General features: G+C 74.2%; 56 protein-coding genes and 2 pseudogenes (1 of these 58 running past the window's edge). 46 read left to right on the top strand and 12 right to left on the bottom strand.

The genetic code is table 11. The features are described 5' to 3' along the window. The 3 genes from FVA95_RS07210 to FVA95_RS07220 form a co-directional block, all read left to right on the top strand. On the top strand, positions 1 to 392 hold a 392-nt coding region (locus FVA95_RS07210; RefSeq protein ID WP_193564271.1), incomplete at its 5' end, for a transposase. A gap of 126 nt (positions 393 to 518) precedes the next feature. Continuing rightward, complete coding sequence (locus FVA95_RS07215; RefSeq protein WP_240051325.1) at positions 519 to 2393, top strand: DUF4118 domain-containing protein; 1875 nt, start codon at positions 519 to 521, stop codon at positions 2391 to 2393. Then, a complete protein-coding gene (locus FVA95_RS07220; protein WP_043275999.1) occupies positions 2390 to 3091 on the top strand; it encodes a response regulator in 702 nt (233 codons plus the stop codon). Before FVA95_RS07215 ends, FVA95_RS07220 begins: the two co-directional genes overlap by 4 nt. Before the next feature lie 13 nt (positions 3092 to 3104). On the opposite strand, the gene FVA95_RS07225 is transcribed toward FVA95_RS07220, so the two are convergent. Further along, complete coding sequence (locus FVA95_RS07225; protein WP_240051326.1) at positions 3105 to 3911, bottom strand: CAP domain-containing protein; 807 nt, start codon at positions 3909 to 3911, stop codon at positions 3105 to 3107. Positions 3912 to 3932: 21 nt separating this feature from the next. Here FVA95_RS07225 and FVA95_RS07230 point away from each other — a divergent pair, with 21 nt between their 5' ends. The 16 genes and pseudogenes from FVA95_RS07230 to FVA95_RS07305 all read left to right on the top strand — a co-directional run bounded on the left by FVA95_RS07230 (position 3933) and on the right by FVA95_RS07305 (position 20839). Further along, the gene (locus tag FVA95_RS07230; protein ID WP_149663508.1) at positions 3933 to 4223 is read left to right on the top strand and encodes an acylphosphatase; all 291 of its coding nucleotides are present in this window, start codon (positions 3933 to 3935) and stop codon (positions 4221 to 4223) included. A gap of 62 nt (positions 4224 to 4285) precedes the next feature. Beyond that, positions 4286 to 4702 carry a VOC family protein gene (locus FVA95_RS07235; protein WP_149663509.1) on the top strand — a complete coding sequence of 139 codons (417 nt, stop codon included), beginning with the start codon at positions 4286 to 4288 and terminating at the stop codon, positions 4700 to 4702. A gap of 48 nt (positions 4703 to 4750) precedes the next feature. Beyond that, entirely contained in the window at positions 4751 to 8356 is a 3606-nt protein-coding gene (gene smc / locus FVA95_RS07240) for a chromosome segregation protein SMC (RefSeq protein WP_149663510.1), read from the top strand. Positions 8357 to 8412: 56 nt separating this feature from the next. Further along, positions 8413 to 9617 (top strand): annotated as a pseudogene (gene ftsY, locus FVA95_RS07245) (signal recognition particle-docking protein FtsY). 224 nt (positions 9618 to 9841) lie between these two features. Next, positions 9842 to 11170 (top strand): ammonium transporter, encoded by a 1329-nt coding sequence (locus FVA95_RS07250; protein WP_255474620.1) that lies wholly within the window; start codon positions 9842 to 9844, stop codon positions 11168 to 11170. A gap of 3 nt (positions 11171 to 11173) precedes the next feature. Beyond that, positions 11174 to 11512, top strand: coding sequence for a P-II family nitrogen regulator (locus FVA95_RS07255; RefSeq protein WP_020624117.1), 339 nt, complete (start codon positions 11174 to 11176; stop codon positions 11510 to 11512). Positions 11513 to 11651: 139 nt separating this feature from the next. After that, a complete protein-coding gene (locus FVA95_RS07260; RefSeq protein WP_149663512.1) occupies positions 11652 to 14048 on the top strand; it encodes a [protein-PII] uridylyltransferase in 2397 nt (798 codons plus the stop codon). Between the two features lie 62 nt (positions 14049 to 14110). Further along, a complete protein-coding gene (locus tag FVA95_RS07265) occupies positions 14111 to 14800 on the top strand; it encodes an AAA family ATPase (protein ID WP_149663513.1) in 690 nt (229 codons plus the stop codon). 10 nt (positions 14801 to 14810) lie between these two features. Then, a complete protein-coding gene (gene ffh / locus FVA95_RS07270; RefSeq protein WP_149663514.1) occupies positions 14811 to 16379 on the top strand; it encodes a signal recognition particle protein in 1569 nt (522 codons plus the stop codon). Positions 16380 to 16394: 15 nt separating this feature from the next. Beyond that, entirely contained in the window at positions 16395 to 17513 is a 1119-nt protein-coding gene (locus FVA95_RS07275; RefSeq protein ID WP_164514839.1) for an amidohydrolase family protein, read from the top strand. Further along, entirely contained in the window at positions 17510 to 18532 is a 1023-nt protein-coding gene (locus FVA95_RS07280; RefSeq protein ID WP_205015783.1) for a CPBP family intramembrane glutamic endopeptidase, read from the top strand. Before FVA95_RS07275 ends, FVA95_RS07280 begins: the two co-directional genes overlap by 4 nt. 147 nt (positions 18533 to 18679) lie before the next feature. Next, entirely contained in the window at positions 18680 to 19183 is a 504-nt protein-coding gene (rpsP, locus tag FVA95_RS07285; protein WP_020625230.1) for a 30S ribosomal protein S16, read from the top strand. Positions 19184 to 19188: 5 nt separating this feature from the next. Further along, positions 19189 to 19419, top strand: a complete 231-nt coding sequence (locus FVA95_RS07290) for an RNA-binding protein (protein WP_149663515.1) — start codon at positions 19189 to 19191, stop codon at positions 19417 to 19419. Further along, positions 19416 to 19967, top strand: a complete 552-nt coding sequence (rimM, locus tag FVA95_RS07295) for a ribosome maturation factor RimM (RefSeq protein WP_149663516.1) — start codon at positions 19416 to 19418, stop codon at positions 19965 to 19967. The genes FVA95_RS07290 and rimM overlap by 4 nt, the downstream gene beginning before the upstream one ends. A 96-nt stretch (positions 19968 to 20063) precedes the next feature. Then, on the top strand, positions 20064 to 20279 hold the full coding sequence (locus FVA95_RS07300; RefSeq protein WP_149663517.1) for a helix-turn-helix domain-containing protein: 216 nt from the start codon (positions 20064 to 20066) through the stop codon (positions 20277 to 20279). Positions 20280 to 20293: 14 nt separating this feature from the next. Then, the gene (locus tag FVA95_RS07305) at positions 20294 to 20839 is read left to right on the top strand and encodes a Clp protease N-terminal domain-containing protein (RefSeq protein WP_161992224.1); all 546 of its coding nucleotides are present in this window, start codon (positions 20294 to 20296) and stop codon (positions 20837 to 20839) included. A gap of 36 nt (positions 20840 to 20875) precedes the next feature. Here FVA95_RS07305 and FVA95_RS07310 read toward each other — a convergent pair whose 3' ends face one another. Beyond that, a complete protein-coding gene (locus FVA95_RS07310) occupies positions 20876 to 21634 on the bottom strand; it encodes an MgtC/SapB family protein (protein ID WP_193564315.1) in 759 nt (252 codons plus the stop codon). Between the two features lie 50 nt (positions 21635 to 21684). Between FVA95_RS07310 and trmD the strand changes: the two genes are divergently transcribed. From trmD to FVA95_RS07360, 10 genes are all read left to right on the top strand, one after another. Next, complete coding sequence (gene trmD / locus FVA95_RS07315; protein ID WP_149663519.1) at positions 21685 to 22461, top strand: tRNA (guanosine(37)-N1)-methyltransferase TrmD; 777 nt, start codon at positions 21685 to 21687, stop codon at positions 22459 to 22461. Positions 22462 to 22879: 418 nt separating this feature from the next. Continuing rightward, on the top strand, positions 22880 to 23236 hold the full coding sequence (gene rplS / locus FVA95_RS07320; RefSeq protein WP_149663559.1) for a 50S ribosomal protein L19: 357 nt from the start codon (positions 22880 to 22882) through the stop codon (positions 23234 to 23236). 42 nt (positions 23237 to 23278) lie between these two features. After that, positions 23279 to 25585 carry a signal peptidase I gene (lepB, locus tag FVA95_RS32705; protein ID WP_240051327.1) on the top strand — a complete coding sequence of 769 codons (2307 nt, stop codon included), beginning with the start codon at positions 23279 to 23281 and terminating at the stop codon, positions 25583 to 25585. Positions 25586 to 25677: 92 nt separating this feature from the next. After that, entirely contained in the window at positions 25678 to 26460 is a 783-nt protein-coding gene (locus FVA95_RS07330) for a ribonuclease HII (RefSeq protein WP_149663561.1), read from the top strand. Beyond that, positions 26457 to 26780: a DUF2469 domain-containing protein gene (locus FVA95_RS07335; RefSeq protein WP_020627284.1), complete on the top strand. Its 324-nt coding sequence runs from the start codon at positions 26457 to 26459 to the stop codon at positions 26778 to 26780. Before FVA95_RS07330 ends, FVA95_RS07335 begins: the two co-directional genes overlap by 4 nt. A gap of 134 nt (positions 26781 to 26914) precedes the next feature. Then, complete coding sequence (locus FVA95_RS07340; RefSeq protein WP_149663520.1) at positions 26915 to 27277, top strand: YraN family protein; 363 nt, start codon at positions 26915 to 26917, stop codon at positions 27275 to 27277. Next, positions 27277 to 28791: a YifB family Mg chelatase-like AAA ATPase gene (locus FVA95_RS07345; RefSeq protein WP_149663521.1), complete on the top strand. Its 1515-nt coding sequence runs from the start codon at positions 27277 to 27279 to the stop codon at positions 28789 to 28791. Before FVA95_RS07340 ends, FVA95_RS07345 begins: the two co-directional genes overlap by 1 nt. Then, entirely contained in the window at positions 28788 to 29981 is a 1194-nt protein-coding gene (locus FVA95_RS07350) for a DNA-processing protein DprA (RefSeq protein WP_240051328.1), read from the top strand. The genes FVA95_RS07345 and FVA95_RS07350 overlap by 4 nt, the downstream gene beginning before the upstream one ends. Before the next feature lie 31 nt (positions 29982 to 30012). Next, entirely contained in the window at positions 30013 to 31062 is a 1050-nt protein-coding gene (locus tag FVA95_RS07355) for a tyrosine-type recombinase/integrase (protein WP_149663522.1), read from the top strand. Continuing rightward, a complete protein-coding gene (locus FVA95_RS07360) occupies positions 31037 to 32080 on the top strand; it encodes a FliA/WhiG family RNA polymerase sigma factor (RefSeq protein WP_149663523.1) in 1044 nt (347 codons plus the stop codon). The genes FVA95_RS07355 and FVA95_RS07360 overlap by 26 nt, the downstream gene beginning before the upstream one ends. Here FVA95_RS07360 and FVA95_RS33645 read toward each other — a convergent pair. Next, positions 32037 to 32972, bottom strand: a complete 936-nt coding sequence (locus tag FVA95_RS33645) for a M23 family metallopeptidase (protein WP_304627175.1) — start codon at positions 32970 to 32972, stop codon at positions 32037 to 32039. The two genes, FVA95_RS07360 and FVA95_RS33645, sit on opposite strands and share 44 nt — an antisense overlap. Positions 32973 to 33346: 374 nt before the next feature. Here FVA95_RS33645 and rpsB point away from each other — a divergent pair, with 374 nt between their 5' ends. The 5 genes from rpsB to FVA95_RS07390 all read left to right on the top strand — a co-directional run bounded on the left by rpsB (position 33347) and on the right by FVA95_RS07390 (position 37467). Then, the gene (gene rpsB, locus FVA95_RS07370; RefSeq protein ID WP_149663524.1) at positions 33347 to 34210 is read left to right on the top strand and encodes a 30S ribosomal protein S2; all 864 of its coding nucleotides are present in this window, start codon (positions 33347 to 33349) and stop codon (positions 34208 to 34210) included. Positions 34211 to 34302: 92 nt separating this feature from the next. Then, the gene (gene tsf / locus FVA95_RS07375) at positions 34303 to 35118 is read left to right on the top strand and encodes a translation elongation factor Ts (RefSeq protein ID WP_020622048.1); all 816 of its coding nucleotides are present in this window, start codon (positions 34303 to 34305) and stop codon (positions 35116 to 35118) included. A gap of 101 nt (positions 35119 to 35219) precedes the next feature. Next, positions 35220 to 35777, top strand: a complete 558-nt coding sequence (frr, locus tag FVA95_RS07380) for a ribosome recycling factor (RefSeq protein ID WP_020622047.1) — start codon at positions 35220 to 35222, stop codon at positions 35775 to 35777. A gap of 5 nt (positions 35778 to 35782) precedes the next feature. Continuing rightward, positions 35783 to 36718, top strand: a complete 936-nt coding sequence (locus FVA95_RS07385) for a phosphatidate cytidylyltransferase (protein ID WP_149663525.1) — start codon at positions 35783 to 35785, stop codon at positions 36716 to 36718. Next, positions 36715 to 37467, top strand: coding sequence for a class I SAM-dependent methyltransferase (locus FVA95_RS07390; protein WP_149663526.1), 753 nt, complete (start codon positions 36715 to 36717; stop codon positions 37465 to 37467). Before FVA95_RS07385 ends, FVA95_RS07390 begins: the two co-directional genes overlap by 4 nt. A gap of 21 nt (positions 37468 to 37488) precedes the next feature. Here the strand turns inward: FVA95_RS07390 and FVA95_RS07395 are convergent, their stop codons facing one another. Further along, complete coding sequence (locus FVA95_RS07395) at positions 37489 to 37974, bottom strand: Rieske (2Fe-2S) protein (protein ID WP_205015784.1); 486 nt, start codon at positions 37972 to 37974, stop codon at positions 37489 to 37491. Positions 37975 to 38146: 172 nt separating this feature from the next. Here FVA95_RS07395 and FVA95_RS07400 point away from each other — a divergent pair, with 172 nt between their 5' ends. Together FVA95_RS07400 and rlmN are read left to right on the top strand one after the other, a co-directional pair. Beyond that, positions 38147 to 38725 (top strand): hypothetical protein, encoded by a 579-nt coding sequence (locus FVA95_RS07400; RefSeq protein ID WP_149663528.1) that lies wholly within the window; start codon positions 38147 to 38149, stop codon positions 38723 to 38725. 32 nt (positions 38726 to 38757) lie between these two features. After that, on the top strand, positions 38758 to 39867 hold the full coding sequence (gene rlmN / locus FVA95_RS07405) for a 23S rRNA (adenine(2503)-C(2))-methyltransferase RlmN (RefSeq protein WP_149663529.1): 1110 nt from the start codon (positions 38758 to 38760) through the stop codon (positions 39865 to 39867). A gap of 87 nt (positions 39868 to 39954) precedes the next feature. Here the strand turns inward: rlmN and FVA95_RS07410 are convergent, their stop codons facing one another. The 4 genes and pseudogenes from FVA95_RS07410 to FVA95_RS07425 all read right to left on the bottom strand — a co-directional run bounded on the left by FVA95_RS07410 (position 39955) and on the right by FVA95_RS07425 (position 44331). Beyond that, positions 39955 to 41079, bottom strand: coding sequence for an ABC transporter ATP-binding protein (locus FVA95_RS07410; protein WP_149663530.1), 1125 nt, complete (start codon positions 41077 to 41079; stop codon positions 39955 to 39957). Between the two features lie 30 nt (positions 41080 to 41109). Then, positions 41110 to 41973 (bottom strand): carbohydrate ABC transporter permease, encoded by an 864-nt coding sequence (locus FVA95_RS07415; protein ID WP_164514840.1) that lies wholly within the window; start codon positions 41971 to 41973, stop codon positions 41110 to 41112. Then, positions 41973 to 42911: a carbohydrate ABC transporter permease gene (locus FVA95_RS07420; RefSeq protein ID WP_370460842.1), complete on the bottom strand. Its 939-nt coding sequence runs from the start codon at positions 42909 to 42911 to the stop codon at positions 41973 to 41975. Before FVA95_RS07420 ends, FVA95_RS07415 begins: the two co-directional genes overlap by 1 nt. Further along, positions 42908 to 44331: pseudogene (locus FVA95_RS07425) on the bottom strand (sugar ABC transporter substrate-binding protein). The gene FVA95_RS07420 and the pseudogene FVA95_RS07425 overlap by 4 nt, the downstream one beginning before the upstream one ends. A gap of 162 nt (positions 44332 to 44493) precedes the next feature. On the opposite strand from FVA95_RS07425, the gene FVA95_RS07430 reads away from it, so the two are divergent. Further along, a complete protein-coding gene (locus FVA95_RS07430; protein ID WP_205015785.1) occupies positions 44494 to 45474 on the top strand; it encodes a LacI family DNA-binding transcriptional regulator in 981 nt (326 codons plus the stop codon). A 58-nt stretch (positions 45475 to 45532) separates the two neighbouring features. Here FVA95_RS07430 and FVA95_RS07435 read toward each other — a convergent pair whose 3' ends face one another. Beyond that, positions 45533 to 46597 (bottom strand): ATP-dependent DNA ligase, encoded by a 1065-nt coding sequence (locus FVA95_RS07435; RefSeq protein ID WP_149663532.1) that lies wholly within the window; start codon positions 46595 to 46597, stop codon positions 45533 to 45535. A gap of 122 nt (positions 46598 to 46719) precedes the next feature. Between FVA95_RS07435 and mug the strand changes: the two genes are divergently transcribed. Continuing rightward, positions 46720 to 47313, top strand: a complete 594-nt coding sequence (gene mug, locus FVA95_RS07440; protein WP_149663533.1) for a G/U mismatch-specific DNA glycosylase — start codon at positions 46720 to 46722, stop codon at positions 47311 to 47313. On the opposite strand, the gene FVA95_RS30775 is transcribed toward mug, so the two are convergent. The 3 genes from FVA95_RS30775 to FVA95_RS07450 are packed head-to-tail and all read right to left on the bottom strand — an operon-like array spanning position 47310 to position 48787. Beyond that, a complete protein-coding gene (locus FVA95_RS30775; protein WP_161992225.1) occupies positions 47310 to 47486 on the bottom strand; it encodes a hypothetical protein in 177 nt (58 codons plus the stop codon). The genes mug and FVA95_RS30775 overlap by 4 nt on opposite strands. Before the next feature lie 11 nt (positions 47487 to 47497). After that, positions 47498 to 48475 (bottom strand): non-homologous end-joining DNA ligase, encoded by a 978-nt coding sequence (ligD, locus tag FVA95_RS07445; RefSeq protein WP_149663534.1) that lies wholly within the window; start codon positions 48473 to 48475, stop codon positions 47498 to 47500. Positions 48476 to 48499: 24 nt separating this feature from the next. Continuing rightward, positions 48500 to 48787 carry a DUF2631 domain-containing protein gene (locus FVA95_RS07450; RefSeq protein ID WP_161992226.1) on the bottom strand — a complete coding sequence of 96 codons (288 nt, stop codon included), beginning with the start codon at positions 48785 to 48787 and terminating at the stop codon, positions 48500 to 48502. A gap of 73 nt (positions 48788 to 48860) precedes the next feature. On the opposite strand from FVA95_RS07450, the gene dxr reads away from it, so the two are divergent. The 8 genes from dxr to map all read left to right on the top strand — a co-directional run. Continuing rightward, complete coding sequence (dxr, locus tag FVA95_RS07455) at positions 48861 to 50024, top strand: 1-deoxy-D-xylulose-5-phosphate reductoisomerase (RefSeq protein ID WP_149663536.1); 1164 nt, start codon at positions 48861 to 48863, stop codon at positions 50022 to 50024. Next, positions 50021 to 51340 (top strand): RIP metalloprotease, encoded by a 1320-nt coding sequence (locus FVA95_RS07460; protein WP_149663537.1) that lies wholly within the window; start codon positions 50021 to 50023, stop codon positions 51338 to 51340. The genes dxr and FVA95_RS07460 overlap by 4 nt, the downstream gene beginning before the upstream one ends. Beyond that, positions 51337 to 51828 (top strand): hypothetical protein, encoded by a 492-nt coding sequence (locus tag FVA95_RS07465; protein ID WP_149663538.1) that lies wholly within the window; start codon positions 51337 to 51339, stop codon positions 51826 to 51828. The genes FVA95_RS07460 and FVA95_RS07465 overlap by 4 nt, the downstream gene beginning before the upstream one ends. 56 nt (positions 51829 to 51884) lie before the next feature. Continuing rightward, positions 51885 to 53042 carry a flavodoxin-dependent (E)-4-hydroxy-3-methylbut-2-enyl-diphosphate synthase gene (gene ispG / locus FVA95_RS07470; RefSeq protein WP_193564316.1) on the top strand — a complete coding sequence of 386 codons (1158 nt, stop codon included), beginning with the start codon at positions 51885 to 51887 and terminating at the stop codon, positions 53040 to 53042. Between the two features lie 45 nt (positions 53043 to 53087). Further along, positions 53088 to 53921 (top strand): GNAT family N-acetyltransferase, encoded by an 834-nt coding sequence (locus FVA95_RS07475; RefSeq protein ID WP_149663539.1) that lies wholly within the window; start codon positions 53088 to 53090, stop codon positions 53919 to 53921. 104 nt (positions 53922 to 54025) lie between these two features. Continuing rightward, positions 54026 to 54736 carry a CPBP family intramembrane glutamic endopeptidase gene (locus FVA95_RS07480; protein ID WP_149663540.1) on the top strand — a complete coding sequence of 237 codons (711 nt, stop codon included), beginning with the start codon at positions 54026 to 54028 and terminating at the stop codon, positions 54734 to 54736. A gap of 168 nt (positions 54737 to 54904) precedes the next feature. Beyond that, positions 54905 to 57358 (top strand): DUF3054 family protein, encoded by a 2454-nt coding sequence (locus FVA95_RS32710; RefSeq protein WP_161992227.1) that lies wholly within the window; start codon positions 54905 to 54907, stop codon positions 57356 to 57358. Continuing rightward, positions 57262 to 57401, top strand: partial view of a type I methionyl aminopeptidase gene (gene map / locus FVA95_RS07490; protein WP_240051329.1) — the 5' portion only. Its footprint extends 667 nt past the window's final position; 140 of the gene's 807 nt are visible here — the first part of the coding sequence; it begins with the start codon at positions 57262 to 57264; the stop codon falls past the right edge of the window. Before FVA95_RS32710 ends, map begins: the two co-directional genes overlap by 97 nt.

The following is a 57401-nucleotide window of genomic DNA, read 5'->3' on the forward strand; positions in this document are numbered from 1 at the left end:
GAGCTATTTACACCGCGTCCACCGCCGATGCCGCTGCAGCCGCGCTGGATGATCTCGATGACGAGTGGGGGCGAGCCTATCCGGCGATGATACGTTTGTGGCGTAACGCCTGGACCGAGTTCGTGCCGTTCCTCGACTACGACATCGAGGTCCGGAGGGTGATCTGTACGACGAACGCGATCGAATCGTTGAACGCCCGCTACCGGCGAGCGGTCCGAGCGCGAGGGCATTTCCCCAGCGAGCAGGCCGCGATGAAATGTCTGTACCTTGTCACCCGCAGCCTCGACCCGACCGGACGAGGCCACACCCGATGGATGATGCGCTGGAAGCCAGTCCTCAACGCCTTCGCCATCACTTTCGGTGACCGCTGGCCGGGCGCCGAGCACTACTGACAACATCGCCGGAACCACCGTTCTCGTTACAGACCCGAACGCGTCGACGCCGCCCTCGCGCACTACTTCCGGGTCCCCAACCTCGTCGCGCTGCGGGAGCTCGCGCTGCTGTGGATCGCCGACGAGGTGGACGTGGTGCTGCGCCGCTACCGCACCGAGCAGCAGGTGTCCGACGTGTGGGAGACCCGCGAACGGGTGGTGGTCGCGCTGACCGGCGGCCGGGAGTCCGAGACCGTGCTGCGCCGCGCCGCCCGGATCGCGAAACGCTCCGGCGGCGCCGACCTGATGGCGGTGCACGTGCTGCGCGGCGACGGCCTCGCCGCCACCGGTGTCGGGGCCGCGGACCGGGTCCGGCGGATGGCCGAGGGGGTCGGCGCGAGCTTCCACACCGTCGTCGGGGAGTCCGTCGACGACGCCCTGCTCGACTTCGCCCGCGGGGCCAACGCCACCCAGCTGGTGCTGGGCACCTCCCGGCGCTCCCGGCTGGCCCGGGTCTTCGCCCCCGGCATCGGGGCGCGGGTGGTCCAGGAGTCCGGACCGATCGACGTGCACATGGTCACCCACTCCGCCGCCGGGCGGGCCCTGCGGCTGCCGAGGCTGCGCAACGGGCTGCCGGCGGGGCGCCAGGCGCTCGGCTGGGTGACCGCCGTGCTCGCCCCGGCGGCGGCGACCGTGATCGGGATCGCGCTGACCGACTGGGTGGACCTGTCCACCGACGTCGTCCTCTACTTCCTCGCGACCGTGCTCGCCGCGCTGGCGGGCGGGCTCGGTCCGGCGCTGCTCGCCGCGCTGCTCGGTGGGCTGCTGCTGAACTTCTTCCTGTCCTCGCCGCTGTACTCGCTCGCGATCGCCAACCCCGGCAACGTCATCACCGTGTCCACGATGCTGCTGGTGGGGGTGCTGGTGGCGCTCGTCGTCGACCGGGCGGCCCGGCGCGCGGAGCAGGCGGTGCGGGCCCGGGCCGAGGCGGCGCTGCTCGCGTCGTTCGCGCGGACCGTGCTGACCCGGTCCGACCCGCTGCCGCGGCTGCTGGACCGGGTCCGCGAGACCTGGGCACTGCAGTCGGTGGCCCTGCTCGAGCAGGGCGAGGACCGGGTGTGGCGCCGGGTGGCGTGCACCGGCGACGCCGGGGCGTGCGACCGGCCGGAGAAGGCCGACGTGGACGTCGTCGTCGACGAGGGTCTGCACCTGGTCGGGACCGGCCGGGCCCTGCCCGCTGCCGACCGCAGGCTGCTGGAGGTCGTCGGTGGGCAGGCGCTGCTGGCGCTGCGCGGGCAGCGTGCCGAGGCGGGCGCCGCCGACGCCGAGCGCCGCGCGGCCGCCAACGAGACCCGGGGCGCGCTGCTCTCCGCCGTCGGACACGACCTGTGCAGCCCGCTGACCTCGATCAAGGCCGCCGCGGGCAGCCTGCGCGACGAGCACCTCCCGCTCGGGCCCGACGACCGCGCCGAGCTGCTGGCGACCGTCGAGGAGTCCGCGGACCGGCTCACCGGCCTGGTGGACAACCTGCTCGACTCCTCCCGGCTCGCCGCGGGCGCGGTGACCCCGCTGCTCGCCCCGGTCGGCTACGACGAGGTGGCCGCCACCGCGCTGCTCGGCCTGGAGGGCGCCGACCGGGTCCGGGTCGAGATCGACGAGGACCTGCCCGACGTGCTCGCCGACGCGGGCCTGCTCGACCGGGTGCTCGCCAACGTCGTCGACAACGCGCTGCGGCACGGCGGGACGGAGGTGGTCCTGCGCGCCAGCGCCTACTCCGACCGGGTCGAGCTGCGCGTCGTCGACCGGGGCCGCGGAGTCGCCCCGCGCGAACGCGACGCGCTGTTCGCCGCCTTCCAGCGCCTCGGCGACCGCGACGCGACGTCCGGGCTCGGCCTGGGCCTGTCGGTGGCGCAGGGGCTGACCGTGGTGATGGGCGGCGAGCTGACCGCGGAGGACACCCCGGGCGGCGGTCCCACCGTGGTCATCTCGCTGCCCGCCGCGCCGGTGGGGGCGGCCCGATGAGCGGGGGCGGGAACGGGGTGCGGGTGCTGGTCGTCGACGACGACCCGCAGATCCTGCGGGCCCTGCGGATCAATCTGACCGCGCACGGCTACACGGTGCTCGTCGCCGCGGACGGCTCGGCGGCGCTGCGGGTGGCCGCGGACGGGCACCCGGACGTCGTCGTGCTCGACCTGGGGCTGCCCGACCTCGACGGCACCGAGGTCGTCGAGGGGCTGCGCGGCTGGAGCACGGTGCCGGTGATCGTGCTGTCCGCGCGCACCGACTCCACCGACAAGGTGCGGGCGCTCGACGCCGGCGCCGACGACTACGTCACCAAGCCGTTCGGGATGGCGGAGCTGCTGGCCCGGCTGCGGGCCGCCGTGCGCCGCGCCGCGGTGTCGTCCGTCGACGGTGAGGCCGTGGTGACCACCGCGGACTTCACCGTCGACCTGGCGGCCAAGACGGTCGTGCGCGCCGACGGCGCCGAGGTGCACCTGACCCCGACCGAATGGGGGATCCTGGAGCTGCTGGTGCGCCACCGCGGGAAGCTCGTCGAGCAGAAGCGGCTGCTGCGCGAGGTCTGGGGGCCGCAGTACGGCACCGAGACCCACTACCTGCGGGTCTACCTCGCCCAGCTGCGGCGCAAGCTGGAGCCGGTGCCGTCGCGGCCGAAGTACCTGATCACCGAGGCGGGGATGGGGTACCGGTTCGACGGCTGAGGCGGCGTGTCCCTCAGCGGCCGAAGTCCTGGGTCCAGTAGCCGTCGGCCAGCCCGACGCCGATCGTGGTCAGCGAGCAGTCGAGGATGTTCTTCCGGTGCCCGGGGGACTCCATCCAGTCCGCGACCACGGTCGCCGCGTCCGGCTGTCCCATCGCGATGTTCTCCGCGCCGGGGGAGGCGTAGCCCGCCGCGGTGATGCGGTCGGCGAAGTCGCGCCCGTCGCGGCTGTCGTGGGCGAAGTAGCCCTGGGCCGCCATGTCCTCGCTGTGGCCCTGGGCGGCCGCGCTGATCCGCGGGTCGGCCCGCAGCGCACCGCATCCTGCGGCGGCCCGCTCGGCGTTGGTCAGCGCGACGACCCGGGCGAGCTCACCGGACAGCCCGGCCACGACACCCGTCGCCGACGGGGCCGCCGAGCGGGCCGCGGGGGCCCGTCCGGTGGCGGGGCCGGTCGTCCTCGCGGCGGCGGCGGTGGCCGCGGCCTCGTGCGCGGCGAGCGCGTCGAGTGCGGTGCGGACGGAGGAGCCCGGGGCGGCCGGGGCCGCGGCGAGCGCGCCGCGGACGAGCGCGGCGCCGTCGACGGGGGCGCCGTCGACCGTGGGGCGTGCACCGGTGCCGGTCGGGGCCGTCGTCGCGTACGCGGCACCGACCGCCCGGAGGGGCACGGTGTCGGACGCCCGTCCACCGGCCCGTTCGGCGTCGGTCCAGCCCGCCGCGGTGAGCGCCGGTGCGGCGAGCGGGGCGGCCATGGCCAGCACGGCGCCGGCCCCCACCCCACCGAGCACGGCGCTCGCGGCGCGCGGTGTGCGTCGTCGGGTCACAGCCGGTAACGTATCAGCACTGTGAGTGGCAACACAGATTCGACCGTTCGGCTGATCGCATGGGTCCAGGGGGAGGTACAGGGCGTCGGTTTCCGCTGGTGGACGCGGTCGCGGGCACTCGAGCTCGGCCTGGTCGGCCAGGCCCGCAACCTGTCCGACGGCCGGGTCGCGGTGACCGCGGAGGGTGACCGCGCCTCCTGTGAGCGCCTGCTGGAGCTGCTGCGCGGCGGGGACACCCCGGGACGGGTGACGTCGGTGTCGGAGCAGTGGGCTGAGCCGTCCGGCGCATTCTCCGGGTTCGTCGAGGCCTGACCGCTCAGTTCTGTCGGTGCCGGGGTCTACACCTGTGCCCACACCGATTCCCGGAGGTCCCGATGCCCGTCCAGATGACCCCGTACCTGCACTTCGACGGCCGTGCGCGCGAGGCGATGGAGTTCTACCGCTCCGTGCTGGGCGGCGAGCTGCAGGTCATGACCTTCGGTGACATGGGGGCCGAGGGCCCCGTCCCGCCGCCGCAGGGTGTGATGCACTCCTACCTCGGCACCCCCGACGGGTTCGCCCTGATGGCGTCCGACGGTGACCCGCAGCGCCCGACCGGGGCACCCTCGGGCATCTCGGTCAGCCTCTCCGGCGACGAGCCGGAGAAGCTGCGCGGCTTCTTCGCCGGGCTCGCCGAGGGCGGCGTCGTCGACGTCCCGATGGAGAAGCAGATGTGGGGCGACGAGTTCGGCCAGCTCACCGACCGGTTCGGGGTCCGCTGGCTGGTCAACGCCTCGGCACCGCCCGCCTGAGGTCCCCCGCTACCCTGTGGGCCCCCGCGCACCTGGAGATCCCCGCTCGTGCACCTGAAGACGCTGACGATGAAGGGCTTCAAGTCCTTCGCCTCGGCCACCACGCTGCGCCTGGAACCGGGGATCACCTGCGTCGTCGGGCCGAACGGCTCGGGCAAGTCCAACGTCGTCGACGCGATCAGCTGGGTGCTCGGCGAGCAGGGCGCCAAGGCGCTGCGCGGCGGCAAGATGGAGGACGTGATCTTCGCCGGCACGTCCGGCCGCGCGGCGCTGGGCCGTGCCGAGGTCACCCTCACCATCGACAACTCCGACGGCGCCCTGCCGATCGACTACTCCGAGGTCTCGGTGACCCGGCGGATGTTCCGCGACGGCGCCGGCGAGTACGAGATCAACGGTTCCCGCGCCCGGCTGCTCGACGTGCAGGAGCTGCTCAGCGACTCCGGCATCGGCCGGGAGATGCACGTCATCGTCGGACAGGGCCAGCTCGACGGGGTGCTGCAGTCCAAGCCGGAGGACCGCCGCTCCTACATCGAGGAGGCGGCCGGGGTCCTCAAGCACCGCAAGCGCAAGGAGAAGGCGCTCCGCAAGCTCGACGCGATGCAGGCCAACCTCACCCGGCTCACCGACCTCACCGCCGAGCTGCGCCGCCAGCTCAAGCCGCTGGGCCGGCAGGCCGAGATCGCCCGCCGCGCCCAGGCCGTGCAGACCGAGCTGCGCGACGCGCGGCTCCGCCTGGCCGCCGACGACTACGTGACCCTGTCCGAGGAGACCCAGCGCGAGGAGGCGTCCCAGGAGCAGGCCCGGCGTCGCCGCGCCGAGGTCGAGGAGCAGCTCGACGTCGCCCGCGAGCGCCAGGACGAGCTGGAGACCGCGCTCGCCGCGGACGCGCCGCGGCTGCAGCTCGCGCAGGACACCTGGTACCAGCTCTCCGCGCTGGCCGAGCGGCTGCGCGGCACCGTGCGCCTCGCCGAGGAACGCGTTCGCCACCTCACCTCCTCGGCCGAGGCCGGGCGCACCCCCGGCCGGGACCCGGACGAGACCGAGGCCGAGGCCGACGCGATCGCCGAGCAGGAGGAGGAGCTGGTGGCCGCTGTCGCCGAGGCCCGGCGCCGGCTCGACGAGGTCGTCACCGAGAAGGCCGAGCGCGAGCGGACCCTCGCCGCCGCCGAACGCGAGCACCTGGCCGCCGTGCGCGCCATCGCCGACCGTCGTGCCGGGATCGCCACCCTCGCCGGGAAGGCCGATGCGCTGCGCTCCGGCGTCGCCGCGACCGCCGAGGAGATCGAGCGGCTGTCCGAGGCGCTCGCCGAGGCGGGCGCCCGCACCGCCGAGGCCGAGGCGGAGCTGGAGACCGCGCGGGAGTCCCTCGACGTCTCCGGGGACGCGGCCGACACCGACGCGCTGGCCACGCGGGTCGAGCAGGCCGAGGCCGCGCACCGCAGCGCCGCCGAGCGGGTCGCCGAGCTGGTCGCCGCCGAACGCGACGCCGAGCAGCGTCGCGCGCACTGGCGGGCCCGGGTCGACGCCCTGCAGGTCGGTCTGGTCCGCCGCGACGGCACCGGCGCCCTGCTGGACTCCGGCGCCGACGGCGTGCTCGGCGCCGTCGCCGAGCTCGTCGAGGTCGAGCCGTCGGGTCGGGCCGCGGTCGCCGCGGCGCTGGGCGAGCTCGCCGAGGGCGTCGCCGTCGCCTCCGTGGTGTCCGCGGCCGACGCGCTGCGGTCCCTGCGCCGGGGTGACTCCGGCTGGGCCGCGCTGCTCGTCGGCGCCGGGCCCGCCGGTGCCGACCGCTCCGCCGGGCGGGTGCCGGTCCCGGTCCCCGATGGCGACCCGCCCGCCGGGCGCTGGGCGGCCGCGCTGGTCACCGCACCGCCCGCGCTCGCCCCGGCGCTGGGGGAGCTGCTGGCCGGGGTGGTCGTCGTCGACGGTCTGGACGCAGCGGCCACCGCCGTGGGGGCCCGGCCGGGGCTGACCGCGGTCACGACCGAGGGGGACCTGCTCACCGCACACGCCGCGCGCGGCGGCACCGGCGCCGGGGAGGGCGCGCTGCAGCTGCAGGCCGCCGTCGACGACGCGCTGGCCGCACGCGACGCCGTCGACGCCGAGCTGGAGTCGCTGCGCCCCACCCTCGACGGCGCCCGCGCCGAGGAGGCCGCCCGCGGCACCGACCTGACCGCGGCCCGCGCCGCGGTCGCCGACGCCGACCGTCGCCGCGCGGCCGCCGCCGCCCAGCTCGGGCGGCTCGAACAGGTCGTCACCTCGGCCCGCGCCGAGGCCCAGCGGCTGCGCGAGCGCCGCGACGCCGTGGAGCGGCGGCGGTCGGACTCGCTGATCGAGCTGGAGGCCGCCGAGCACCAGCTGTCCCTGGCCTCCGACGCCCCGGTCGACGACGAGCCCGACACCGAGCTGCGCGACGAGGCCGCCGAGCGCGTGGAGGAGGTCCGCTCCGAGGAGGTCGAGTGCCGCCTCGCGCTGCGCACGGCCGAGGAGCGGGCCCGCGCCATCGCCGGGCGCGCGGAGACCCTGCGCCGCCAGGCGCACGGCGAGCGCGTCGCCCGGTCCCGGGCCGCCGCCGCGGCCGCGGAACGGGAGCGGGCCTCGGAGGTCGCCCGGCTCGTCGTCGACGCCGGGCACGTCGCCGCCGAGCGGATCGAACGCTCGCTGGCCGCCGCGGCCGCGGAGCGCGACGAGATCCAGGCCGCCCGCGCCGAACGGGAGCGTGCGCACGCCGAGGCCCGCGACACCACCACGAAGCTGACCGCGCTGCTGGAGAAGCTCACCGACACCGTCCACCGCGACGAGATGGTGCGCCAGCAGACCCGGATGCGGCTGGAGCAGCTGACCGAGAAGATCCTCGGCGACCACGGCATCGGCGTCGACGACCTCGTCGCCGAGTACGGGCCCGAGGTCCCGGTGCCGCCGTCGGCCGAGGAGACCGCCGAGTACGAGGCCGCCCGCGAGCGCGGCGAGCAGGTGTCCGCGCCGCCGCCGGTCCCGTTCGACCGGCCCACCCAGGAACGCCGCCTCAAGCGAGCCGAGAAGGACCTGTCGCTGCTGGGCAAGGTCAACCCGCTCGCGCTGGAGGAGTTCGCGGCGCTGGAGGAGCGCTACAAGTTCCTGTCCACCCAGCTCGAGGACCTCAAGAACACCCGGCGTGACCTGCTCACCGTCGTCCGCGAGGTCGACGACAAGATCCTCGAGGTCTTCACCACCGCCTACCACGACGTCGCCGCCGAGTTCGAGACCGTGTTCGCGACGCTGTTCCCCGGCGGCGACGGCCGGCTCGTGCTCACCGACCCCGACGACATGCTCACCACCGGCATCGAGGTCGAGGCCCGCCCGCCCGGCAAGAAGGTCAAGCGGCTGTCGCTGCTGTCCGGTGGGGAGCGCTCGCTCACCGCGATGGCGCTGCTCGTCGCGATCTTCCGCGCTCGTCCCTCGCCGTTCTACGTGCTCGACGAGATCGAGGCGGCCCTCGACGACGTCAACCTGCGCCGGCTCATCTCGCTGATGGAGGAGCTGCGCACGACCAGCCAGCTCATCGTCATCACCCACCAGAAGCCGACGATGGAGGTCGCCGACGCCCTCTACGGCGTCTCCATGCGTGGCGACGGCATCACCCAGGTCATCTCCCAGCGGCTGCGACCCGCCTCCTGACCGGCTGACCGGCCCGTCCTGCGCGCTGCCTCGGCCGGGCGTGGCAGGGTGGCGTCGTGACCACGCAGACCCTCTGGATCGTCGTCGCGATCGTCGTGGCGGTGTTGCTGATCGCCGTCGTCGCAGGGCTGGTGATCGCCCGCCGACGGCGCATCAGCCTGCGGTCCGACGAGCAGCAGCGCGAGCTCGGGACCGGTACGGACGAGCCACCGCGCACCGGCGGCGGCTACCAGGCCGGGAGCGGGTTCGCCTTCTCCTCCGGGACGGCCACCGCACCGGAGCGGCCGCGCGCCCGGAGACGACGGACCCGCAGGCTCCCGGCACACCCACCGAGGAGATCGCCCCGGCGGAGGGCCGGATCGGCCGGCTGCGCGGCAGGCTGTCCCGGTCGCGCTCCGGGCTCGGCCAGAGCCTTCTGGGCCTGCTCGGCGCGGGTGACCTCGACGAGGAGTCGTGGGAGGACGTCGAGGCCACCCTGCTGCAGGCCGACCTGGGGCCCGAGACGACCGCCGAGATCGTCGACGCGCTGCGCGAGCAGATCGCCACCCGTGGTGTCCGCACCGCCGAGCAGGCCCGCGCCGCCCTGCGTGACGTGCTCGTCGAGGCCCTCGGCACCGGCCAGGACCGCTCCGTCCACGCCCTGCCGCACGACGGGCGCCCCGCGGTGCTGCTGATCGTCGGGGTCAACGGCACCGGCAAGACCACCACGACCGGCAAGCTCGCCCGGGTGCTGGTCGCCGGGGGGCACCGGGTGACCCTGGGCGCGGCCGACACCTTCCGGGCCGCCGCCGCCGAGCAGCTCGTCACCTGGGGCGAGCGTTCCGGGGCGGGCGTCGTCCGCGGGCCCGAGGGCGCCGACCCGGCCTCGGTCGCCTTCGACGCCGTCACGCGCGGCACCGACGACGGCGTCGACGCCGTCCTGCTCGACACCGCGGGCCGGCTGCACACCAAGACCGGGCTGATGGACGAGCTCGGCAAGGTCAAGCGCGTCGTCGAGAAGCAGGCCCGGGTCGACGAGGTCCTGCTCGTCCTCGACGCCACCACCGGTCAGAACGGGCTGACCCAGGCCCGGGTGTTCGGCGAGGTCGTCGACGTCACCGGGGTGGTGCTCACCAAGCTCGACGGCACGGCCAAGGGCGGCATCGTGTTCCGCGTCCAGCGCGAGCTGGGCGTGCCGGTCAAGCTCGTCGGGCTCGGTGAGGGCCCCGACGACCTGGCCCCGTTCGAGCCCGCCGCGTTCGTCGAGGCGCTGCTCGACTGAGGTCGTGGCGCGGGCCGTCCCGTCCGTACGGCCCGCGCCGTGCGCCACGTCACGAACCGGACCATTCGGATGACCTTCGGTCCTCCGGATCCTGTTGAGTAACGCAACCGTCATCTTGCTCGGCGCCCTGTTAACCGGTACGAAACGGACAGGCGTCGAATGCGAAACACGCGATCATCATTCTTCCTCCCCAGTCAGTCAGATGGACGGACATGGGAGGAACAGTGCCTGCAGAGGCCCTCAGCGGCGGCGATACCGCCTGGATTCTGGCGAGCGCCGCGCTCGTACTGCTCATGACACCGGGGGTCGCGCTGTTCTACGGCGGCCAGGCCCGGTCCAAGAGCGTGCTGAACATGATGATGATGTGCTTCAGCTCGCTGGGCCTCGTCGGTGTTCTCTGGATCCTGTTCGGCTACTCGATGACCTTCGGCCCGGACCTCGGCGCCGGTCTGCTGGGCGACCCGTTCGCCTACTTCGGCCTCACCTCGATCCTGGCGAACGACCAGGCCACCGAGACGCTGCCGCAGCTGGCCTTCGTCAGCTTCCAGGCGATGTTCGCGATCCTGACGGTCGCGCTGATCGCCGGTGCCGCCGCCGACCGCATGAAGTTCGGCGCGTGGATGCTCTTCTCCGGCCTGTGGGCCGTCCTGGTGTACTTCCCGATCGCGCACTGGGTCTTCGACCTGGAGCAGGGCTGGATCGCCACCTCGCTGGGCGCGCTCGACTTCGCCGGTGGCACCGCCGTCCACATCAACGCCGGTATGGCAGCGCTGGTCCTCTGCATCATCCTGGGCAAGCGCCGCGGCTGGCCGCGTGAGGCCATGCGCCCGCACAACCTGACCATGGTCATGCTCGGTGCCGGTCTGCTCTGGTTCGGCTGGTTCGGCTTCAACGCCGGTTCCTCCGGTGCTGCCGACTGGGCCGCCGCCTACGCCTTCACCAACACCATCGCCGCGACCGCCGCCGCCATCCTGGGCTGGCTGCTGATCGAGAAGATCCGCTACGGCAAGGCCACCTCGCTCGGTGCCGCCTCCGGCATCGTCGCGGGTCTGGTCGCGATCACCCCGGCCTGTGCCTCGGTCTCGCCGCTGGGTGCGCTCGCCATCGGTGTGCTCGCCGGTGCGCTGTCGGCCTACGCGGTCGGCTGGAAGTACAAGCTGGGCTACGACGACTCGTTCGACGTCGTCGGCGTCCACCTCGTCGCCGGCCTCTGGGGTACCCTGGCCATCGGCTTCTTCGCCACCGACATCGCCCCCGACGAGACCAACGGCCTGTTCTACGGCGGCGGCGTCGACCAGCTCTGGCGCCAGGCCGTGGCCGCGCTCGCCACGCTGGTCTACTGCGGCATCGTGACCGCGATCATCGCGCTCATCGTCAAGGCCACCCTCGGTCTGCGCGTCGAGGACGAGGCCGAGCAGGCCGGTATCGACGAGGCGGAGCACGCCGAGACCGGCTACGAGTTCTCCGGCCTGCGCGGCGGCAGCGGTATCGGCTCCTCGCCGAAGCCCGCCACCGAGGCGAAGGCCACCCCCGCCGCGAAGCAGGAGGTCTGATCCGTGAAGCTCGTGACCGCCATCGTCAAGCCGTTCGTCCTCGAGGACGTCAAGGGCGCCCTGGAGCAGATCGGTGTCCTCGGTCTGACCATCAGCGAGGTCCAGGGCTACGGCCGCCAGAAGGGCCACACCGAGGTCTACCGGGGCGCGGAGTACTCGGTCGACTTCGTGCCGAAGGTCCGCGTCGAGGTCGTGGTCGACGACACGCTGCAGGACAAGGTCGTCGACGCGGTCGTCGAGGCCGCCCGCACCGGCAAGATCGGTGACGGCAAGGTCTGGGTGACCCCGGTCGAGACCGTGGTCCGCGTCCGCACCGGAGAACGCGGCGCCGACGCCATCTGATCGACGAACTCCTCGCGACGGCCCGTCGCGCTCCCTCCCCGGAGTGCGGCGGGCCGTCCGCCGTCCGGGCTCGAATCGGACATCACGACATGTATGCGGTCGACTACTCGAACGAACAGGAAGCGGGTGGCGCAGGGCGATGACGGTCCTGGGGTCGGGCGAAGCGGCGGACCTGGTCAAGGCGAAAGCGGTCCTCCTGGAATCCAACGGCCGGCACCACCACGGCCCGGAGGCGTTACGGGCCGCGCTGGTCGACCTGCACGACTTCTGGCTCTCCTCCCGGTGCGCCGCACTCGGGGTCGGCGGTGAGGGGAGCGGGACGGCGCTGGCGGCCGTCGGCGCGCTCGGTCGGCGCGAGCTCTGCCCCTGGTCCGACCTCGACCTCGTGCTCCTGCACGACGGCCGGACCGACGTCGACACGCTCGCCGAGAAGCTCTGGTACCCGCTCTGGGACGCCGGGATCGGCCTCGACCACTCGGTGCGCACGCCCGGCCAGGCCGTCCAGGTCGCGGCGACCGACCTGCGGGCGGCCTTCGGGCTGCTGGAGCTGCGGCACGTCGCCGGGGACGCGGCGCTCACCGGCAAGGTCCGCGACGCCGTCCGCACGGCCTGGCGGGCCGGGATGCGCAGCCGCTTCGACGAGATCGTCGACACCACCACCGACCGCTGGCAGCGCAACGGCGACGTCGCCCACCGCGTCGAGCCGGACCTGAAGAACGGCCACGGCGGCCTGCGGGACGTGCAGCTGCTCGACGCCCTGGCCACCGCCCAGCTCGTCGACCGGCCGGGGGCCGACGTCGTCGCCGCCCGGTCGCTGCTGCTGGACGTGCGCACCGAGCTGCACCGGCTGTCCGGGCGGGCCCGCGACGTCCTGCGGGCCCAGGAGGCCGACGAGATCGCCGCGACCCTCGACGTGGGTGACCGTTTCGACCTGGCCCGCGCCCTGTCCGGGGCGGCCCGCGCGGTCGCCTTCGCGACCGAGGTCGGGCTGCGCCAGGCCCGCAACGCGCTGCCCCGCCGGGGACTCGCCGCGCTCCGCCGCGCGCCGGTGCGCCGGCCGCTGGACTCCGGCGTCGTCGAGCACGCGGGGGAGGTCGGGCTCGCCCGCGACGCGTCGGCGACGAAGGACCCGGCCCTGGTCCTGCGGGTCGCCGCCACCGCCGCCCGCACCGGGCTGCCGATCTCGGCGGGCACCCTGTCCCGGCTCGCCGACACCGCCCCGGAGCTGCGCGCGCCGTGGCCGCGGACCGCGCTGGCCGAGCTGCTCGCCCTGCTCGGGACCGGCAAGGCGGCCGTCGAGGTGATCGAGTCGCTGGACCGCACCGGGCTGTGGGGACGGCTGTTCCCCGAGTGGGGCGCGGTCCGTGACCTGCCGCCGCGGGACCGCACGCACGTCTGGACGGTCGACCGTCATCTCGTCGAGGTCTGCGCCGAGGCCGCCCGGCTCACCACCCGGGTGGCGCGTCCGGACCTGTTGCTGGTCGGGGCGCTCCTGCACGACATCGGCAAGGGCCGGGGCGGCGACCACTCGGTGGTGGGGGAGTCGCTGGTCGGCCAGATCGGCGAACGGCTCGGTCTGCGCGAGGGCGACCTCGTGCTGCTCGCGGCGATGGTGCGCCACCACCTGCTGCTGCCGCACACCGCGACCCGGCGCGACCCGGAGGACCCGGCGACGGTGTCGCGGGTGCTGGACACGCTGCGCGAGGCGGTCGCCCCCGGCGGCCGGGGCGACACCGACGTGGCGCTGCTCGTCGAGCTGCTCGACGCCCTGGCCGAGGCGGACTCGCTGGGCACCGGGCCCGGCGTCTGGACCCCGTGGCGGCGGACCCTGATCCACGGGCTGGCCGGGCGCTGCCTGTCCGCGCTCGACGGCCGTCCGTTCGTCGAGCCCGGTCCACCGGATCCGGCCCACCACGAGATGGTCGAGGCGGTGGCAGAGGGGGGACCGCAGGTCCGCTTCACCGGCGACGGCGACGTCTCCTCGGTCACCGTCGCGCTGCCCGACGGGCGGGGGGTGCTCTCGGCCGTCGCCGGGGTGCTCGCCCTGCACTCGCTGCAGGTGCACACCGCCGACGTGACCGTGTCCGACGGGGTGACGGTCGAGACGTTCGCGGTGACCCCGCGGTTCGGTGGCCTGCCCGACCCGGCGCTGGTCCGGTCGGACCTGGTGCGGGTGCGTGCCGGATCCCTGGACCTGGCGCAGGCGCTGGCGCGCAAGGAACGCGACTACGCGCCGTCGACGCCGGAGGTGGAACGGATCGCCCCGCCCCGGGTGCTGTGGTTCGACGACGAGGCCACCGGGGCGGTCGTGCTGGAGCTGCGTGGCACCGACCGCATCGGGCTGCTCCACCACGTCACCGCCGCGCTCGAACGGGCCGGGGTGGACCTCGTCTGGGCCCGGGTCGAGACGCTCGGCGCCTCGGTCGTCGACTCCTTCGGCATCGGCGGGTCCCCGGACAGGGCGGCCCGCGCCGCCATCGAGTCCGCGGTCCTCACGGTCGCCGCCGGGCAGGGCGAGGCCCGAACCGCCACGTGACGCAGCACGGCGCGGCGCGGTGTGAACGGAACGATTCGGGCGACCGGGCCGTTTCACCACACATGACCACCGCCCGTGCCGTGCCGACCGGCGCCGTCCTGCCGACCCGCGACACCGAGCACCGCCCCCCCGACCCCGGTCCGCCCGGCGGCCCCGGCGCGGAGCCGCGCGTCGGCCCGGCGGCCGGGGCCCCGTCCGACGACGATCCGGCGGCGCCGCTGGTCGTCGTGCTGCCGGGGCGTTCGCTGCTGCTGGTCGCGGGCCTGCCGGGAGCGGGCAAGTCCACCCTGCTCGCCGGGCTCGACGCGCCGGCGGACACCCGGGTCCTCGACTCGGGGGCCACCCGGGCCACGCTGGCGCGGCTGCTCCCGGCCGCGACGCCGTATCCGGCGTACCGGTGGCTGACCCACCTGACCCACCGCGCGTCGGTGGTCACCGCGGTGCTCGGGCCCGCGGGCACCGTCGTCGTCCACCTGCCCGCGACCTCGCCGCGGGTACGGGCCGCGGTGCGGGCACTGGCCAGGCTCGGCCGCCGCGCACCGCACCTGCTGTGGCTCGACACCACCCCCGACCAGGCACTCGACGGCCAGCACGCCCGTGGACGGGTGGTCCGCTCGCGCCCGTTCGCGACGCATGCGCGGCGCGCCCGCGACACCGTCGACGCGCTGCGGGCGGGCACCGAGACCGGCTGGTCCTCGGTCCGCCGCACCGATCGCTCCGGTGCCCGTGGGGGACTGGCACTGGCCAAGTAGGCTGGTAAGGGTGTTCGACTCCCTCTCCGAGCGGCTCGGATCCACGCTGCGCGACCTGCGCGGCAAGGGCCGGCTCTCCGACGCCGACATCGACGCCACCGCGCGCGAGATCCGGATCGCGCTGCTGGAGGCGGACGTCGCCCTGCCGGTGGTCCGCGGTTTCATCGCGCGGATCAAGGAGCGGGCCAAGGGGACGGAGGTCTCCCAGGCCCTGAACCCGGCCCAGCAGGTCGTCAAGATCGTCAACGAGGAGCTCGTCGCGATCCTCGGCGGCGAGACGCGGCGGCTGAACCTGGCGAAGGAACCGCCGACGGTCATCATGCTGGCCGGTCTGCAGGGCGCCGGAAAGACGACCCTGGCCGGCAAGCTCGCCCGCTGGCTCCGGGGCCAGGGCCACACCCCGCTGCTCGTGGCGTGCGACCTGCAGCGTCCCAACGCGGTGAACCAGCTGCAGATCGTCGGTGAGCGCGCCGGCGTCCCGACCTATGCACCGCACCCCGGTGCCACCGGGTCCGGTGAGCTCCCCGAGGGCCCCGGCGACCCGGTCGGCGTCGCCCGCGACGGCATCGCCCACGCCCGCGACAAGCAGTACGACGTGGTCATCGTCGACACGGCGGGCCGCCTCGGCGTCGACGAGGAGCTGATGCGCCAGGCGTCCGACATCCGGGACGCGGTGCAGCCCGACGAGGTCCTGTTCGTCGTCGACGCGATGATCGGTCAGGACGCCGTGGCCACGGCCGAGGCGTTCCGCGACGGCGTCGGCTTCACCGGTGTCGTGCTGACCAAGCTCGACGGCGACGCCCGCGGTGGTGCCGCGCTGAGCGTCCGCGAGGTCACCGGTCAGCCGATCCTCTTCGCCTCCAACGGCGAGAAGCTCGAGGACTTCGACGTCTTCCACCCCGACCGGATGTCCTCGCGCATCCTCGGGATGGGTGACCTGCTCACCCTCATCGAGCAGGCCGAGCAGGTCTTCGACGCCGAGCAGTCCGCGGCCGCCGCCGCGAAGATCAGCTCCGGCGAGCTGTCCCTGGAGGACTTCCTCCAGCAGATGCTGCAGCTGCGCAAGATGGGGCCGATCGGCAACATCCTGAACATGCTCCCGGGGATGAACTCCGGGCAGGCGAAGGCCGCGCTGGAGCAGGTCGACGACCGTCAGATCGACCGCCTGCAGGCCATCATCCGCGGCATGACCCCCGCCGAGCGGGCGGACCCCAAGATCATCAACGCGTCGCGCCGCCAGCGCATCGCGAACGGGTCCGGCGTCTCCGTCTCCGACGTGAACGACCTGGTCAACCGCTTCTTCGAGGCCCGCAAGATGATGAAGCAGATGGCCGGCCAGTTCGGTTTCGGCGGTGGCGGGCGCAGCGCGACCAAGAAGGTCCCGAAGAACCCGCGCAAGGCCCGGCAGGCGAAGAAGGGCCGGCGCAGCGGCAACCCCGCGAACCGCGCCGCCGCCGGCGCGCCGGACCTGTCGAACCTCCCGCCGAGCCTCCAGCAGCTCCCGCCCGGGCTGGGCAACCTCGACCAGCTGCCGCCCGGGTTCGACCCGTCGAAGCTGAACTTCGGCAAGAAGAAGTAGCTAGGGTCGCCACCCATGACCGATCTCCCGGCCGTCGGGTGGCGGCTCCGCGGGACGCTGCTGGGCCCCGACGGTGCCGCGGGCACCGACCTGTACGTCGACGGCTCCGGGCGGATCAGCCCGGAGCCGCTGCCCGGCGCCCAGGACCTGGTCACCGACGGCTGGATCGTGCCCGGTCTGGTCGACGCGCACTGCCACGTCGGGCTCGGTCCGAACGGCCCGGTCACCGACCTGGAGGAGTGCGCGGCCCAGGCGCGCACCGACCGCGACGCGGGCACCCTGCTGCTGCGCGACTGCGGGTCCCCGGTCGACACCTCGCCGCTGCAGGCCCGCGACGACCTGCCCGAGATCATCCGCGCCGGGCGGCACGTCGCCCGACCCAAGCGCTACATCCCCGGCCTCGCCACCGAGCTCGACGACCCGCGTCTGCTGGTCGACGAGGTCCGGACCCAGGCGGCCCGCGGCGACGGCTGGGTGAAGCTCGTGGGGGACTGGATCGACCGTTCGGCGGGCCCCGACGACGCCGACCTCGCCCCGCTCTGGCCGGACGAGGTACTGGCCGAGGCGATCACCGCGGCGCACGAGGTCGGCGCCCGCGTCACCGCGCACGTCTTCGGCACCGCGGCGCTGCCCGGGCTGATCCGGGCCGGGATCGACTGCATCGAGCACGGCACCGGGCTCTCCGACGAGCTCATCGACGAGATGGCCGCCCGCGGCACCGCCCTGGTGCCGACACTGATCAACGTCGAGACCTTCCCCGGCATCGCCGAGAAGGCGACGAAGTATCCCCGCTATGCCGGCCACATGCGTGACCTGCACGCCCACGCCTGGGAGACGGTCGGACGCGCGATCGAGGCCGGGGTCCCGGTCTACGCGGGCACCGACGCCGGCGGCGGCATCCGGCACGGCCGGATCGCCGACGAGATCGCCGAGCTCGCCCGCGCCGGGCACCCGGACCCGATCGGGGCGGCGAGCTGGGCGGCGCGGTCCTGGCTGGGCCGCCCGGCCGGTCCGGCGCCCGGTGCGCCGGCCGACCTGGTCGTGTACGACCGCGACCCGCGGGGGGATCTCGGCGTGCTGCGGGCCCCGTCGGTGGTCCTGGTCCGCGGACGTCGGGTATCAACGGGGGCATGAGCAGTTCGCCCGGTTCGCCGCGGGGACCACGCGGAGCCTCCGCCGACGACCCGGACGGCTCCAGCCCGTCCGGGGCCGCGGCACCGTCGCCCACCGGATCGTCGCCCGCCGGATCGTCGTCGCCCGCCGGACCACCGCCCACCGGGTGGCCGGGCGGGTCCGGGCCGTACGGCGCAGGCGGGCCCGGCTCGTACGGCGCGGGGGGTTCGACGCCCTACGGCGCGGGTGGGCCGGCGCCCTGGGGCCCGGGTGGACCCGGGCAGCACGGCCCGGGCGCGCCGTACGGGCCGCCGCCGCGGCGCGGGCTGTTCGGGATCGAGCCGTCCCCGCCCCCGCCGCGTCCGTTCCGCGGGCTGCTCGCGTTCCTCGTGGTCGAGATCGTGTTCCTGGGCTCGTCGTTCCTGCTGGCCGTGGGCCTGGGGGAGGTCGACTCGGCACAGGAGGTCCTGCTCGCGATCGTCGTCCCGACGATCCTGGCCGCGCTCACCTGCGTCGTCTGGACCCGGGTGTTCGGCAGCGGCCCCGTCGCCGACCTGGGCCTGCAGTTCCGCTGGGAGGACGTCGGCATCGGGCTGCTGATCGGCGTCGCCGGGCTGTTCGTGACGATCCCCGCCGCGCTGGCCTACCTCTACCTGGTCGGCCCGGACCTCACGACCTCGGTCAACGTCGCCTTCGAGGGCATCCGCACGACGTGGCCGGTCGCGCTGGCCGTGATGGTCGGCGTCGTCGTGGTCGCGCCGGTCTGCGAGGAGATCGTCTACCGCGGCCTGCTGTGGAACGCCGTCGCCCACTGGATCGGCAACCGCTGGGTCGTGTTCGTGCTGACCACGGCGGTGTTCGCCCTGGCCCACCTGGAGTTCCTGCGTGCGCCGCTGCTGTTCGTCGTCGCGCTGCCGCTGGGGATCGCACGGCTGCTGACCGGCCGCGTCACCGCCGGGATCGTGGCGCACGCGGTCAACAACTTCCTGCCCGGGCTGGCCCTGGCCCTCATGCTGGTCGGGGCCTTTCCCGCGGTCTGAACGACGTCTGGCAGAATGGCCGATCGGGTCCGTGGCCGGCCCTCTACCTGCCACGGCCGACACCTACGAGTGAGCGAGCCCGTAACCCCACGCGAGGCAGGCTGACTCATCGCAGCACGAATCGACATTCGCGAGGAGCACCACAGCGTGGCCGTCAAGATCAAGCTGATGCGTCTGGGCAAGATCCGTCAGCCGTACTACCGCGTCGTCGTCGCGGACTCCCGTACGCGCCGCAACGGCCGGGCCATCGAGACGATCGGCAAGTACCACCCGAAGAACGAGCCGAGCCTGATCGAGATCGACTCGGACCGTGCGCAGTACTGGCTGGGCGTCGGCGCGCAGCCGACCGAGTCGGTGCAGAACCTGCTCGAGATCACCGGCGACTGGCAGAAGTTCAAGGGCCTGCCGGGCACCGAGGGCACCCTGAAGCCGCAGGCCGAGAAGGTCGACAAGCTGGCCCGCTTCAACGAGGCGCTGGCTGCGGCGAACGAGGAGCCGACCACCGCGGCGACCACCCCGAAGAAGAAGGGTGGCGACCGCGCCGGCAAGACCGCTGACGCCGCCCCGGCCGAGGCCGCGACGAAGAGCGACGACGTCGCCGACGCGACCAAGGACGCGGCCGCGCCGGCCACCGAGTCGACTCAGTCGTGACTCTCATGGCGGACGCGCTCGAGCACCTCGTGCGCGGCATCGTCGACCACCCCGACGACGTCCGGGTGGACCTGGTCACCGGGCGTCGCGGTCGGATCCTCGAGGTCCGGGTACACCCCGACGACCTCGGGAAGGTGATCGGCCGGGGTGGCCGCACCGCCACCGCCCTGCGCAACGTCATCGGTGGTGTGGGCGGTCGCGGCGTGCGCGTCGACGTCGTCGACACCGACCGGTGACGAGTTCCGCACCCGACGACGCCGGCCAGGTCCTGGTCGGCGTCGTCGTGCGTGTGCACGGTCTGCGGGGTGAGGTCGTCGTCGAGCCCCGCACCGACGACCCGCGCACGCGCTTCGCGCCCGGTGCCGTCCTGCAGGGCCACCGGACCCGCGGCGCGGGCCCCGGGCCGCTCACCGTCACCGGTGCGCGTGCCCACTCGGGTCGCTGGCTCGTTCTCTTCGAGGGCGTCGCCGACCGCGACGCCGCCGAGGCCCTGCGCGGGGTCCAGCTCAGGCTGCCGACCTCCGCGCTTGCCGAGCCGGAGGACCCGGAGGAGTTCCACGTCCACCAGCTGACCGGCCTGCGGGCCGAGCTGGCGGACGGGACCACGGCGGGCACCGTCTCCGACGTCGTGCACGGGCCCGGCGGGTCCCTGCTGGTCGTCACCCGGCCCGCCGGACACGAGGCGCTCGTCCCGTTCGTCGAGGCGATCGTGCCCACCGTCGACCTGGCGGGGGGACGCGTGGTCCTCGACCCGCCCGACGGGCTGCTCGACCCCCAGGACTGATCGCGGTCCGGCACCCTCCCGTGGTGCCGGGCCGTTCCTGCGGCGCCGGTGTCAACTCAGGTTGACAGCGACCGGGTGTCAACCTACATTGACACCATGAGTGATGCGACGACGGTGGCCGCGGCGGCGTCCAGCACGGACCCGGCCGTGGGGCTGCGGGCGGTGGTGGCCCTGCGCGAGCTGCAGGAGTCCCTGGAGGAGCTGCAGGTCACCAACGCCCGTGACCGGGGATGGACCTGGCAGCAGATCGCCGACGCGCTGCGGATCAGCCGGCAGGCGGTGCACAAGAAGTACCGCCGGCTCGGCCTGTAGAGGGGGAGACGCACATGTTCGAACGGTTCACCGACGAGGCCCGCAGGGTCGTCGTCCTGGCCCAGGAGATCGCGCGGACGAGGCACGCGGGGCGGATCGGGCCGGAGCACCTGCTGCTCGGGGTCCTGCGGTGCCCCGGTACGCCGGGGGAGGAGATCCTCTCCGCGGCCGGGGTCGACGCCCGCACCGTCACCGAGGATCTCGACCGGGTGGACGGCGCGCCCGCTCGCGACGCCGACGCCCTCGCCACCCTGGGCATCGACCTCGACGCCGTCCGGAACGCGGTGGAGGCGGGCTTCGGCCCCGGCGCACTCGACCGACCGCGGCGCGGGCGGTGGCGGGCCGGGCACATCCCGTTCGAGAAGTCCTCGAAGAAGGCGCTCGAGCTGGCACTGCGCGAGGCGGTCCGGCTGGGCGACCGGTTCATCGGGACCGAGCACGTCCTGCTCGGGCTGCTGCACCCGGACACCGCGGCCTCGCAGGTGCTCGAGCGGTGCGGGATGACGCTGTACGGCACCCGGGAAGCCGTGGAACGGCGGCGGCCCCGCCGGGCCGGCTGAGTCACCTGGCAGAGTCCCCCGTCCGGGCGTCGGCGCTCAGTCGTCGGCGCGGTCCGGGTCGTCCGGGTCCTCCGTGGGGTCGACCCGGGTCTGGGCCGAGCGCACCCCGTCGGTCTCCGACAGCGCCGCGGCCAGTCCGTTCAGGTCGCCCCGGCCGTCGAGTCGCAGGGTGAGCGCGGCGACCCGACCGCCGTCGTCGGTGAACGAGCCGCGGTGCACGGACACCCCGGCGACCGAGAAGCCGGCCGCGGTGCAGCGCTCCAGGACCCGGCGCAGCACGCCGTGGCCGTCGTCGTAGCGGATCCGCAGCACCGGCGGGCGACGACGGTGCCGCCGCACCACCCGCGCGACCGGCTGCAGACCGCGGGTGACCAGGAAGTGCGCCGCCGTCGCCAGGACGGCCAGCGGGGCCAGGCCCGCGCCGCACGCCGTCCCGACCGCGGCGGCCAGCCAGATCGTGGCCGCGGTGGTGAGCCCGCGCACCACGTCCTGCCGGACGAAGATCAGCCCCGCGCCGATGAACCCGATCCCGGACACGATCTGCGCCGCGATCCGGGACGGGTCCAGGGCGACGTGCTCGGTCGTGAGCAGGTCGGCGAAGCCGTACTTCGAGATGACCATGAACACCGCCGCGCCGACGCCGACCAGCACGTGCGTGCGCAGTCCGGCGCTCTTCGCCCCGGCCTCGCGTTCCAGACCGATCGCCGTCGTCAGCAGCAGGGCGAGCAGCACCGGCGGCAGCAGGCTCCACTGCGCCGCCGTCGACCAGAGCGGCTCGGTCCAGGATTCCGACATGCGCGACCTCCTTCGGGGCGGGGGGACGGGCGCCTGCGACGATCCGCGCCGTGCGGATCGACGTCGTGACCATCTTCCCGTCCTACCTGCAACCGTTGCGCGAGGCACTGCTGGGGCGGGCGATCGACCGCGGGCTGCTGGACGTCGCCGTGCACGACCTGCGGGACTGGACCCACGACGTGCACCAGGCCGTCGACGACTCCCCGTACGGCGGCGGGCCGGGCATGGTCATGCGCCCCCAGGTGTGGGGCGAGGCCCTCGACGACGTGCTGGCCACCCCGGACCTGCCCGCCCGGCTGGTCGTCCCCACCCCGGCCGGGCGGCCGTTCACCCAGGCCACCGCGCACGCCTGGGCCGCCGAGCAGCGTCTGGTGTTCGCCTGCGGCCGCTACGAGGGCATCGACGAGCGCGTGCTGCTCGACGCCCGGGCCCGCGGCATCACCGTCGACGAGGTCTCGATCGGGGACTACGTGCTCGTCGGCGGGGAGGTCGCGGTGCTCGTGATGGTCGAGGCCGTCGCCCGGCTGCTGCCCGGTGTGCTGGGCAACCCGCGCTCGGCCGCCGAGGACTCCTTCTCCGACGGGTTGCTCGAGGGCCCGTCCTACACCCGTCCCGAGGTGTGGCGGGGGCTGGCCGTGCCGGAGGTGCTCCGCGGCGGGAACCACGCCGCGATCGCCCGCTGGCGCCGCGACCGGGCCCTGGAACGGACCCGGGACCGGCGCCCCGACCTGCTCGACGCGCTCGGACCGGACGCCCTGGACGCCGCCGACCGCGCGGTGCTCGCCGCCGGGCGCCCCGACGACGACGCCGACGGCCCCACCGGCTGAGCGTTCCCGCCGGCCGCGTCCCCGGCGCGGCGCCGCGGGGTCGGCCTCGGGCCGTGTGGGGACCGTCCGGCCGTCGCCCGGCGGGCCCCCACCGGCGACCGGCGGTGCCCGGTCCGTCCGGTAGGACCGGCCCTGCGGAGCCGTTCCCGGAGGCCCCGGACCACCGGGTGTCCGGGGCGATCTGCCCGTCTGGCACTATGGACGGGTTGCCAGCGCCGCGTGTGGCGCCCGGTGACGGTCACGTGTGCCCCCGGTCCTGCCGGTGGTGCCGGCCGTACCGAGCCCGCCACGTGAGGAGCGTCGTCGCCAGTACGGCACGACCGCCCCGTGGCCCGGGCGCGATCCCGGATCGACCCGGGACCGGCACCGCACGACCCGCACGAACGACACACGAGGACGGACCGTCGACATGAACACCCTGGACGCACTGGACGCACTGGACGCGGAGACCCTGCGCTCCGACATCCCGAACTTCCGCCCCGGGGACACCCTCAAGGTGCACGTGAAGGTCATCGAGGGCAACCGCACCCGTACCCAGATCTTCCAGGGCGTCGTCATCCGTCGCCACGGCTCGGGTGCCCGCGAGACCTTCACCGTGCGCAAGATCTCGTTCGGCGTCGGCGTCGAGCGCACCTTCCCGGTGCACACGCCGAACATCGAGAAGATCGAGGTCGCCACCCGCGGTGACGTCCGCCGGGCGAAGCTGTACTACCTCCGCGACCTCCGCGGCAAGGCCGCGAAGATCAAGGAGCGCCGGGAGACCACCGCGTCCTGACCGTCACCCAGTCGTGACGGACCGGTGACGTAATCTCGAAGCGTGGCCTTCCCCGAGCTCCCCGACGACCGCCGGGCCCGCCCCCGGCGGTATCGCGGCAGCGATGTCCCCGAGCGCCCCGGTCGGCGGCGGGCCCCCGAGGACCCGCCGCAGACCGGTGGCGAACCGGGTGGTGACGAGCAGCAGTGGCTGCTCGGTACCGCGGTGCAGCACGGGGTGCCCGTCCGGGACGGCTCCGCGGACGGTGAGCCCGAGGGCGCACCGCGCGGGGTCCGTACCCGGCACACGGGCCCGGAGGACGGCGCCGACGGCGCAGGCCCCCGTGGACGTCGCTACCGCAACGGGTTCGACGAGCTCGCCGCCGGGCGCTCCGGTCGGCACGGCGTCGACGCGGCCGCCCCGGCCCCCGGGGACCGGCCCGCCCCGGCCACCGAGGGCCCGGACACGCTGCAGGCCCGCTACGCGGCCCGGCTGAACCGGCCCGACGGCCCCGAGGCCGGCGCCGCACCGAACGGCAGGTCGTGGCCACCGCCCGGCAGCCGCCCGGAGCACGCCCCGGACCCCCGGTACCCGGCACCACCGGCCGCACGCTCCGAGGGCGCCGGCCGCCACGGCATCCGCCCGGCCCCCGACCAGCCCCTCCCCGACGGCGGGCCCGGTCGTCGCGCCGCCGGGTACAGCCCGAACAGCGCTGCCGGGCAGGATCCGAACCGTGCCGCGGGGTTCGACCCGAGCCGTGCTGCCGCGTTCGATCCGAACGTCGCCCCACCCGTCCGCGGCCCCGAGGCGCCTCGTCGCAACGGCCGGCCGGAGGGCCGTTCCCCCGAGGGCCACGCGCCCGACGGGTACGGCCGCCCCGACCCGCGTGGTCGTGGGGCCGGCCGTCCGCCGCTGCGCGGCCCGTCCGGCGAGTACACCAACGGTGCCCACCCGGACCAGCGCCCCGACGGGGCCGCCCCCGGTCAGCCGGACGGCACCGGTGCGTTCAGCGGTCCCGAACGGTCCGCTCCGCGCCCCGGTCGCCGCCCCGCCGGGCCGGTCGCCGACGGCGCCGTCCCGCCGTCGCGCCGTCCCGTCCCTCCGCCGGTCGACGGCGCCCCGACCCCACGTCGCCCCGTCCCGCCGGACGCCGACGCGACCACGCGCCGCCGGGTGCCGACCGACGCCGACCCGCGGCGTACCCGCGCCGCCGCGGCCCCGGCCGGCGACGACATCGACCCCGGTGCCGACCCCGGCGCCGACCCCGAGACCGCCGCGGTCCCGCACCCCGGCTCCGATGCGCCGCCGCGGCCCCCCCGACGCCGCCGTCCGGCGGCCGCGTTGCCGGAACCGTCCGAGGACCCCGACGAGAACCCCGCCGAGATCCCGGCCGAGCCGGAGGACGGGACGGACGAGCCGGAGCGCGCGACCGGTGGCCGCGCGGCACGCCGCAACCGCCCCGTCGGCATCGGCGGCCGGATCGCCGCGCTCACCGGGCGCGGTTCCGCCGCGGCCGCCGCGGGCGAGGAGAAGCCCAAGACGGCGTTCTGGAAGGAGATCCTGCTCCTGGCCGGGGTCGCCATCCTGCTGACGGTCCTCATCCAGACCTTCCTCGCGAAGGTCTACGTCATCCCGTCGGGTTCGATGGAGACGACGCTGCACGGCTGCACCGGCTGCAACAACGACCGGGTGCTCGTCGACAAGGTCACCTACAACTTCACCGACATCAGCCCGGGCGACATCGTGGTGTTCCGCGGCACCGACGGCTGGGCCAGCGAGACCTACAGCGGTGAGGGCAGCGAGAACCCGCTGGTCAAGGGCATGCAGACGCTCGGCTCGCTGGTCGGGATCGCCCCGCCGGACGAGAAGGACTTCGTCAAGCGGGTCATCGCCGTGGGGGGTCAGACCGTCTCCTGCTGCGACGCGCTCAACCAGGTCGTCGTCGACGGGCAGCCGCTGACGGAGCCCTACATCTACTACCTGCCCGAGGCGGGGCCGGCCCGGCAGATCCCGTTCGGGCCGATCACCGTCCCCGAGGGCCAGTACTGGATGATGGGCGACTCGCGGAACAACTCCGCGGACTCCCGGGCGGCGGGGCACGGCCCCATCCCCGAGGCCAACATCATCGGCAAGGTCCGGCTGATCGTGCTGCCCTTCGACCGGTTCGGCTGGGTCAGTGCGGTCGATCCGCAGACCACGGCCGACGCGGCCGGGCTCCCGGGGCTGCCCGACGGGCTGCCGCTGGCACTGGGCATCATGGGGACACTGCCGCTCGCGGCCGGCCGCCGACGGGCCCTGCTCGCCCGCGCCGAGGCCGAGCGGTTCCTGCCCGCGACGCGCCCCCCGCACGGGTGGCGCCGGAGAACCTGACCGGGAGCACCGTGCCGGTTCCGCCCACCCGCGCCCGTCCCGCCGGACGGCCGCGTGCCCGCCGACGCCCCGTACGGGTCCTGCCCGACGGTCTGCGTCCGCCGCGTGCCGTCGTCCGCGACGGCGGCACCTGGACCCTGCAGACGGTCCTGCAACGCCACGGGCTCGGCCCGGTCGCCGGCGTCGACGAGGCCGGTCGCGGTGCCAGCGCCGGACCGCTGGTCGTCGCCTCGGCGGTGCTGCGGCCCGCGGACGCGAAGGCCCTCGACGGGCTGACCGACTCGAAGCTGCTGACCCCGGCCGCCCGTGACCACTGGTACGACCGCATCCGGGCCCGGGCCCGGGCCCGGGCGCTGGACCACGCCGTCGTCGTGATCCCGGCGGCGGAGGTCGACCGCCGCGGGGTGCACGTCGCCAACATCGAGGGCATGCGTCGCGCGGTGGCCGCGCTGACCGCGGTCACGCCCGGCTACGTCCTGACCGACGGCTTCCCGGTCCGCGGCTTCGGGAGCCCGGCCCTCGCGGTGCCGAAGGGCGACCGGGTGGCGGCCTGCATCGCGGCGGCGTCGGTGCTGGCCAAGGTGACCCGGGACCGCATCATGACCGCGCTCGACGCCGAGCACGATCGCTACGGATTCGCGGTGCACAAGGGCTACAACACCCCGGACCACGAGGCCGCGCTGCGCGCACACGGGCCCTGTCCGGAGCACCGGTTCTCCTTCGCGAACGTCGCCGCGGTGGCCGGGCGCGAGGCCCCGGCGGGGCTGGTCCACAATGGGGCGCTCCCCGAGCAGGAACCCGACCCCGGAGACCCGGGGGACACGGTCGGGGCGTGGGAGCCGTTGGAGATCGTCACAGGAGGAGCGGGCCGGTGAGCGCCGAGGATCTCGAGAAGTACGAGACCGAGATGGAGCTCACGCTCTACAAGGAGTACCGCGACATCGTCGCCCAGTTCTCCTACGTCGTGGAGACGGAGCGCCGGTTCTACCTGGCCAACTCCGTCGACGTCGCCCCGCGCAACGCCGACGGCGAGGTCTACTTCGAGGTGCGCATGTCCGACGCGTGGGTGTGGGACATGTACCGCCCGGCGCGGTTCGTCAAGAACGTGCGGGTCGTGACGTTCAAGGACGTCAACATCGAGGAGCTCGACACCCCGGACCTGCGGCTGCCCGACGACGACCAGTTCCCGGGCTGAGCGGGTAGCAGACCCCACCGACGGTTCCGCCGTCCCGGCCGCGCGGCCGACGGTGCCCATCCACAACCGTCGGATCCGTCCACAGCCGGCCGATCCACCCCCGCGACGGGCCCACCCGGCCCGATCGTGGACCCATGGCAGCGAAGGACGAGCTCGGGCGCCGCGGTGAGGACACCGCCGCCGAGTACCTCGAGCGGGCACACGGGATGGTCGTGCTCAGCCGCAACTGGCGGTGCACCCACGGCGAGATCGACATCGTCGCGGTCGACCCGGAGCGACGGCTGGTGTTCTGCGAGGTCAAGACCCGTTCCGGTCTCCGCTACGGCGAACCCGCCGAGGCGGTGACCCCCCGCAAGACACGCCGGATCCGGCTGCTGGCCAAGGCGTTCATGGCCGCCCACCGGGTCAGCTGGGTCGAGATCAGGTTCGACGTCGTGGCGGTCCTGATCCGACCTGGTCGGCCGGTCACCCTCACCCACTACCCGGCGGCGTTCTGATGCGGCCCCCGGCACGCATCTGGTCGGTCGCGCTGCACGGCGTCGACGGCGTCCCCGTCGAGATCGAGGCGGTCATCGGCGGTGGGATGCCCGGCGTGCACCTCGTCGGCCTGCCCGACGCCGCGCTCAACGAGTCCAAGGACCGGGTGCGGTCCGCGATCGTGCACTCCGGCCGCACCTGGCCCAACGAGCGGATCGTGCTCGCCCTCTCCCCGGCGACGCTGCGCAAGACCGGCAGCCGCTTCGATCTCGCACTGGCGCTCGGCGTCCTGGTCGCCGCGGACGCGGTGCCGCCCGACCGGCTGCGCGGCACCGTGCTGCTCGGCGAGCTCGCTCTCGACGGCAGGCTGCGCCCGGTGCGCGGCGTGCTGCCCTGCCTGCTCGCCGCGCGGGACGCCGGGATGATCCGCGCCGTCGTGCCCCGCGCCACGCTCGCCGAGGCCGCGCTGGTCGACGGCATCGAGGCGTTCGGCGCCGACAGCCTCGGCGACGTCCTGGACTGGGCGGCGGGCAACCGGCTGCTGCACCGGCACGACGGCGGACCGGAGGACGCCCCGGTCGCCGCGGCCCCCGAGCTGGCCGACGTGCTCGGCCAGCACGACGCCCGGCACGCCCTGGAGATCGCCGCCGCCGGAGGGCACCACCTGCTGATGGTCGGCCCGCCCGGCACCGGCAAGACGATGCTCGCCCAGCGGGTGGTGGGGCTGCTGCCCGAGCTCGACCGCTCCGAGGCGCTGCAGCTCGCCGCGATCCGCTCGGTGGCCGGGCGGCTCGGCGACACCGGGGCGCTCAGCACGTGTGCGCCGTTCGTCGCGCCGCACCACTCGGCGTCGACCGCGGCGCTGCTCGGCGGGGGAAGCGGCGTCGCCCGGCCCGGTGCGGTGTCGCTGGCCCACCGCGGGGTGCTGTTCCTCGACGAGTGCCCGCACTGGCCCGCCTCGGTCCTCGACGGGCTGCGCACCCCGCTGGAGGAGGGCGAGGTCCGGCTGTCCCGCGCCGACGGCACCGTGCGCTATCCGGCCCGCTTCCAGCTCGTCCTCGCGGCGAACCCGTGCCCGTGCGCCCCGCCGATCGACCGCGACTGCACCTGCCGCCCCGACGTCCGCCGCCGCTACCTGTCCCGGCTGTCCGGTCCGCTGCTCGACCGGGTCGACCTGCGGGTGGCGATGGAGCCGGTGACCGCGCTGAGGGTGACCGAGCAGCGGGGCGAGGACACCGCGACCGTCCGCCGCCGGGTGCTCGACGCGCGTGCCGCCGCCGTCGCACGGTGGTCGGAGCACGGGTGGCGGTGCAACGCCGAGGTGCCCGGCCCCGCCCTGCGGACCCGATTCCCGCTGCCCGCCCGCGTGATCGCACCGCTGGAGGCCCGGTTGCGCGCCGGTGACCTCAGCGCCCGCGGCGCGGACCGCGCGCTACGGGTCGCGTGGACGCTCAGCGACCTCGCCGGGGCGGACCGGCCCGACCGCGGTCTGGTCGACGCGGCGCTGTACTTCCGCGAGCGGGGTGCCGCGTGAGCGCCCCGGGCCCGGCCGTCGGCCGGGGCACCGACATCGGCCAGGGCGTCGGCAGGGTGCCCGAGGAGGTCCTGCGCGCCCGCGCCTACCTGATGCGCTGCGTCGAACCCCCGAACCGGCACCTCGTCGCGCTGGTCGACCGGTACGGGCCGGTCGAGGCGGCCGACCGGCTGCGCCGCGGCGCGGTTCCCGACGAGCTGCTGCGCGCCGCCGCGGCCCGGCGGGGCACCGACCGGTCCGAGGCCGACCTGGAGGAGGCCGCCCACGCCGGGGCCCGCCTGCTCGTGCCGGAGGACCCGGGGTGGCCGTCGTGGCCGTTCCGGTCGTTCGCCGAGGCCCCGCGGGCCGACCTCGCGCCCCCGATCGCGCTGTGGGCCCGCGGGCCGGGGGAGATCGCGACGCTCGCCGACCGGTCGGTGACCGTCGTCGGCTCGCGCGCCGCGACCCCGTACGGGTTGGGCGTGGCCGCGGACTTCTCCGCGACGCTGGCCCGGCGCGGCGTCACGGTCCTGTCCGGCGCCGCGTTCGGCATCGACGCGGCCGCGCACCGGGGTGCCCTCGCCGTCGACGGTGCGACGGTCGCGGTCCTGGCCTGTGGCCCGGACCGGGTCTACCCGGCCGCGCACACCGGTCTCCTGGAACGGATCGCCGCGACCGGACTGGTGCTCACCGAGTACCCGCCCGGCACGATCCCCGGGCGGCTGCGGTTCCTGGTCCGCAACCGGCTGCTGGCGGCACTCGGTGTCGGGACCCTCGTCGTCGAGGCCGGGGCGCGCAGCGGGACGAAACGGACCGCCGCCGACGCGACCGCGCTCGGGCGCCCGCTGATGGCGGTGCCGGGCCCGGTCACGTCGGGGATGTCGGTCGGCTGCCACGAGCTGGTCCGGTCGCACCAGGCGGGCCTCGTCGGGCGGCCCGAGGACGTCCTGGAGGTCGTCGGCCGGCTGGGCGTGGACCTCGCCCTGCCGCCGCAGGGGGAGTCCCGCCCGACCGACGGGCTCGACCCGCGGGTGCTCGCGGTCCACGACGTGTTGCCCGCCCGGGCCGCGTGGCCGCCGGGACGGATCGGCGAGGCCGCGGGCGTCGGCCCCGACGAGTTGCGCGCGGCGCTGACCGAGCTGGAGGACCGTGGGCTCGCCGAGTACCACCAGGGGCTGTGGCAGCGCCCGGCACGCCGGGCGGGTCCTTGACCGGCGGCCCTCGGCGGCGGACCGTCCGGGCATGGCGCGCACAGAGTCCTCCGGTCCCGCGGCCGAGCCGGGCCCCGACGCGGCCGCGCGTCCCGACGACCGGACCCGGCCCGACGCCGACCGCCCGGGCACGGACCGGGCGGGCGCTCGTGCCGCAGGCGACCGGACCGCCGCCGGTGACGGGCTCGCCCCGGACGTCGCCGGCGCGCTCGAGGAGTTCACCGGTCACCTGCGCCTCGAGCGGAACCGCTCGCCGCACACCGTCCGCGGCTACCGCTCGGACCTCACCGACCTGCTCCGTGGTCTCCCCGGCCTCGGCGCGCTCGACCTGGATCACCTGCGTCGGCGGCTCGGCGCGACGCACGCCGCCGGCGCCGGGCGGGCCACCGTCGCGCGGCGCACCGCCGCGGCCCGTACGTTCTGCGCCTGGGCGGTGCGCACCGGGCGGCTCGACCACGACCCGGCGGCCCGGCTCGGGTCACCGCGCGCGGGCACCGTCCTGCCGGAGGTACCCGCCGCGGCGGAGACCGCGGCGGTGCTGGACGCGGTGACCTCCGGTGCGGCGGAGGACGCCCCGGAGGCCCTGCGCGACCTGCTGGTCCTCGAACTCCTCTACGCGACCGGGATCCGGGTCGCCGAGCTGTGCGGACTCGACGTCGGGGCGGTCGACGAGTCCGCCCGTACGCTGCGGGTCCGGGGCAAGGGAGACCGGGAACGGACCGTGGTGTTCGGGGTCCCCGCCGCGCGCGCGGTGCGCCGCTGGCTCGACCACGGCAGACCGGCGCTGGCGACCCCGTCGTCGCCGCCGGCACTGCTGCTGGGCGTGCGGGGAGGGCGGCTGGACCCGCGCGTCGCCCGGACCGTCGTGCACCGCGCGATCCGGGCGGTACCGGGTGTCCCCGACGTCGGGCCGCACGGTCTGCGGCACGCCGCGGCGACCCATCTGCTCGAGGGCGGGGCCGACCTTCGTTACGTACAGGAGTTACTCGGTCACGCTACGCTGTCGACCACGCAGCTCTACACGCACGTGACCGTCGACCGGTTGAAGGTGGTTCATGACCAGGCGCACCCTCGGGCGTGAGGTGTCCCCGACGACACCGCGCCGGCCCGACGCGTTCCCCGCCGCCCTGGCCACGGCCCTCGACCGGGTGGCCGCGGGGGCAGACACGCCCCGCACGGCCGTCCTCGGGCCGGTCCCCGACCCACCCGGGTCCCCGCGTCGCGGTCCCCTCGACGCCGTCTCCGGGCAACCGTCGGCGGACGTGGCCCCGGGGTGCATCGCGCTGGTCCCGTCGACGGGCCGGTCGCCCCGCGACACGCCCGACGGCGTCCGAGGTCACCTGAACGAGACCGTCGAGCCGGCGGTCGTGCCGCTGTGGCGCGAGTTCCTCGCCACCCGCGCTCCTGCCGCTCGGCGACGCCTGGTCGAGCACCACGCCCCGCTGGTGCGCGGCGTGGGCACGAAGCTGGCGGTGCGGCTGCCGTCGTCGATCGAGCTGGCCGACCTGCTCCAGTCCGGGACGTTCGGCCTGATGGAGGCCGTCGACCGGTTCGACCCCGCACGCAGGATCCGCTTCGAGGCCTATGCGGCCCAGCGCGTCCGGGGGGCCATGCTCGACGAGCTGCGCGCCCAGGACTGGGTTCCCCGCACCGTGCGGGCGCGCAGCCGCGAGGTCGAGCGGGCCCGCGAGGCGGTGCAGCTCCGGGCCGGGCGCCCCGCGACCGACGGGGAGCTCGCTGCGGAGCTGGGTGTCGCGGTGCGCGAGCTCCGTCAGGCCCGGCGGCCGATGTACCTGGTCAGCGCCGAGGACCTCGGTGCGGGCGGCCCCGCGGGCTCGCCGCTGTCCACGCTCGCGGCCGACGACTCGGTGGACCCGGTGACCGCGGCGGTCCGGCGGGAGACCGGGGCGGAGCTGCGTGCCGCGATCGGCCTGTTGGGGGAGCGGGACCGGCTGGTCCTGCACCTCTACTACGTCGAGAACCGGACACTCGCCGAGATCGGCGGGATCCTCGGGGTCACCGAGTCCCGGGTCTGCCAGCTCCACGCCCGGACGATCACCCGCCTGCGGGCCTCGTTGGCGCCGGCGCTGGCGGGCTGACCTCCGCCGGAGCGTCCTCCGGGGGCTCCGGTGCCCCCTCCCAGGGGAGCAGCCGCACCCGGGGAGGGCGCAGCAGTACCAGCGGGTCCAGGTGGTCGAGCCGCTCCCGTCGTACGCCCCAGTGCAGGCAGGCCGCGACCGGGCACCCGGTGTGCCCGGGTTCCAGCCTCCCCACCGGGTCGCCCCCGGCGAGCCGCGCCCCGGCCACGACGCCGGCGGTCACCGGCTCGTAGGTGCTCCGCAACCCGTCGGGGTGGTCGACCGAGACGACGCCGCGCCCGGCGATCCGGCCGGCGAACACGACGACCCCCTCCCGCGCGACGAGCACCGCCTGTCCGGGGGAACCGGCGAGGTCGGCGCCGCGGTGCCCGCGGCCGTAGCGGAACGCGGGCTTGCGGAACACCGCCGTGACCGCCGGGGGCGGGAGCAGCGGCCACGCGTAGTCCGCCCCCGGTGCCGGGATCCCCGCCCCGGGCGGCCGCGGCGGTGCGGGCGCGGGACCGACCCCGTCCGGGGGTCCGCCCGGAGCGGGCCCACCGCCGGTGTCCGGCTCACCGCCGGGCCCGGGAGAGTGCCCGGCAGTCCCGGGAGACGGATCCCGGCGCGGTGCGGCGGTCACCGGTGCGGCGGTCACCGGTGCGGCGGTCACCGGTGCGGCGGTCACCGGTGCGGCGACCAGCGATGCAGCGACCAGTGGTGTGGCGGCGACAGGCACTGTGGCGACAGGCGCAGCGACCGCCGCCCCCGGCGGCACGAGCGCAACACCGATCACCACCACGGCGAGCAGCACCGCCCCCGGCCGCAGTCCGGCCCGCCATCCCGGGCGGGACACGGGACGCGGGCTCCGGGGCAGGATGTCGAGCGGGGGAGCGGACTGGACGGGGAGAGACACCCGTCCAGCCTGCGGCGGCGACCGCTCGTCGCCGGGGTGGACCGTCGTCCTGTGGACGTACCGGCCGGTTGTGGACAGCCGCCGTCGGAACCGGGCTCCGCCGCGATCGGCCCGAAGGCCCCGGCGTACACTGGATCCCGCACCACGTCCGTCGTGGTGACTTCGCGCGCCCGCTCGCCCGTCGCGCCGTTCCCCCAGGGTACGGCGTCGGGAGCGGAGGCCGGGCGGTCCTGCGATCCCGACGTCACGCTCACGTGTGACCAGGGGGAGCGGGTCCGGCTCCGCCGCGGGCGCCAGGGTGGTCCACCGACCGGTGGGCCCACGAACCGCCTGCGCGGCACCCGCCGCGCCCGACCGAGAGGTGAACGCAGGCCATGGCCGTCGTCACCATGAAGCAGCTGCTCGACAGCGGCGTGCACTTCGGGCACCAGACCCGTCGCTGGAACCCGAAGATGAAGCGCTACATCCTCACCGAGCGCAACGACATCTACATCATCGACCTCCAGCAGACGCTGTCGTACATCGACCGCGCCTACGAGTTCGTGCGCGAGACCGTCGCGCACGGCGGGACGATCATGTTCGTCGGCACCAAGAAGCAGGCCCAGGAGGTCATCGCCGAGGAGGCGGCCCGGGTCAACATGCCGTACGTCAACCAGCGCTGGCTGGGTGGCATGCTCACCAACTTCCAGACCGTCCACCGTCGCCTGCAGCGCCTCAAGGAGCTCGAGGCGATGGAGCAGAACGGTGGCTTCGAGGGCCGCTCGAAGCGCGAGATCCTCACGCTGACCCGTGAGAAGGACAAGCTCGAGAAGACCCTCGGCGGTATTCGCGACATGTCCAAGGTCCCGTCCGCCGTCTGGATCGTGGACACCAAGAAGGAGCACATCGCCGTCGGCGAGGCCCGGAAGCTCAAGATCCCGGTCGTCTCCATCCTGGACACGAACTGCGACCCGGACGAGGTCGACTTCCCGATCCCGGGCAACGACGACGCGATCCGCTCGGCCGCGCTGCTGACCAAGGTCATCGCCAAGGCCGCCGCCGACGGTCTGGTCTCCCGTGGCCAGCGCCGTGGCGAGGGTGGCGAGGCCGCCGCCGAGCAGCCGCTCGCCGAGTGGGAGCAGGACGTCCTGGCGGGCAACGAGGTCGGCTCCGACGGTGCCAGCCTCTCCGCCGCCGGTGGCGACGGTGCGGCCGCTGCGACCGCCCCGGCGTCGACCAGCAACGGCACCCAGAACTGAGTACGCGCACCGGGCGGGCCCGCTTCCGTGGGCCCGCCCGGTGCGACCCGGTGACCCATTCCCGTCACGACCCAGAGGACGAGAGACACCCGATGGCGAACTACACCGCCGCCGACGTCAAGCGGCTCCGTGAGCTCACCGGCTCCGGGATGATGGACTGCAAGAAGGCGCTCGAGGAGTCCGAGGGCGACTTCGACAAGGCCGTCGAGCTCCTCCGCATCAAGGGCGCGAAGGACGTGGGCAAGCGCGCCGAGCGCGCCACCGCCAACGGCCTGGTCGTCGCCGACGGCGGCACCCTGGTCGAGCTGGACTGCGAGACCGACTTCGTCGCCAAGTCCGACGACTTCATCGCGCTGGCCGAGAAGATCCTGGCCGCCGCGGTCGCCGAGAAGCCGGCCGACCTCGACGCGCTGCGCGAGACCAAGCTCGACGACGGCACCGTGGGCGAGGCCGTGCAGGCCCTGTCCGCCCGCATCGGCGAGAAGTTCGAGCTGAAGCGCTACGCCCGGGTCGACGGCCAGGCCGCCGTCTACCTGCACAAGCGCGCCACCGACCTGCCCCCGCAGATCGGCGTCCTGCTCGCCTACGAAGGCGACGACGCCGAGGCCGCCCGCGGTCTCGCGATGCAGGTCGCGGCGGCCCGGCCGGAGTACCTGACCCGTGAGCAGGTCCCCGCCGAGATCGTCGAGAACGAGAAGAAGATCGCGGAGGCGACCGCCCGCGAGGAGGGCAAGCCCGAGCAGGTCCTGCCCCGCATCGTCGAGGGCCGGGTCAACGGCTACTACAAGGACGTCGTGCTCCTGGAGCAGGCCTCCGTGGTCGACCCGAAGAAGTCGGTCAAGGCCGTCGCCGACGAGGCGGGTCTGACCATCAACGACTTCGTCCGTTTCGAGGTCGGCCAGAACTGATCCTTCCCGCCCCCGCCCGGGTGGTGCTCCGCGCACCGCCCGGGCGGAGGGTGAGGGGATCGTGACCGCCAGCGAGTATGACCAGGCCGGGGGATGCAACCGTGATCGAGGAAACCCTCTTCGACGTCGAGGAGAAGATGGAGAAGGCCGTCACGGTCGCCCGTGACGATCTGGCGTCGGTGCGTACCGGCCGGGCCACTCCGAACATGTTCTCCAGGATCGTCGTGGACTACTACGGCGCGTGGACCCCGCTGAACCAGCTCGCCTCGGTGTCGATCCCCGAGGCGCGGATGGCGGTCATCAAGCCCTACGACGCCAGCCAGCTCAAGCAGCTCGAGAAGGCGATCGCCGACTCGGACCTCGGCGTCAACCCGTCGAACGACGGGCAGATCATCCGCGTGATCATCCCGCAGCTCTCCGAGGAGCGGCGCCGGGACATGGTCAAGGTCGCCCGGGGCAAGGGTGAGGACGCGCGCGTCGTGCTCCGTGGCCTGCGCCGCAAGGCGATGGACGAGCTGCACCGCATCCAGCGTGACGGCGAGGCCGGCGAGGACGAGGTCGCCCGCGCCGAGAAGGAACTGCAGGGCGTCACGGACCGCTACGTCGCGCAGATCGACGAGCTGGTCAAGAACAAGGAATCCGAGCTCCTCGAGGTCTGAGCCCGGTGCCCTCCTCCTCCGACGCCGCCGTCCCCGTGACCTCCGACCTCCCCGGTGACGGGCCCGCCGGCGTGTCGGCGACCCCGGACGTGCCGAAGCCCGTCCGGGGACAGAAGGGGTACAAGCGGTCCCGGCTGGGTCGCAACCTCGTCGCGGCGATCGCGGTCGGCGTCGGGCTCGGCGTCGTCATCCTGCTGAGCCTGCTGATCCATCGTCAGGGCTTCGTCCTGGTGCTCGCCTGCGTCACCGCGGTCGGGACCTGGGAGCTCGCGGGCGCGCTGCGCCGGGGCGCCGACATCCGGGTGTCGCTGCCGGTGCTGCTGGTCGGCGGCCAGGCCGTCGTCTGGTTGTCCTGGCCGTTCGGCCTGCACGGCGCCGCGATCGCCCTCACCGCCACGGTGCTGGGCTGCCTGCTGTGGCGGATGCGGACCGGGGCGGCGCACTTCGTGCGCGACATCAGCGCCTCGCTGTTCGTCGCCGTCTACGTGCCGCTGCTCGTGGCCTTCGCCGTCCAGCTGACCGTCGCCCCGGACGGCGTGGGCCGGGTCCTGACCTTCCTGCTCTGCGTGGTCGCCTCCGACGTCGGCGGGTACGCCGCGGGCGTCGTCGCGGGCCGGCACCCGATGGCTCCCACGATCAGCCCGAAGAAGTCCTGGGAGGGCTTCGCGGGCTCGCTGATCGCCGGCATGGCCGTGGGCTCGCTCTGCACGGGGCTGCTGCTCGACGCGCCCTGGTACTGGGGGCCGCTGGTCGGCGCGCTGCTCGTCGCGACGGCCACCCTGGGCGACCTCGTCGAGTCGCTGGTGAAGCGCGACATCGGGGTCAAGGACATGGGCAATCTGCTGCCCGGGCACGGCGGTCTGATGGACCGTCTGGACTCGCTGCTGCCGGCCGCGTTCGTCGCCTGGGCGATCCTCGGGATCGTCGTCCCGATCGCGTGAGGCGCACCTACCAGGGGTTCGGCGGACAGCCGAAGCCCGGCCCGGCCATCCCCAGCCCGAACATCTGGAACTGGCCCGAGGTCTACGAGACCGAGAACCGCGCCCAGGACGCCGACGGCGAGCTCTGGGCGGCCCTGTGGGCCGAGACCGGGGGCTGGGCGGGCGCCGACGTCGTCGACGTCGGCTGCGGCGACGGCTTCCACCTGCCGCGCTTCGCCGAACGGGCCGCCACCGTCACCGGTGTCGAGCCGCACCCGCCGCTGGTCGAGCGGGCACGTCGGCGCGTCGCCGACGACCCCCGCATCACCCTGCACACCGCGGGCGCCGAGCTGCTCCCGCTGCCCGACGCGAGTGCCGACCTGGTCCACGCCCGCACCGCGTACTTCTTCGGGCCGGGCTGCGAGCCGGGGCTCGCCGAGGCCGAGCGGGTGCTCCGCCCGGGCGGGGTGCTCGCCGTCGTCGACCTGGACTTCACGGCGCGGCCCTACGGGACGTGGCTGCGCGCGGACCTGCCGCGCTACGACGCGCCCGCGGTCGACCGGTTCTTCGCCGCCCACGGCTTCGCGCTGCGCCGGGTCACCTCGACCTGGCGGTTCGACTCCCGCGCGGACCTGGAGGAGGTCCTGCGCATCGAGTTCTCCCCGCGCACCGCGCGCCGGGCGATCGACGACGTCGCCGACCGCACCGTGCGCGTGGGCTGCCGGCTCCACACCCGGCGCCGCGCGGACGGCCTCGTGCTGCCGTCCTGAGCCGCGGCGCCGGGAGCGGGCTCAGGACAGGGTGATCGACCCGTCCGCGACGGTGACCTGCCGCGGGTCCAGCGGTCGCTGGGCCGGCCCGTCGAGGACGGCGCCGTCGAGGGAGAAACGGCTGTTGTGGCACGGGCAGACGATCTGCCCGTCGGTGACCTGGCTGACGGTGCAGCCCTGGTGCGGGCAGATCGCGGACAGCCCGGTGAAGGTCCCCTGCTGCGGCTGGGTGACGACGACCTGGGCGTCGGCGAAGATCGCGCCGCCGCCGACCGGCACCGCGGACTCCGGGCCGAGGACGGTGCCGGGGGAACCCTGCGGGGCGTCCCCGCTCTGGGCCTGGCCACCGTTGTCGGTGGTGGTGGAACCGCTGCCGCCACCGCAGGCGGCGACCGCGCCGATCGCGGCCACGCCGGCGCCGGCGATCATCGCGCGGCGACCGAGGGCAGGACCTCCGGCGCGCTGGGCGGGCTCGGGGTCGGTGGAGGACGTCGTGGGGAGGGTCATGGCTCTCCTGGGGGAGGCCGGGCGGGGCCCGGCGGTGTGGTGGTGGCGGCCCGGGGGTTCGGGGACCCGGGCACGTGACGAGCCTCCCATGATGTCCGGTTCGAGGGAGGACGGGTGTGTCGTTCCGCCACACCCGCGCCGTGTCCCGGGCCGCTCTCGCTACCGTGGGTGCATGCCGTACACGATGCGCCAGCCGTCGCTGGGCGTTCCCGTGCCGAGTCTGGAGATCGTCCTGGGCCTGCTCGCCTGGGCGATCGGCGCGGGCGGCCTCGGGAACGGGTTCGCCACCGTCCTCGTCGCGCTCGGGATCTTCCTGACCGCGTACCTGTGGATCGTGCGCCGGCGCAACGCCGCGATGGCGGTGACCCTGCACCCCGAGCGCAAGCGCCGGATGCAGCGGCTGATCGTGATCGGCGTCGCGGGGGTCGTGCTGCTGCCGTTGCTGCTGTCCCTGGTCGGCTACGGCGAGCTGTCCACCCCCCTGTCCGCCGCGCTCGTCGGGGTGCTGCTGATCCAGGCGTCCACCGTGCTGGAGGAGCGCAGCCTCGTCGCGACCGGCGGCCTGGTCCTGCTCATCGCCGCGTTCGGCGCCTTCCTGGCCCTGACCTACCAGGGGCAGGGGACCGGGTCCGCGGTGCCGGTGACCGGTCTCTGCGCCGGGATCGTGCTGTGGGTCGCGGCGGCGCGCAGGCTCGGGATCCTGGAGGACCTGTCCCGGCGCTTCAACGTGCGGATCCCCGGGATCCGCTGACCCGCGACCGGGCTGGCACACTGGTGGGTGCCATGTCCAGCCTCCCGCTCGTCTTCGACGCACCCCGCCGCGGTACTCCGCCCCGCCACCTCGCCGACCTCGACCCGGCCGACTGTGCCGCCGTCGCGCAGGAGCTCGGCGTGCCGCGGTTCCGCCTCGACCAGTTGGCCCGCCACTGGTTCGGTCGTCTCACCGACGACCTCGACGCCATGAGCGACCTCGGCGGTGACGTCCGGGAGAAGCTGCGCCCGCTCCTCCCGCCGCTGGTCACGCCGCTGACCGAGAAGGCGTGCGACGGCGGCGCCACCCGCAAGACGCTGTGGCGCGGCCACGACGGCGTGCTCGCCGAGAGCGTCCTGATGCGCTACCCGGACCGGGCGACGGTCTGCATCTCCAGCCAGGCGGGCTGCGGGATGGCGTGCCCGTTCTGCGCGACCGGCCAGGGCGGTCTGCAGCGCAACCTGTCGACCGCCGAGATCGTCGACCAGGTCCGGCGCGCCGCGGCCCAGGCGCGCGACGGCGTGCTGGACGGGCCGACCCGGCTGTCGAACGTCGTGTTCATGGGGATGGGCGAGCCGCTCGCCAACTACAAGCGGGTCGTCGCCGCCGTCCGCCGGATCACCGAGCCCGCCCCGGACGGGCTGGGCATCTCCGCCCGCGGGGTCACCGTGTCCACCGTCGGGCTGGTCCCGGCGATCGACCGGCTCCGCGAGGAGGGCATCCCGGTCACCCTGGCGATCTCGCTGCACTGCCCGGACGACGAGCTGCGCGACACCCTCGTCCCGGTCAACAACCGGTGGAAGGTCGCCGAGGTCCTCGACGCGGGCCGCCGCTACGCCACCACGACCGGCCGCCGCGTCTCCATCGAGTACGCGCTGATCCGTGATGTGAACGACCAGCCGTGGCGCGCCGACATGCTGGGGAAGGTCCTGCGGCAGCACATCGGGACCTCGAGGGTGCACGTCAACCTGATCCCGCTGAACCCGACGCCGGGCAGCGAGTGGGACGCCTCGCCCAAGCCCGTCGAGGAGGAGTTCGTGCGCCGCGTCCGGGCGGCCGGCGTCGCCTGCACCGTCCGCGACACCCGCGGCCAGGAGATCGACGCGGCCTGCGGCCAGCTCGCCGCCTCCCACCCGGGCTGACCCGCCCGGCGGCCCCTCGCGCCGCATGCCGGGTCGCATCCGGGCCGGTCCGCCCGGCGGCCCCCTCGCGCCGCCGGGCGAAGCCGCTCAGAGCCGGTCGCCGGTCTCCGGGTGGAACAGGTGCAGCCCCTCGGTCGAGGGTGTCAGCGCCACCCGGTCCCCACGCCGTGCGCCGGTCCGTCCCGCGGTCCGCACGACGACGGCGTCGTCGCGCGAACCGGTCAGCGAGGCCGTCGCCGACAGGTCACCGGCGACCTCGGCGAGGGTGCCGTAGAGGTAGGCGTCCGACCCCAGCTCCTCGACGACGTCGACCCGGGCCGGGATGCCCTCGCCGCCGTCGGGGGAGACCGTCCACTGCTCGGGACGGATGCCGAGGGGCACCTCGGTGAGCCGCTGCGCCCCGATCGTCGACCGGACGTCCTGGGGCAGGGCGATCTCCCGCCCGGCCAGGGTCACCCCGCGCTCGGTCACCCGCGCGGTGAACAGGTTCATCGCCGGCGAGCCGATGAACCCGGCGACGAACGCGTTCTGCGGCCGGTCGTACAGGTCGGCCGGGGTGGCGAACTGCTGCAGCTTGCCGTCGGCCAGCAGCGCGACGCGGTCGCCCATCGTCATGGCCTCGACCTGGTCGTGGGTGACGTAGACGGTGGTGACGCCCAGCCGTCGCTGCAGCGCGGCGATCTCGGTGCGGGTCTGCACCCGCATCTTCGCGTCGAGGTTCGACAGCGGCTCGTCCATCAGGAAGACCCGCGGCTCGCGCACGATCGCCCGGCCCATCGCGACGCGCTGGCGCTGGCCGCCGGACAGCGCGCGCGGCTTGCGGTCGAGGTAGTCGGTCAGGCCGAGGATCTCGGCGGCCTCCTTGACCTTGACCGCACGCTCGGCCTTGTCGATCCCGGCCATCTTGAGCGGGAACGCCATGTTCTCCCCGACGGTCTTGTTCGGGTAGAGCGCGTAGTTCTGGAACACCATGGCGATGTCGCGGTCGCGCGAGGGCACCCCGACCATGTTCTCGCCGTCGATCCGGATCGAGCCGCCGTCGATCTCCTCGAGACCCGCGAGCATCCGCAGCGCCGTCGACTTGCCCGATCCGGACGGCCCGACGAGCACGACGAACTCGCCGTCCTCGATCGTCAGGTCCAGCCGGTCGACGGCAGGCTTCGCCCCGGGGGTGTAGATCCGAGATGCCTGGTCGAACACCACGTCAGCCACGGCGGGCTCCCATCCTGTTCACGAACACGATCACTTGACGGCCCCGAAGGACAGGCCCTGGACCAGCTTGTTCTGGGCGATCCAGCCGGCGATGACGACCGGCAACGCGGCCACGGTCGCCGCGGCGCACAGGCTGGCGAAGTAGAGGCCCTCGGAGGTGATGAACCCGACGAGGTACACGGGCACGGTCGCGGCCCGTGAGGCGGTGAGGTTCACCGCGAAGAAGAACTCGTTCCAGGCGAAGATCATGCAGATCAGCGCCGTGGCGGCCATGCCGGGCGAGATGATCGGCAGCACGACCTCGCGCAGCGAGCGCCACAGCGACGCGCCGTCCATGCTCGCGGCCTCCAGGAGCTCCTTGGGGACCTCCAGGAAGAACGACCGCATCATCCACACCGCGATCGGCAGGTTCATCGCCGTGTAGAGCACGACGAGCGTCCAGATGTTGTCCAGCGCGCCCAGGTAGTTCACGACGACGTAGATCGGCACGATCGCCGCGACGACCGGCAGCATCTTGGTCGAGATGAAGAAGAACAGCACGTCCTGGGTCTTCTTCACGGGCCGCAGCGACAGCGCGAACGCGGCCGGGGTGCCCAGCAGGAGCACCAGGACCGTCGAGGCGACCGTCGCGAACAGCGAGTTGAGCAGGTAGGGCCCGACGCCGCCGCCGAACACCTCGGCGAAGTTGTCGAAGGTGGGGGCGAAGAACACCGTCGGCGGGATCGTGACGGCCTGCGCCTCGGTCTTGAAGGCGGTCATCACCATCCACAGCACCGGGAAGAATAACCCGAGCCCGACGATCCAGGCCAGGACGCTCAGCAGCGGCCCGGCCCCGCGCGGGGCCTTCCGCGGCGTCGTTGCGGGGGTGGAGGTCCGTTCGGCGACTGCGGTCATCACGCCTCCTCGGCGGCGGAGAAGCTGCGGAAGATCAGGCGCAGCGCCAGGGTGGCCACGATGATCGTCGCCACCACGGTGACCACGCCCATCGCGGCGGACTCACCGATGTCGAAGCCCAGGAACGCCCGCTGGTAGATGTAGAACGGCAGGTTCGCCGACGCCGTACCCGGACCGCCCTGGGTCATCATGTAGATCGTGTCGAACGTGTTGACCAGGTAGATCGCGCCGAGCACGACACCCAGCTCGATGAACCGCTGCAGGTGGGGCAGCGTCACCTCGCGGAACACCGCGAACCCGGTCGCCCCGTCCATCCGGGCGGCCTCGAGGACCTCCTGCGGCTGCGAGCCGAGCCCGGCGAGGATCAGCAGCATCATGAACGGCGTCCACTGCCACACCAGCGCGATGATCACCGCGGCCCGCGGGAAGGTGGACACCCAGTCGGTCTGCCCGGCGCCGAACGGCGAGAGCAGGAAGTTCACCAGGCCGTAGGTGGGGTCGAACAGGACCGACTTCCACAGCAGGGCACCGGCGACCGGGGTGATCAGGAACGGGGTGATGATCAGCGTCCGGACGATGCCGCGGCCGAGGAACGCACGGTTGAGCAGCAGCGCGATCAGCAGCCCGAGGACCATCGCGATGGCCACCGACCCCAGGGTCAGCAGGATGGAGTTCAGCGCGACCCCGCGGAACTGCGAGTCGGTGAACACCGTCGCGTAGTTCTCCAGCCCGACGAAGCGCTGGCTGCCGGGGCGCACCAGGTTCCAGGACTGCAGCGAGTACCAGATCGTCACCAGGAACGGCAGCTGCGTGATGATGATGGTGAAGATCAGCGCGGGTAGCAGCGGGGCCCGGCGGATCCAGCCGTCGCGGCGCTCCGCGGCCGGCGAGGTCTGTCGTTCCGGTGCCGCGTGCGGTGGTGCCTCTGTGGTCGTCACCGGTCGCCCCCGCTCTGCTGGTAGGACTCGCCGACGGTCTCGGCGTAGCTCTGGGCCTCGTCGAGGGCCTCGTCGGCGGTCTGCTGTCCGGCGATCGCCGCGGAGATCTGCTGGCTGACCCGGGTCCCCAGGTCCTGGAACTCGGGGATCCCGACGAACTGCAGCCCGGTGTACGGAACGGGGTCGCGGGTCGGCCGGTCCTGGTCGGCGGCGTTGATCGCGGCGATGGTCTGCGGCGCGTAGGCCTTCGACGCCGCGACGTACTCGGGGATGCCGCGACGTACTCGGGGATCCGGTAGGTCGACTGGCGGGCGCCGGGCGGGACGGAGGTCCAGCCGAGGTCCTCGCCGACCATCTTCTGGTACGGCTTGGACGTCATCCAGGACAGGAACTTCCAGGTCGCGTCGACCTGCTCGGGGCCCTTCTCCGCGGTGGTGCGGGGGATGGCCAGCGCCCACGAGTACAGCCAGCCCGAGGACAGGCCGTCGACGCCGGTCGGCGCCGGCGCGTAGCCGACCTTCCCGGCGACGTTGGACTGGGCCGGGTCCTCCAGCAGGCCCGCGGCGACGGTGGCGTCGAACCACATCGCCGTGTTGCCCTGGCTGAACTGGTTGCCGCACTCGGAGAACCCGGAGCCCGCCGCACCGGCCTGGCCGTCGCGACGGAGGAGATCGACGTAGAAGTTGACCGCCTTGCGCACCTCGGGCGAGGTCAGCTGCGCGTTCCAGTCCTGGTCGAACCAGCGACCACCGTAGGAGTTGATCATCGCGTCGACCGGGGCCATGACCTCGCCCCACCCGGGCTTGCCGCGCAGGCAGATGCCGCCGCGGCCCTGCTGGCGGTCGGTGAGGCGGTCGGCGAACTGCGCCACCTGGTCCCAGGTCGGCTTCGCGGGCATGGTCAGCCCGGCCTGGGCGAAGAGGTCCTTGCGGTACATCAGGAACGCGGACTCGCCGTAGAACGGCACCGAGTACATGTGCCCGTCCGGGCCGGACAGGGCGCCGCGGATGGTCGGGATGAAGTCGTCGCGGTCGTAGCCGGGGGTGGCGTCCATCAGCGGGTCGAGGTCGACCAGCCAGCCGTTGCGGGCCCACTGGGGGGTCTCGTAGTTCGAGATCATCACGGCGTCGAACTCGTCGCCGCCGGTGGCGACCGACGCGGTGATCTTCGCGCGGGCCTCGTTCTCCGACAGGCTGACGAAGCGCACGGTGATGCCGGGGTTCTCGGCCTCGAACCGCGGGCTGAGCTCGATCGCGTCCTCCATCTGGGGGTTGGACACGATTGCGATCGTCACGATCCGCGTACCTTCGGGCAGGCCGAACGTGCCGGCACCGGCGCAGCCGGTGAGGGCGAGGCCGATCACCGCCAGTAGCGCGGTGAGAACGGCGGGACGCGACCTGGTTCTCGGGCGCACGGGCACTCTCCTCGTCGAGGGCTCCGACGGGTGTTCAACGGTGTGATCCGGGACACGTCCGTCCGGTATGACCGGTGCACGGTAAGTGCGGAGCAACCGCTTGCGCAACCGGTTGCCTGTAGCCTGTCGCCAACCCGTGACCCGCGTCGGAGGTGTGTGATCGCGACCATGGCCGAGGTCGCCCGGCTCGCCGGGGTGTCCACCGCGACCGTGTCCCACGTTCTCAACGGCACCCGGCCCGTCCGGGAGGCCACCCGCGAGCAGGTGCTCGCCGCGATGGCGCAGGTGCAGTACACGCCCAACGCCGCGGCCCGCTCGCTCGCCACCTCCCGCACCCGCACGCTCGGGCTCGCCCTGTCGGCGATCTCCAACCCGTACCTGGGTGAGCTGCTGCACGCGGTCGAGGACGAGTCCGCCGCCGCCGGGCACACCCTGCTGCTCGCCGACCCGCACGACGACCCGGGCTACGAGGCGACGGCCGTCACACAGCTCCGCAGCCGCGTCGACGGCGTGCTGTTCGCCCCCTCGGGCGACTCCACCGCGACCCTGGAGGCGCTCGCCGCGCAGGGCGTGCCGACGGTGCTGGTCGACCGGATGCTCGACGGCGTCCTGGACGAGGTCGGCTCGGAGAACGTGGAGCCCGTCGCCGGGTTGGTGACCCACCTCGCCGAGGCGGGGCACGGCCGGATCGGCTTCGTGATGGGTCTCCCCGGGCTGTCGACGACCGTCGAGCGGCTGGAGGGCTACCGGCTCGGGATGCGCCGGGCCGGTCTCCCGCCAGGGCCGGTGGTGGAGGGGCGCTCGGACAGCGAGCCCGCCCGCGCCGTCGTGCGCGAGCTGCTGGCCTCGCCCGACCGGCCCGCCGCGCTGGTCACGGGCAACAACGCGATGACCATCGGCGCCGTTCAGGCCGCCCACGACCTGGGGCTCACCATCCCCGGGGACCTGGCGCTGGCCGCGTTCGACGACTTCCCGTGGGCCGACGCGTTCAGCCCGCGTCTCACCGTCGTCGCGCAGCCGTTCGCCGACATCGGGCGCGAGGCGGTCCGGCTGCTGCTGCGCCGCATGGCCGAACCCGACGCCGAGCGGCGTTCGCTGCGGCTGCCGACGACCTTCGTGCACCGGGAGTCCTGCGGCTGCCGGCCGTGATCGCCGGGAGTGGAGCGGGGAAGCGGGTGCACTGCGCCGGACGCTCCACTCCCGCCGATCACCCGTGTCCGGCGAGGACCTCCGCGAGGTCGAAGGTCACCGGGCGCTCCAGCTGTTCGTAGGTGCAGGAGGCGGGGTCGCGGTCCGGGCGCCACCGCACGAACTGGGTGGTGTGGCGGAACCGCTGGCCCTCCATGTAGTCGTAGCGGACCTCGACCACCCGCTCCGGGCGCAGCGGGACGAAGGACAGGTCCTTGCCGGCGTTCCACCGGCTCGTCTCGGACTTGCGCGGGGTGCGCTCGCCCTCCAGCTGCTTCGCCCAGGCCCACGGGTGGTCGTCGAAGTCGGTGACCAGTGGCTGCAGCTCGGTCATGAGCTCGCGGCGGCGCGCCATCGGGAACGCCCCGACGACGCCGACCGACACCAGCACGCCGCGGGCGTCGTGCAGTCCCAGCAGCAGCGACCCGACGGCGTCCGGCCCGGACTTGTGCACCCGGTACCCGGCGACGACGCAGTCCGCGGTCCGCTCGTGCTTGATCTTGGTCATGACGCGCTTGTCGGGCTGGTAGGTCCCGGCCGGGTCCTTGGCGATGAGGCCGTCCAGCCCGGCGCCCTCGAACTTCTCGAACCAGCGGCGTGCTGTCCCGGTGTCGTCGGTGATCGGGGTGAGGTGCACCGGCGGGGCGACGCCGGCGAAGGCCTCCTCCAGCAGCGCGCGGCGCTCGGCGAACGGGCGTGCGGTGAGGTCGTCGTCGCCGAGGGCCAGCAGGTCGAAGGCGACGAACGACGCCGGCGTCTCCGTCGAGAGCAGCGTCACCCGGCTGACCGCGGGGTGGATCCGCTGCTGGAGCGCCTCGAAGTCCAGTGCGTTCCCCGAGGCGACGACGATCTCCCCGTCGACGACCGCGCGCGGCGGGAAGTGCGCCCGCACCGCCTCGACGACCTCGGGGAAGTAGCGGGTCATCGGCCGCTCGTTGCGGGAGCCGATCTCGACCTCGTCGCCGTCGCGGAAGACGATCGAGCGGAAGCCGTCCCACTTGGGTTCGTAGAGCCTGCCCTCGGGGATGGACGGGGCGGGCTTGGCCAGCATCGGCTTCACCGGGGGCATCACGGGCAGGTCCACGGCGGGGAGTCTCCTCTCGGGGCGCGGGCGGGGCATCCCGGCTCGCCCGTCCGTGGACAGACCGTTCCCGCACCCGGGATCCATCGGTCCCCGGGCGGCGGTCCCGGCGCGGTCGTGGTCGGATGACCCCCGTGCCCCGCCTGCCCGACCGCGACGCCCTCGACCGCGCCCGGGACTCCACGATCGACGACGTCCTGCCCGGCCCGGACGACCCGCCGCTGCGGGTGCTGTTCTGCGGCATCAACCCGGGCCTGGTGTCGGCGGCGAGCGGGCACCACTTCGTCCGCCCCGGCAACCGCTTCTGGCCGGTCCTGCACTCCTCCGGGTTCACCCCGCGGCTGCTGGCGCCCGCGGAGCAGGGCGAGCTCGCGGGGCTCGGTCTCGGCATCACGAACATGGCGCCCCGGGCCACCGCCCGCGCCGACGAGCTGACCGACGACGAGCTCGTCGCCGGTGGGGAACGGCTGTGGGCGCTGGTCGCGGCGCGGGAGCCGGCGTGGCTGGCCGTCGTCGGGATCGGGGCCTACCGGACCGCGTTCGGGCGACGCGGCGCGGTGGTGGGGGAGCAGGCGGAGCGGCTGGGCGCGACCGGGATCTGGGTGCTGCCGAACCCGTCGGGGCTCAACGCGCACTGGTCGCGCGCGGCGATGGTCGCCGAGTTCGCGAGGCTGCGCGCCCGCGCCCAGGAGCCCGGGCCGGGCCAGGTGTACTGCTAGGCCTCCGGGGTCGTCGCGCGCAGGAACAGCCCGAGTGCGAGCCCGACGACGAGGAAGACCAGCAGCCACCACCACGTGCCCGACAGCACCCACACGGCGGATCCGACGGCGAGGCCGCCGCCGATCCCGTACCCGAGCCGGGTCAGTCTGTCCTTGCGGGGCCCGTCGTCCATGGGCGCCGAGCCTAGCGGGCTCCCGCGTCGAGATCGGGCAGATCCGGTGTCGCGGCGCCGTCGCGCTCGTCGCGGGCGGCCCACTCCAGCAGCGGCTCGATGCCGAACACGGCCTCGTCGATGCCGGCGTGCAGGTCGCCCAGCTCGGCGTAGCGCGCCGGGACGGTGGCGATCGTGAAGTCCCGGGGCTCGCAGTCGTCGATCTCGTCCCAGGTCACCGGGGTCGACACCCGCGCGTCGGGGGTGCCGCGCACGGAGTAGGCGCAGGCGATCGTGTGGTCGCGGGCGTTCTGGTTGTAGTCGACGAACACCGTCGACGGGTCGCGGTCCTTGCGCCACCACGACAGGTCGACGCGGTCGCAGCGACGCTCCACCTCGCGGGCGAAGGCGTGTGCGGCGCGGCGGACGTCGGCGAACCCGTGGTCGGGCGGGATGCGCACGTAGACGTGCAGCCCGGAGCCGCCGGAGGTCTTCGGGAAGCCGGTCGCGCCCAGTTCGTCGAGGACCTCGCGGACGACGCCGGCGACGCGGCGGACGTCGGTCCAGGACGCCTGCGGCATCGGGTCCAGGTCGATGCGCCACTCGTCGGGGGACTCGACGTCGGCGGCGCGGGAGTTCCAGGGGTGGAACTCGACGGTGGACATCTGCACCGCCCAGACGACGTCGGCCGGGTGGGTCACGCACAGCTCGTCGGCGGTGCGATTGTACCGCGGGAAGGTCACGCGGACGGTGCGGACCCAGTCGGGGGCGCCGCGCGGCAGCCGCTTCTGGTGCACCTTCTCCCCGGTGACGCCGGTGGGGAAGCGGTGCAGCATGCACGGCCGGTCGCGCAGCGCGCGGACCACGCCGTCGCCGACGGCCGTGTAGTACGCGGCCAGGTCGCGCTTGGTCTCGCCCCGCTCCGGGAAGTAGACGCGGTCGGGGCTGGACAGCCGCACGACCCGGTCGCCGATCGTCAGCTCGACCGGCTCACCCGCGTCGCGCGCCATCCGGCGTCGGCCCGGTGCCGAGCCTCAGAGACGACGGCGCCGCTGGTGGAGCGGGTACGCGATCGCGCCGATGAAGCAGACGGCGGCGGGCACGGCGGAGAACAGGAACTCGGTCCAGCTCACCGGGTGGCCGATCGTGAACAGCAGCAGCACGACACCGACCACGGCGGCCGCGATCGGCACGCCCCGGTGGAAGTTCTGGTGCCAGCCCCAGTCGACCGAGGGCTCGTCCGCCGGGTCGATCCCGGACGCGACGGCGATCTCGCGGGTCTTGCTCGTCGTTGCGCTGTGCGCGACTGCCTTGCTGGCCACCGTGTGTCCTCCTGGTCCGGCTCCGTGCGGGGTCATCGTCGCACAGCTCGCGGGGCGAGGATGATGTGCCGTGATGAAGTCACTCGTCGTGTTGGGCAGCACCGGGTCGATCGGTACCCAGGCCCTGGACGTGATCACCCGCGCCGGCGGGTTCACGGTGTCCGGGCTGGCCGCGGGCGGATCGGACGTGGACCTGCTGGTGGCCCAGGTCCGTGCGCACCGGGTCGGGCGGGTCGCGGTCGCGTCCGCTGCGGCGGCGGTGCGGCTGCGGGCGGAACTGCCGGGCGTCGAGGTGCTCGACGGCCCGGACGCCGCGACCGAGCTGGTCACGGCGTGCCGCGCCGACATCGTCCTGAACGGCATCACCGGCTCCCGCGGCCTCGGCCCGACCCTGGCCGCGCTCGCCACCGGCGCCCGGCTCGCGCTGGCGAACAAGGAGTCGCTGGTCGCAGGGGGTCCGCTGGTGTCGGCGTCGGCCGCACCGGGGCAGATCGTGCCGGTCGACTCCGAGCACTCCGCGCTCGCGCAGTGCCTGCGCGGCGGCCGGGAGTCCGAGGTCGACCGGCTCGTCCTCACCGCGTCGGGCGGCCCGTTCCGCGGGCGGACCCGCGCGGAGCTGGCGGGCGTCACGGTCGAGCAGGCCCTGAAGCACCCGACCTGGGACATGGGGCCGGTCATCACGATCAACTCGGCGACGCTGGTGAACAAGGGTCTCGAGGTGATCGAGGCGCACCTGCTGTTCGAGGTGCCCTACGACCGCATCGACGTCACCGTGCACCCGCAGTCGATCGTGCACTCGATGGTCACCTTCACCGACGGCTCGACGATCGCCCAGGCGTCGCCGCCGGACATGCGGCTGCCGATCGCGCTGGCGCTCGGCTGGCCGGAGCGCATCGCCGGCGCCTCTGCGCCGTGCCGCTGGGACACCGCGCAGAGCTGGACCTTCGAGCCCCTCGACGACGACGCGTTCCCCGGAGTGCGCCTCGCCCGCGCCGCCGGGACCGCGGGCGGCTGCCTGCCCGCGGTGCTCAACGCCGCCAACGAGGAACTCGTCGAGGCGTTCGTCGCCGGGACGATCGGCTACACCGGGATCACCGACCTGCTCGGCGAGGTGCTGGAGGCGGCCGACGCCTGGACGGGTGACCCGGCTACCGTGGACGACGTGCTGGCTGCCGAGACCTGGGCCCGGGCCCACGCGCGCGAGAAGGCCCACGAGCGGGAGAAGACGCGGTCGTGACCATCGTGTGGACGGTCGTCGGGATCGCGATCTTCTTCTTCGGGCTGCTGCTGTCGATCGCCTGGCACGAGCTCGGGCACTTCGCGACGGCCCGCTGGTTCGGGATCAAGGTCCCGGAGTTCATGGTCGGGTTCGGCCGCACCGTCTGGTCGGTGCGCCGCGGCGAGACCGCGTACGGCATCAAGGCCATCCCGCTGGGCGGCTACGTCCGCATGATCGGGATGCTGCCGCCGGCCAAGGGCGGCACGCTGGGCCGCAGCCGTCGTACCGGCCCGTTCCAGGGGCTGATGGACGACGCCAGGGCGCAGTCGCAGATGGACGTGCTGCCGCAGGACGCGGACCGGCAGTTCTGGACCCGGTCGCCGTGGAAGCGGATCATCGTCATGTTCGCCGGGCCGTTCATGAACCTGATCCTGGCGGTGGTGCTGTTTTCCCTGGTCCTGATGGGGATCGGCGTGCCTGCGGCAACCACCCAGATCGAGTCGCTCGAGAAGTGCGTGCTCCCGGCCGTCGCGGTCCAGAACGGCGTCCCGAAGGAGTGCCCGGCCGGAGCGCCCCTCGCGCCGGCGCTCGCGGCCGGGGTCCAGCCCGACGACCGCATCCTGTCGGTCCGCGGACAGGAGTTCGGCCCGGACGACGGGACCGCGTTGCAGGACGCGATCCGCGCGTCGTCGGGACCCACGCAGATCGTCGTCGAGCGGGCCGGCCGGCAGATCCCGCTGACCGTCGACGTCATCCCGAACGTCCTCCCGACCCGGGACTCGGCTGACCCGTACGCCACGGTGACGGCGGGCTATCTCGGTGTCGCCCTCGACACGAAGTACATGCAGCTCGGCCCGGGCGACGTGGCCGCGCAGATCGGCAACGGCGTCGTCCGCACGGCGGAGGCGATCACCCAGATCCCCGCCCGCGTCCCGGCCCTGTTCGGAGCCGCGTTCCTCGGCGAGGAGCGGAGCCAGGACAGCCCGATGGGTGTCGTCGGGGTCTCGCGGATCGGCGGTGAGATCCTCGCCCAGCAGGACGTCCCGTGGCAGGCCGACGTCAGCCGGTTCCTGATGATGCTCGCCGCGGTGAACCTGTCGCTGTTCCTGCTGAACCTGCTCCCCGTCCCGCCGCTGGACGGCGGCCAGATCGTCCCGGCGATCTGGGAGGCGATCAAGCGGAACACCGCGAAGCTGCTCGGACGCCCCGACCCCGGGCCTGTCGACGCGGCGAAGCTGCTCCCGCTCGCCTACGTGTTCGTGATCGTCTTCCTGGGGTTCTCGGTCATGGTCGCGATCGCCGACATCGTCAACCCGGTGCGGCTGTTCGGGTGAGCGCAGCACCCGAGGGCGCCCGCCCGCTGGCGGTCTTCGACATCGACGGCGTCCTCGCCGACGTCTCGCACCGGCTGCACTACCTCGACGTGCACCGTTGGGAGACGTTCTTCGCCGCCGCGCACGCCGACCCGCTGCTCGAGGAGGGCGCCGAGCGGCTGCGTGCGGCGCAGGCCGAGTACGACGTCGTCTACCTGACCGGGCGCCCGGAGCGGAACCGGCGGCTCACCGAGACCTGGCTGCGGAGCTTCGGCCTGCCGACCGGGCCGCTGTTCATGCGCCCCGACGACGACCACCGCCCCGCCCGCTACGTCAAGCGCGAGGTCCTGCGGCTGCTCGCCCGCGAGCGGGAGATCGCGATGATCCTCGACGACGACCCCGCCGTCGTCCGGATGCTGGCCGACGACGGCTGGCCGGTCGAGCTGGCGACCTGGCTGCCGCACAGCTCGACGCTGCAGGACGCGCAGGAGAAGCACGGCCGCACGTGAGTGCCCCTCCTCACCGGGTACGGCGGACCGTGCCACACGGTGGGATAGTGGAGGTCGTGAGCGTCTCCCTGGGTATGCCGTCCGCGCCCGCGCCGACCCTGGCCCCGCGCCGGAGGACCCGGCAGCTCCAGGTCGGCCCGGTCGGTGTCGGATCCGACCACCCGATCTCCGTCCAGTCCATGACGACCACCCTGACCTCCGACGTCAACGCGACGCTGCAGCAGATCGCCGAGCTGACCGCGGCCGGATGCGACATCGTGCGTGTCGCGTGCCCGTCGGCCGACGACGCCGAGGCCCTGCCCGCGATCGCGCAGAAGTCGCAGATCCCGGTGATCGCGGACATCCACTTCCAGCCCAAGTACGTGTTCGCCGCGATCGAGGCCGGCTGCGCCGCGGTGCGGGTGAACCCGGGCAACATCCGCAAGTTCGACGACCAGGTCAAGGAGATCGCGCAGGCCGCGAAGGACCACGGCACGCCGATCCGGATCGGGGTCAACGCGGGCTCGCTCGACAAGCGACTGATGGAGAAGTACGGCAAGGCGACGCCCGAGGCGCTCGCCGAGTCGGCCATGTGGGAGGCGGGCCTGTTCGCCGAGCACGACTTCCACGACATCAAGATCTCGGTCAAGCACAACGACCCGGTCGTGATGGTGCGGGCCTACGAGCTGCTCGCGGAGCAGTGCGACTACCCGCTGCACCTGGGCGTCACCGAGGCCGGGCCCGCGTTCCAGGGCACGATCAAGTCGGCCGTCGCGTTCGGGGCGCTGCTGCGCCAGGGCATCGGCGACACCATCCGGGTGTCGCTGTCCGCGCCGCCGGTCGAGGAGATCAAGGTCGGCCAGCAGATCCTGGAGTCGCTGAACCTGCGCCCGCGCAAGCTGGAGATCGTGTCCTGCCCGTCCTGCGGGCGGGCCCAGGTCGACGTCTACACCCTCGCCGACGAGGTCACCGCCGGACTGACCGGCATGGAGGTCCCGCTGCGCGTGGCCGTCATGGGCTGCGTCGTCAACGGCCCGGGTGAGGCCCGCGAGGCCGACCTCGGCGTCGCCTCCGGCAACGGCAAGGGGCAGATCTTCGTCAAGGGCGAGGTCATCAAGACCGTCCCCGAGCACAAGATCGTGGAGACGCTGATCGAGGAGGCCATGCGGCTCGCCGAGGAGATGGGCGAGAGCGCGGACGGCGTGACGGGTGAACCCCAGGTGACCGTCGGCTGAGCGAGTACCGGTACCGGACGGGCCTCGACGTGGCATCATGAACCCGTGCTGAGGGTGGCCGGGGCACGGCTTCTCGACGATCGTCACCGCTCCGGGGTGCACGACGTGCTCGACGCCGACCCCGTCGCCGCGTGCATGGTCGCCGCCCGCATCGAGGCGGTCGGCCTCGACCCGTGGCGGCTGGGCGGTGAGCTGTGGTCCCACGGGGCCCCGGCGGACGGTCTGTGCTTCTCCGGGGCGAACCTGGTGCCGCTGCGCGGTGACCGGGCGGCGCTGCGTGCCTTCGCCGACCGCGCGCGCCGGGCCGGGCGGCTGTGCTCGTCGCTGGTGGGGCGGGCCGAGCTCGTCCTGCCGCTGTGGGAGGAACTCGCACCGGGCTGGGGTCCGGCCCGCGAGATCCGGCCCGACCAGCCCCTCATGACGCTCGAACGGCCGCCGATGGTCGCGCCCGACAGCCGAGTGCGTCCGGTCCGCATCTCCGAGCTCGACCGGTACCTGCCGGCCGCCATCGCGATGTTCACCGAGGAGGTCGGCGTCGACCCCCGCGAGGGCGACGGCGGGGCGGGCTACCGGGCCCGGGTCGCCGAGCTGATCACCTCCGGGCGGGCGTTCGCCCGGTTCCACGACGGCGAGGTCGTGTTCAAGGCCGAGATCGGTGCCCTGTCGCGCACCGTCGGCCAGATCCAGGGGGTCTGGGTGAACCCGGCCTGGCGGGGGCACGGGCTCGGCACGGCCGGGACGTCGGCGGTCGCGGTCGCGCTCGCCGGAATGGGCCGGCGCGCCAGCCTGTACGTCAACGCCTTCAACGCCCCGGCCAGGGCCGCGTACCAGCGGGTCGGGTTCGTGCAGGTCGCGCGGTTCGCGACCGTCCTGTTCTAGACCCGGTCGGGTACCCCGACTTGACCGTGCCGTAGCGGCACGGTGTCGACTCGGTGCCTGCCGCGGGCATCCGCCCCGGCGCCACCGCACCGGGGAGGCCCGTCGTGTCCCGTTCCCGCTCCGCAGCACCCGTCACAGCGGGGAGTCCGTCGCGTCCCGGGTGGGGGGAGATCGTCGTCGGGCTGGTCGTGCTGGCCGCGGTGGCCTACGGGGGTGGGCCGCTGGTGCTGCGGACCCTCGACCTCGGGCCGCTCGCGGGGGGCCTGTTCCTCGCGGCCCTGTCGGGGATCGCGGGCATCGCCGGTTTCGCCGCGGCCGTCGCCCTCCGGCGTCGCCCGCTGTCGGAGTTCGGCGTGCGGGCGACGACCGTGCGCTGGCTGGTGATCGGCGCGGCCGGGGCGATCCTGGCGTTCGTCGTCAGCAGGCTGCTGGCGATCGGGATGGTCCTGGTCGGGATCGAGCCGGAGAACATCCAGGGCGCCTACGCCGACGCGGGCAGTGGCGGGGCGTGGTCGGTGGCGTTGTCGCTGCTGTTCCTCGCGGTGCTGACCCCGCTGGGGGAGGAACTGCTGTTCCGCGGGGTGGTCACCTCGGGGCTGCTGCGCTACGGGGCGGTCGTCGGCGTGGTGGGCAGCGCCCTGGTGTTCGCGCTGGCGCACGGGCTGAACGTGGTGTTCGTGACCGCGCTCGTCGTCGGTCTGGTCGCGGGGGAGCTGCGACGGCGCAGCGGCTCGGTGTGGCCCGGGGTGGTCACGCACGTGGTGCACAACGCGATCGCCCAGGTCGTGGCGTTGGCGTTCGCCGGGGTGCTGTGAACGACGGATCCGTACCAGGCCCCTGATGGCGCCGATGCGTGCACGACGAGGACGTCTCTCCGGGAGCCGGGCTTCCACCGGGTGGGGTGCTCGCCGAGCTCGCCTGCCGCGAACGGGCCGGTGCCCGGACACCCGGGCCTCACACCGGGGGCGGCATACTCGGTGATCGTGATCGCCACCCTGCGGAAGCGCCCCCTGGTCCTGGCCGCCGCGATCGTCGTGCTCGTCGCGGTGGGTGTCGTGGTGGCGCTGCTGCGCCCCTGGGGTGGCGCCGGGACGACCGCGGAGCGGTACGTGACCGCGTGGGCCGCCGGGGACGCGCCGGGTGCCGCCGTCTACACCACGGACGCGGAGACGGCGGGCGCCTACCTGCAGAAGGCCCGCGACGACCTCGCGCCGACCGGGATGACCGCGCGGATCACCGGCACCCGCACCGACGGCGACCGCGCCACGTCGACCGTCGAGGTCGCCTGGGACCTGGGGCAGGGCCGGGCCTGGAACTACACGCTCGACCTGCCGCTCGTCGCCGCCGACGACACCCCGGGCAACGACACCGGATGGGCGGTCGACTGGTCGCCCGCCGCGTTCGCGCCCGGTCTCACCGACGGCCAGCGGCCGGTGACCCGCACCGTCACCGCGGCGCCCGCGCCCGTGCTCGACGCCGGTGGGGCCACCCTGCTCGCGCCCACCCCGGTCGTCACCGTCACCCTGGACAAGGCGCAGGTCGAGCAGTCGGCGAGCGGACTCGGCTCCGCGCTGGGGTCGATCGACCCCGCCATCACCGCGTCGAGCATCAGGGCGGGCGCGAACGCCGTGCCGGACGGGCAGGCCTACACCGTCGTCGTGCTGCGGGAGCCCGACTACCAGCGGGTCCGGGACCGCATCTACGACCTGCCCGGCGTCCGGTTCGTGTCCTCGACCCGGCTGCTGCCGCCCGACCAGGGCTTCGCGGGCCAGCTGATGCAGGGCGCCCGCGCGGACATCGAGAAGGCCGCGGGCGGCACCCCCGGCTGGTCGGTCGACGTCGTCGGCCAGCGCGGCGAGACCGTCCGCTCGGTCGCCGGGCAGCCCGCCGGGCCCGGGAGGCCGGTCACCCTGGAGCTGGACCGCACCGTGCAGAACGCGGCGCAGGACGCCGTCGACGCCGACTCCCGGCAGGCGATGATCGTCGCGATCCGGCCGTCCACCGGGGCGGTGCTCGCCGTCGCGCAGAACGCCGCCGCCGACCGTGACGGCGCACTGGCCCTGACCGGCCGCTATCCGCCCGGTTCCACCTTCAAGATCGTCACCGCGTACGGGGCGATGCCGGCGGAGAACCTCACCCCGCAGTCCCCGGTCGAATGCCCCGGTACCACCGTGATCGACGGGCGCACCATCCCCAACGAGAACTCCTTCGTCCTCGGCACCGTGCCGCTGACCGAGGCGTTCGCCCAGTCCTGCAACACCACGTTCTCCCGGCTCGCGCTCGGGCTGCCCGCCGACGGGCTGCCGACCGCGGGGAAGGCGCTCGGCTTCGGCGCGGACTGGAAGATCCCCGGGATGACGACGATCACCGGCACCGTCTCGCCCGCCACCGACGACCTGCAGCGGGCCAGCGACGGCTTCGGCCAGGGCGACGTGCTCGCCTCCCCGTTCGGCATGGCGATGGTGTCGGCGACGGTCGCGCACGGTGCGCCCGTCACCCCGTCGCTGATCCGCGGCACGACGACCGAGGCCGCCGTCGCACCGGGCACCCCGGACCGCGCGGTGCTCGACCAGCTGCGGCCGATGATGCGCGCCGTCGTCACCTCCGGGACGGCGCGGGCCGCCGCCGGGCAGGGCGAGGTGTTCGGCAAGACCGGCACCGCCGAGTACGCGGGCCCCGACGGCAGCAACCGGTCGCACGGCTGGTTCACCGGCTACCGCGGTGACCTGGCCTTCGCCACCCTCATCGTCGACGGCGGGTCCTCGGGGCCCGGTGCAGATGACGGCGCGGTTCCTGTCGGGCGTCCCGCGCTGAGCGACCGGGGAGGGACCGGCCGGGCGGCGGCGGGCCGGCGCCGTGTGGGGCGTCCTACCCTGGTCGTCGTGCATCCCAGCCGGATCCCCGCCCTGGCGTTCGTGGCCGACCTCGTCGCCGTCGTGGTGTTCGCCGCCGTCGGGAGGATGAGCCACGCCGAGGCCGACAGCGTGCTCGGCCTGCTCGGCACCGCGCTGCCGTTCGCGCTGGGTGCCGCGGCGGCCTGGGCGACGCCGTGGGTGCGGTCGGCGCCGGCGTCGCTGCGTGCCGGGGCGGTCGTGCTCGCCGGGACCGTGGTCGTCGGACTCCTGCTCCGCCTGGGGTTCCTGGGGCGGCTGCCGCTGTCGTTCGCCGTCGTCGCGACGATCTCGCTCGCGGTGCTGCTGCTGGGCTGGCGGGGGATCTCCGCGGCCGTCGCGCGGCTGGGGCCCCGCGCACCCCGACCCGCTGACCGACCCGGACGTACGATGGGGTCATGTCGACCCGCACGCTGCTCGTCCCCGGTACACCGACCCCGAGTCGCGAGGTGCCGGCGCACATCCCGCGTCCGGAGTACGTCGGCAAGCCGGCCCCGGCGCGCAGCCGTCGCGGCGACGTCCAGACGCCCGAGACGATCGAGCTGATGCGGCACGCCGGGAAGATCGCGGCCCGGGCGCTGCAGCTCGC

The sequence above is a fragment of the Pseudonocardia sp. EV170527-09 genome (genome assembly GCF_008369905.1).
Taxonomy (GTDB): Bacteria; Actinomycetota; Actinomycetes; order Mycobacteriales; family Pseudonocardiaceae; genus Pseudonocardia.

Bases quoted from the DNA above. Each gene is read 5' to 3' on its own strand.
- FVA95_RS07220 (WP_043275999.1), top strand. From the start codon at position 2,390: ATGAGCGGGGGCGGGAACGGGGTGCGGGTGCTGGTCGTCGACGACGAC.
- FVA95_RS07235 (WP_149663509.1), top strand. From the start codon at position 4,286: ATGCCCGTCCAGATGACCCCGTACCTGCACTTCGACGGCCGTGCGCGC.
- FVA95_RS07260 (WP_149663512.1), top strand. From the start codon at position 11,652: ATGACGGTCCTGGGGTCGGGCGAAGCGGCGGACCTGGTCAAGGCGAAA.
- FVA95_RS07265 (WP_149663513.1), top strand. From the start codon at position 14,111: ATGACCACCGCCCGTGCCGTGCCGACCGGCGCCGTCCTGCCGACCCGC.
- FVA95_RS07275 (WP_164514839.1), top strand. From the start codon at position 16,395: ATGACCGATCTCCCGGCCGTCGGGTGGCGGCTCCGCGGGACGCTGCTG.
- FVA95_RS07280 (WP_205015783.1), top strand. From the start codon at position 17,510: ATGAGCAGTTCGCCCGGTTCGCCGCGGGGACCACGCGGAGCCTCCGCC.
- FVA95_RS07290 (WP_149663515.1), top strand. From the start codon at position 19,189: ATGGCGGACGCGCTCGAGCACCTCGTGCGCGGCATCGTCGACCACCCC.
- FVA95_RS07300 (WP_149663517.1), top strand. From the start codon at position 20,064: ATGAGTGATGCGACGACGGTGGCCGCGGCGGCGTCCAGCACGGACCCG.
- FVA95_RS07305 (WP_161992224.1), top strand. From the start codon at position 20,294: ATGTTCGAACGGTTCACCGACGAGGCCCGCAGGGTCGTCGTCCTGGCC.
- FVA95_RS07310 (WP_193564315.1), bottom strand. From the start codon at position 21,634: ATGTCGGAATCCTGGACCGAGCCGCTCTGGTCGACGGCGGCGCAGTGG.
- FVA95_RS07340 (WP_149663520.1), top strand. From the start codon at position 26,915: ATGGCAGCGAAGGACGAGCTCGGGCGCCGCGGTGAGGACACCGCCGCC.
- FVA95_RS07345 (WP_149663521.1), top strand. From the start codon at position 27,277: ATGCGGCCCCCGGCACGCATCTGGTCGGTCGCGCTGCACGGCGTCGAC.
- FVA95_RS07355 (WP_149663522.1), top strand. From the start codon at position 30,013: ATGGCGCGCACAGAGTCCTCCGGTCCCGCGGCCGAGCCGGGCCCCGAC.
- FVA95_RS07360 (WP_149663523.1), top strand. From the start codon at position 31,037: ATGACCAGGCGCACCCTCGGGCGTGAGGTGTCCCCGACGACACCGCGC.
- rpsB (WP_149663524.1), top strand. From the start codon at position 33,347: ATGGCCGTCGTCACCATGAAGCAGCTGCTCGACAGCGGCGTGCACTTC.
- tsf (WP_020622048.1), top strand. From the start codon at position 34,303: ATGGCGAACTACACCGCCGCCGACGTCAAGCGGCTCCGTGAGCTCACC.
- FVA95_RS07395 (WP_205015784.1), bottom strand. From the start codon at position 37,974: ATGACCCTCCCCACGACGTCCTCCACCGACCCCGAGCCCGCCCAGCGC.
- FVA95_RS07400 (WP_149663528.1), top strand. From the start codon at position 38,147: ATGCCGTACACGATGCGCCAGCCGTCGCTGGGCGTTCCCGTGCCGAGT.
- rlmN (WP_149663529.1), top strand. From the start codon at position 38,758: ATGTCCAGCCTCCCGCTCGTCTTCGACGCACCCCGCCGCGGTACTCCG.
- FVA95_RS07415 (WP_164514840.1), bottom strand. From the start codon at position 41,973: ATGACCGCAGTCGCCGAACGGACCTCCACCCCCGCAACGACGCCGCGG.
- FVA95_RS07430 (WP_205015785.1), top strand. From the start codon at position 44,494: ATGGCCGAGGTCGCCCGGCTCGCCGGGGTGTCCACCGCGACCGTGTCC.
- mug (WP_149663533.1), top strand. From the start codon at position 46,720: ATGACCCCCGTGCCCCGCCTGCCCGACCGCGACGCCCTCGACCGCGCC.
- FVA95_RS30775 (WP_161992225.1), bottom strand. From the start codon at position 47,486: ATGGACGACGGGCCCCGCAAGGACAGACTGACCCGGCTCGGGTACGGG.
- ligD (WP_149663534.1), bottom strand. From the start codon at position 48,475: ATGGCGCGCGACGCGGGTGAGCCGGTCGAGCTGACGATCGGCGACCGG.
- dxr (WP_149663536.1), top strand. From the start codon at position 48,861: ATGAAGTCACTCGTCGTGTTGGGCAGCACCGGGTCGATCGGTACCCAG.